At 47.2% G+C, this 57,671-nt stretch carries 50 protein-coding genes (1 of these 50 only partly in view); 42 read left to right on the top strand and 8 right to left on the bottom strand.

Annotated elements, in window-relative coordinates; genetic code table 11:
* The first annotated feature begins 463 nt into the window (after positions 1-463).
* Positions 464-967, top strand: a complete 504-nt coding sequence (locus PAHA3_RS25345) for a hypothetical protein (protein ID WP_062837440.1) — start codon at positions 464-466, stop codon at positions 965-967.
* An 86-nt stretch (positions 968-1,053) separates the two neighbouring features.
* Here PAHA3_RS25345 and PAHA3_RS25340 read toward each other — a convergent pair whose 3' ends face one another.
* Genes PAHA3_RS25340 through PAHA3_RS25330 form a run of 3 tightly spaced genes read right to left on the bottom strand, consistent with a single transcriptional unit; the run spans position 1,054 to position 4,809 of the window.
* Entirely contained in the window at positions 1,054-2,217 is a 1,164-nt protein-coding gene (locus PAHA3_RS25340; protein ID WP_062837439.1) for a Ger(x)C family spore germination protein, read from the bottom strand.
* On the bottom strand, positions 2,214-3,716 hold the full coding sequence (locus PAHA3_RS25335; RefSeq protein WP_062837438.1) for a spore germination protein: 1,503 nt from the start codon (positions 3,714-3,716) through the stop codon (positions 2,214-2,216). Before PAHA3_RS25335 ends, PAHA3_RS25340 begins: the two co-directional genes overlap by 4 nt.
* Positions 3,688-4,809, bottom strand: coding sequence for a GerAB/ArcD/ProY family transporter (locus PAHA3_RS25330; RefSeq protein ID WP_062837437.1), 1,122 nt, complete (start codon positions 4,807-4,809; stop codon positions 3,688-3,690). Before PAHA3_RS25330 ends, PAHA3_RS25335 begins: the two co-directional genes overlap by 29 nt.
* A gap of 195 nt (positions 4,810-5,004) precedes the next feature.
* On the opposite strand from PAHA3_RS25330, the gene PAHA3_RS25325 reads away from it, so the two are divergent.
* From PAHA3_RS25325 to PAHA3_RS25250, 16 genes are all read left to right on the top strand, one after another.
* Positions 5,005-5,898 carry an NAD(P)-dependent oxidoreductase gene (locus PAHA3_RS25325; RefSeq protein WP_082763001.1) on the top strand — a complete coding sequence of 298 codons (894 nt, stop codon included), beginning with the start codon at positions 5,005-5,007 and terminating at the stop codon, positions 5,896-5,898.
* A gap of 275 nt (positions 5,899-6,173) precedes the next feature.
* On the top strand, positions 6,174-6,905 hold the full coding sequence (locus tag PAHA3_RS25320) for a nuclease-related domain-containing protein (protein WP_062837436.1): 732 nt from the start codon (positions 6,174-6,176) through the stop codon (positions 6,903-6,905).
* Positions 6,906-7,169: 264 nt separating this feature from the next.
* Positions 7,170-8,072 (top strand): hypothetical protein, encoded by a 903-nt coding sequence (locus tag PAHA3_RS25315; RefSeq protein WP_062837435.1) that lies wholly within the window; start codon positions 7,170-7,172, stop codon positions 8,070-8,072.
* Positions 8,073-8,419: 347 nt separating this feature from the next.
* Positions 8,420-8,866, top strand: a complete 447-nt coding sequence (locus tag PAHA3_RS25310) for a tellurite resistance TerB family protein (RefSeq protein ID WP_062837434.1) — start codon at positions 8,420-8,422, stop codon at positions 8,864-8,866.
* A gap of 41 nt (positions 8,867-8,907) precedes the next feature.
* Positions 8,908-9,501, top strand: coding sequence for a TerD family protein (locus PAHA3_RS25305; RefSeq protein ID WP_062837433.1), 594 nt, complete (start codon positions 8,908-8,910; stop codon positions 9,499-9,501).
* Between the two features lie 91 nt (positions 9,502-9,592).
* Positions 9,593-10,168: a TerD family protein gene (locus tag PAHA3_RS25300; RefSeq protein ID WP_062837432.1), complete on the top strand. Its 576-nt coding sequence runs from the start codon at positions 9,593-9,595 to the stop codon at positions 10,166-10,168.
* Between the two features lie 94 nt (positions 10,169-10,262).
* Positions 10,263-10,844 (top strand): TerD family protein, encoded by a 582-nt coding sequence (locus tag PAHA3_RS25295; RefSeq protein ID WP_036606267.1) that lies wholly within the window; start codon positions 10,263-10,265, stop codon positions 10,842-10,844.
* Positions 10,845-10,869: 25 nt separating this feature from the next.
* Entirely contained in the window at positions 10,870-12,129 is a 1,260-nt protein-coding gene (locus tag PAHA3_RS25290) for a TerD family protein (RefSeq protein WP_062837431.1), read from the top strand.
* A 207-nt stretch (positions 12,130-12,336) separates the two neighbouring features.
* The gene (locus tag PAHA3_RS25285; RefSeq protein ID WP_235599565.1) at positions 12,337-13,539 is read left to right on the top strand and encodes an HpcH/HpaI aldolase/citrate lyase family protein; all 1,203 of its coding nucleotides are present in this window, start codon (positions 12,337-12,339) and stop codon (positions 13,537-13,539) included.
* Positions 13,469-14,902: a phosphoribosyltransferase family protein gene (locus PAHA3_RS25280; RefSeq protein WP_082762999.1), complete on the top strand. Its 1,434-nt coding sequence runs from the start codon at positions 13,469-13,471 to the stop codon at positions 14,900-14,902. The genes PAHA3_RS25285 and PAHA3_RS25280 overlap by 71 nt, the downstream gene beginning before the upstream one ends.
* Positions 14,899-16,050, top strand: a complete 1,152-nt coding sequence (locus PAHA3_RS25275) for a cysteine protease StiP family protein (RefSeq protein WP_062837429.1) — start codon at positions 14,899-14,901, stop codon at positions 16,048-16,050. The genes PAHA3_RS25280 and PAHA3_RS25275 overlap by 4 nt, the downstream gene beginning before the upstream one ends.
* Positions 16,050-16,898 carry a hypothetical protein gene (locus PAHA3_RS25270; RefSeq protein ID WP_062837563.1) on the top strand — a complete coding sequence of 283 codons (849 nt, stop codon included), beginning with the start codon at positions 16,050-16,052 and terminating at the stop codon, positions 16,896-16,898. The genes PAHA3_RS25275 and PAHA3_RS25270 overlap by 1 nt, the downstream gene beginning before the upstream one ends.
* Positions 16,899-17,948 carry an ATP-grasp domain-containing protein gene (locus tag PAHA3_RS25265; protein ID WP_062837428.1) on the top strand — a complete coding sequence of 350 codons (1,050 nt, stop codon included), beginning with the start codon at positions 16,899-16,901 and terminating at the stop codon, positions 17,946-17,948.
* Positions 17,949-18,031: 83 nt separating this feature from the next.
* Positions 18,032-18,784 carry a hypothetical protein gene (locus tag PAHA3_RS25260; RefSeq protein WP_062837427.1) on the top strand — a complete coding sequence of 251 codons (753 nt, stop codon included), beginning with the start codon at positions 18,032-18,034 and terminating at the stop codon, positions 18,782-18,784.
* A gap of 11 nt (positions 18,785-18,795) precedes the next feature.
* Positions 18,796-19,899, top strand: a complete 1,104-nt coding sequence (locus tag PAHA3_RS25255; RefSeq protein WP_036606281.1) for a toxic anion resistance protein — start codon at positions 18,796-18,798, stop codon at positions 19,897-19,899.
* Between the two features lie 146 nt (positions 19,900-20,045).
* Positions 20,046-20,612, top strand: a complete 567-nt coding sequence (locus tag PAHA3_RS25250) for a hypothetical protein (RefSeq protein WP_062837426.1) — start codon at positions 20,046-20,048, stop codon at positions 20,610-20,612.
* Positions 20,613-20,816: 204 nt separating this feature from the next.
* Here the strand turns inward: PAHA3_RS25250 and PAHA3_RS30275 are convergent, their stop codons facing one another.
* Positions 20,817-21,626: a hypothetical protein gene (locus tag PAHA3_RS30275; RefSeq protein ID WP_153028303.1), complete on the bottom strand. Its 810-nt coding sequence runs from the start codon at positions 21,624-21,626 to the stop codon at positions 20,817-20,819.
* A 343-nt stretch (positions 21,627-21,969) separates the two neighbouring features.
* Between PAHA3_RS30275 and PAHA3_RS25240 the strand changes: the two genes are divergently transcribed.
* The 4 genes from PAHA3_RS25240 (at position 21,970) to PAHA3_RS25225 (ending at position 27,514) form a co-directional block, all read left to right on the top strand.
* Entirely contained in the window at positions 21,970-23,028 is a 1,059-nt protein-coding gene (locus PAHA3_RS25240) for a CotH kinase family protein (RefSeq protein WP_062837424.1), read from the top strand.
* A gap of 245 nt (positions 23,029-23,273) precedes the next feature.
* On the top strand, positions 23,274-25,082 hold the full coding sequence (locus tag PAHA3_RS25235; protein WP_062837423.1) for an ABC transporter ATP-binding protein: 1,809 nt from the start codon (positions 23,274-23,276) through the stop codon (positions 25,080-25,082).
* Complete coding sequence (locus PAHA3_RS25230) at positions 25,063-26,901, top strand: ABC transporter ATP-binding protein (protein WP_062837422.1); 1,839 nt, start codon at positions 25,063-25,065, stop codon at positions 26,899-26,901. The genes PAHA3_RS25235 and PAHA3_RS25230 overlap by 20 nt, the downstream gene beginning before the upstream one ends.
* 277 nt (positions 26,902-27,178) lie before the next feature.
* Positions 27,179-27,514: a hypothetical protein gene (locus PAHA3_RS25225; RefSeq protein ID WP_062837421.1), complete on the top strand. Its 336-nt coding sequence runs from the start codon at positions 27,179-27,181 to the stop codon at positions 27,512-27,514.
* Positions 27,515-27,616: 102 nt separating this feature from the next.
* On the opposite strand, the gene PAHA3_RS25220 is transcribed toward PAHA3_RS25225, so the two are convergent.
* Entirely contained in the window at positions 27,617-29,221 is a 1,605-nt protein-coding gene (locus tag PAHA3_RS25220; protein ID WP_062837420.1) for a bifunctional metallophosphatase/5'-nucleotidase, read from the bottom strand.
* 258 nt (positions 29,222-29,479) lie between these two features.
* Here PAHA3_RS25220 and PAHA3_RS25215 point away from each other — a divergent pair, with 258 nt between their 5' ends.
* The 5 genes from PAHA3_RS25215 to PAHA3_RS25195 all read left to right on the top strand — a co-directional run bounded on the left by PAHA3_RS25215 (position 29,480) and on the right by PAHA3_RS25195 (position 33,677).
* Positions 29,480-30,475, top strand: a complete 996-nt coding sequence (locus PAHA3_RS25215; protein ID WP_371327961.1) for a phosphate/phosphite/phosphonate ABC transporter substrate-binding protein — start codon at positions 29,480-29,482, stop codon at positions 30,473-30,475.
* A gap of 176 nt (positions 30,476-30,651) precedes the next feature.
* The gene (phnC, locus tag PAHA3_RS25210; protein ID WP_062837418.1) at positions 30,652-31,449 is read left to right on the top strand and encodes a phosphonate ABC transporter ATP-binding protein; all 798 of its coding nucleotides are present in this window, start codon (positions 30,652-30,654) and stop codon (positions 31,447-31,449) included.
* Positions 31,450-31,487: 38 nt separating this feature from the next.
* Entirely contained in the window at positions 31,488-32,297 is an 810-nt protein-coding gene (gene phnE / locus PAHA3_RS25205) for a phosphonate ABC transporter, permease protein PhnE (protein WP_062837561.1), read from the top strand.
* Complete coding sequence (gene phnE / locus PAHA3_RS25200) at positions 32,294-33,100, top strand: phosphonate ABC transporter, permease protein PhnE (RefSeq protein ID WP_139331943.1); 807 nt, start codon at positions 32,294-32,296, stop codon at positions 33,098-33,100. Before phnE (PAHA3_RS25205) ends, phnE (PAHA3_RS25200) begins: the two co-directional genes overlap by 4 nt.
* Positions 33,101-33,416: 316 nt before the next feature.
* Positions 33,417-33,677: a hypothetical protein gene (locus tag PAHA3_RS25195; protein ID WP_062837417.1), complete on the top strand. Its 261-nt coding sequence runs from the start codon at positions 33,417-33,419 to the stop codon at positions 33,675-33,677.
* 418 nt (positions 33,678-34,095) lie between these two features.
* Here PAHA3_RS25195 and PAHA3_RS25190 read toward each other — a convergent pair whose 3' ends face one another.
* A complete protein-coding gene (locus PAHA3_RS25190) occupies positions 34,096-36,882 on the bottom strand; it encodes a DUF5689 domain-containing protein (RefSeq protein ID WP_371327963.1) in 2,787 nt (928 codons plus the stop codon).
* Between the two features lie 220 nt (positions 36,883-37,102).
* On the bottom strand, positions 37,103-37,579 hold the full coding sequence (locus tag PAHA3_RS25185) for an RNA polymerase sigma factor (protein ID WP_062837415.1): 477 nt from the start codon (positions 37,577-37,579) through the stop codon (positions 37,103-37,105).
* Between the two features lie 211 nt (positions 37,580-37,790).
* On the opposite strand from PAHA3_RS25185, the gene PAHA3_RS25180 reads away from it, so the two are divergent.
* The 10 genes from PAHA3_RS25180 to PAHA3_RS25135 all read left to right on the top strand — a co-directional run bounded on the left by PAHA3_RS25180 (position 37,791) and on the right by PAHA3_RS25135 (position 53,485).
* The gene (locus tag PAHA3_RS25180; protein WP_036606313.1) at positions 37,791-38,504 is read left to right on the top strand and encodes a response regulator transcription factor; all 714 of its coding nucleotides are present in this window, start codon (positions 37,791-37,793) and stop codon (positions 38,502-38,504) included.
* The gene (locus PAHA3_RS25175; RefSeq protein WP_062837414.1) at positions 38,501-39,967 is read left to right on the top strand and encodes a sensor histidine kinase; all 1,467 of its coding nucleotides are present in this window, start codon (positions 38,501-38,503) and stop codon (positions 39,965-39,967) included. Before PAHA3_RS25180 ends, PAHA3_RS25175 begins: the two co-directional genes overlap by 4 nt.
* Positions 39,964-41,127, top strand: coding sequence for a hypothetical protein (locus tag PAHA3_RS25170; RefSeq protein WP_062837413.1), 1,164 nt, complete (start codon positions 39,964-39,966; stop codon positions 41,125-41,127). Before PAHA3_RS25175 ends, PAHA3_RS25170 begins: the two co-directional genes overlap by 4 nt.
* A 218-nt stretch (positions 41,128-41,345) precedes the next feature.
* A complete protein-coding gene (locus PAHA3_RS25165) occupies positions 41,346-42,029 on the top strand; it encodes an ABC transporter ATP-binding protein (protein WP_062837412.1) in 684 nt (227 codons plus the stop codon).
* 18 nt (positions 42,030-42,047) lie between these two features.
* The gene (locus PAHA3_RS25160) at positions 42,048-43,418 is read left to right on the top strand and encodes an ABC transporter permease (RefSeq protein WP_153028302.1); all 1,371 of its coding nucleotides are present in this window, start codon (positions 42,048-42,050) and stop codon (positions 43,416-43,418) included.
* Between the two features lie 28 nt (positions 43,419-43,446).
* On the top strand, positions 43,447-44,523 hold the full coding sequence (locus tag PAHA3_RS25155; protein ID WP_062837410.1) for an efflux RND transporter periplasmic adaptor subunit: 1,077 nt from the start codon (positions 43,447-43,449) through the stop codon (positions 44,521-44,523).
* A 522-nt stretch (positions 44,524-45,045) separates the two neighbouring features.
* Positions 45,046-47,490, top strand: coding sequence for a glycoside hydrolase family 6 protein (locus PAHA3_RS25150; protein ID WP_201028113.1), 2,445 nt, complete (start codon positions 45,046-45,048; stop codon positions 47,488-47,490).
* 647 nt (positions 47,491-48,137) lie between these two features.
* Positions 48,138-50,474, top strand: coding sequence for a rhamnogalacturonan lyase (locus PAHA3_RS25145; RefSeq protein WP_062837559.1), 2,337 nt, complete (start codon positions 48,138-48,140; stop codon positions 50,472-50,474).
* A 302-nt stretch (positions 50,475-50,776) separates the two neighbouring features.
* Positions 50,777-51,790 carry an AraC family transcriptional regulator gene (locus tag PAHA3_RS25140; protein WP_062837409.1) on the top strand — a complete coding sequence of 338 codons (1,014 nt, stop codon included), beginning with the start codon at positions 50,777-50,779 and terminating at the stop codon, positions 51,788-51,790.
* A 189-nt stretch (positions 51,791-51,979) separates the two neighbouring features.
* Positions 51,980-53,485, top strand: coding sequence for an alpha-glucosidase/alpha-galactosidase (locus tag PAHA3_RS25135; RefSeq protein WP_062837408.1), 1,506 nt, complete (start codon positions 51,980-51,982; stop codon positions 53,483-53,485).
* 113 nt (positions 53,486-53,598) lie between these two features.
* On the opposite strand, the gene PAHA3_RS25130 is transcribed toward PAHA3_RS25135, so the two are convergent.
* Positions 53,599-54,147 (bottom strand): hypothetical protein, encoded by a 549-nt coding sequence (locus PAHA3_RS25130; RefSeq protein ID WP_062837407.1) that lies wholly within the window; start codon positions 54,145-54,147, stop codon positions 53,599-53,601.
* A 155-nt stretch (positions 54,148-54,302) separates the two neighbouring features.
* On the opposite strand from PAHA3_RS25130, the gene PAHA3_RS25125 reads away from it, so the two are divergent.
* From PAHA3_RS25125 to PAHA3_RS25100, 6 genes are all read left to right on the top strand, one after another.
* Positions 54,303-54,662, top strand: a complete 360-nt coding sequence (locus PAHA3_RS25125) for a PadR family transcriptional regulator (RefSeq protein WP_062837406.1) — start codon at positions 54,303-54,305, stop codon at positions 54,660-54,662.
* Positions 54,659-55,354: a permease prefix domain 1-containing protein gene (locus tag PAHA3_RS25120; RefSeq protein ID WP_062837405.1), complete on the top strand. Its 696-nt coding sequence runs from the start codon at positions 54,659-54,661 to the stop codon at positions 55,352-55,354. Before PAHA3_RS25125 ends, PAHA3_RS25120 begins: the two co-directional genes overlap by 4 nt.
* Positions 55,351-55,908 (top strand): DUF4825 domain-containing protein, encoded by a 558-nt coding sequence (locus tag PAHA3_RS25115; protein ID WP_062837404.1) that lies wholly within the window; start codon positions 55,351-55,353, stop codon positions 55,906-55,908. The genes PAHA3_RS25120 and PAHA3_RS25115 overlap by 4 nt, the downstream gene beginning before the upstream one ends.
* A 132-nt stretch (positions 55,909-56,040) precedes the next feature.
* On the top strand, positions 56,041-56,811 hold the full coding sequence (locus PAHA3_RS25110) for an amino acid ABC transporter substrate-binding protein (protein WP_036606344.1): 771 nt from the start codon (positions 56,041-56,043) through the stop codon (positions 56,809-56,811).
* A gap of 112 nt (positions 56,812-56,923) precedes the next feature.
* The gene (locus PAHA3_RS25105; RefSeq protein ID WP_062837403.1) at positions 56,924-57,583 is read left to right on the top strand and encodes an amino acid ABC transporter permease; all 660 of its coding nucleotides are present in this window, start codon (positions 56,924-56,926) and stop codon (positions 57,581-57,583) included.
* 33 nt (positions 57,584-57,616) lie between these two features.
* Positions 57,617-57,671, top strand: the 5' portion of a protein-coding gene (locus tag PAHA3_RS25100; RefSeq protein ID WP_062837402.1) for an amino acid ABC transporter ATP-binding protein. It continues 701 nt past the right edge of the window; the window shows 55 of its 756 coding nt (coding positions 1-55); its start codon is at positions 57,617-57,619; its stop codon lies off the right edge, out of view.

The following is a 57,671-nucleotide window of genomic DNA, read 5'->3' as shown; positions in this document are numbered from 1 at the left end:
TTTCTGTATTTTCACGTACAATAGCAACGTTATGTGATGAGGTGAGAAGATTTATGAATCTTTATTCTAATAACATATGGCGCTGGACCATCAATCTTCTGTATCCTGCTATTATCTTTGTCTTCCAAAGTTGGAGACCGATATTAGATTCATGGACGGGTCCAATTTTGTTTGTCGCTTTGTTCTGCTTTCTATGGAGCGATGTAAAAGACATGTTCCTCTCAACGGGACTGACATGGTTTATTGCCATTCCGTGCTGGTGGTATCTTATCGAGCGCCCGAAACCATCATTCGGTGCGGAGAATTTTGCCGCACATCTATGGTTAATTGTACTTATGTACATTGTTTTCGTTCTTATTCCTCAGACCTTAATCCTGACTACTCGGTTGCGGGTAATGAATTATTATAAGAAGTGAAAGTCAATTTAGAATAGGTGGCCGTAACAAGGATTAGGAGGTAACATATGAATCGCCTAAAAAGGATCAACAAGCCATACTTCATCTTCCTCATCTGGAATGTACTCATGATTGGTGCCGTACGGGGGTTAACCTTTCAGCATGAACCCGGCAGAGGGGTGTCTGGTAACGGTAATCTAGGGCTTTTAGTGTTATTTCCATCTCTTCTGACCTTTCTCATTCTATGTATCTGGACGACCACTTTGTCCAAATGGTGGTTGTACGATCAGCGTCAGCGCTGGGGAGGGAAGATGCATGCCTCAATACCCCTGGTTGCTTTCCTACTGTGTGTGTTGTCTGTCGCTTGGGAGTTACACATCATCAATGACTTACGCATGCAACTCAACGGATATACGAATGATCCGGATTCCGCAGTGTACCGTTTTGGCTGGCTGAATCAGTACACGAACACCTTGTTTTACAATATTCCGATCCTGCTGTTCGGTCTGTCTTTCTCCATATGGATAGGCTGGCTGATGGAATGGAAACTTCGCAGTCATAGATCCGTATGATCCGAACTGCAAACGAACGACATCCACATGCACAAACACCCCTTATCCGTCGCTTCATACGGGCATAGGGGTGTTTTGCGTTCTTGCTACACTTTCCTTTTATATTTCCCTGTATACGGGATAGTGAGATGAATTTTCAGATCCTGGATCGAGTCTTCGGTAAGCATCATCTTGCTGCCATTGTTGGATAACTTACGCCAGAGTTTCGGATTTTTGCGATACAGCTTCTCCTGAAGTCCGTAAATATCCACACCACGCTCAAGGCCGTGACGATAGGTCTGCATGATCTGCTCCCGCAACTTCACTTCACTAATCTGAATCATTTCTTCATAAGAGGTTGGCACCAGATATTCGTACAACGCGGTTAGGTATTGGGCGTCAATGTTGAACTTGACCTCTTCACCTTGAATGACAGGCTTAATTTTGATCTTCGGCAATCCTACACTGAGTGCCCCATAGATCGTTCCGTCCTTCTGGACAAGTAGGGGAGCACGTCGCATGTCCTTGATTAGCCAGTGATAACCGGGAAGCTGACTGCGTGGCAGGAACTCAAAGTTAACCCCCGTCCTTTCAAAAAAGGCCCCCTCGACCAGAAATAGATCATGTTTCTTTTGGTTCTCAGACCATTGAGTATTGTTCAATGCAATACTCGGCAGATACGTCGTGGTAGCCGGATCATTATGCGTTGCAATGAGCTGGAAGCTGAGCACGGGTGGGTACAACGATTCTTCCATATAAGTGGGGAGCGGGTTATGAAGAATGCTATCCAGTGGCGACATATTGTATATGGACGTTGCACTCAGGATTTTTTCCAGAGGCTCTCGTGTTCCATATACCCATGTTGTATAACGGGATTCTGGAAACCGTCCCAGCATGTCGAACACTTCTTTGATATGTTTACTGGTGAGCACTCCTTCTGCCATAACGATGGCGGTCACATGCCCCCAGGCCATGTGCAATTGAGCCGTACGGAACAGTTCGTTTAGCGCCAGACTTAATGTCTTCCCATCTGCATGACCGACCCATACAGGCGGCGTATCGGCACTTTTGGCTGAACTTTCACTTTTGGCGACACTGGCAAAATCCAGCGTTTGTACATACAGGTGATACATGCCGTCCTTATAATCAATGCCAAATGCTTTGGCGTAGTCTACCTGTTGGATCTCAAAGGCACTCCAGCATCCACTCGTCATCACGCACATCAATAGGCTTAACAGACCCAGCAAACATCGCTGCAACAAGCGTCTCATCGTCCATTTCCTTTCTTGCGCGGTTCTTGGGTCTCAAGATAGACGGGTCTGCGTTTACCCAGCCCTTTTGGCAGTTTGAATAATGATGCTATCGCTTGTTTGAAATGAAGTGGTGTTAACGGCGTCAGATACGGAATGCCAAATGATTTGAGATCCGTCAGGTAGATGAGGAACAGAATCAACGACAGGATGAACCCATAGATACCGAGGGAAGCCCCCAGGACAAAACAAAGGAAGCGCAGAATCAGCACAGAGCTGGTCATGACCTGATTCACAATGGTTGCTCCAGCTACGACCGTGACTGCGATAATAACGATCATGAGTGGGGAGACCATACCGGCCCGGATGGCGGAATCCCCGATAATCAGACCTCCGACGACAGTCAGTGTCTGGCCGATGGCACTAGGCAAACGTACCCCCGCCTCTCGGAACAACTCCATCAGTAGCATAATGAGAAACATCTCCACTCCCGATTCCATCGGCAACCCCATCCGTCCAACGGATATTGTTGCAACCAGAGGGAAGGGGATCTGGTCCATATGAAATGAGGTCAGCGCAATATAAAAGCCAGGCAGGAACACGGTGATCATCAGACCAAGAAAGCGCAGCATCCGTCCTACGTTCACAGGCAAGAAGGGAAAGCTGGCATCCTCCGGTGATTTGAGCAAAAGAAACAGATTGACCGGCCCAATAATGGCGCTGGGATTGCCGTCCACAATGAGGATAAAACGTCCGTTCAGGAGACATTCCGCAGCAAAGTCAGGCCTACCCGTATAATGGGTAACGGGAAATAAAGTAATCTTCGAAGGCGACAGCAACTCTTCCAGTTCATTGGCGGTCAAGATGCGTTCGGTCTCAATCTTGCGCAACCGATCCTGGACGTCTTCGATCAGCTCCGGATTGGCGATATTCTTGATATACATCAATGCCACCTTGGTTGCAGAACGTGTACCGATCAGTTCGATATTACAGGCCAGCTGGTTCGTACGCAGACGTGTACGTATCAGGGCAACATTGACGGCAAGGGGTTCAATGAACCCGTCTCTTGCCCCGCGGATCGAAACTTCGGTGGTCGATTCCTCCGGTGTTCGAGTAGGGATATTAGATATATCAATACTCCACATGGTTTGCAGGGAAGGAATACAGATCAACATTTGGCCTTCAAAAACACGGAGAGACATCAGTTCAGTTCCAAATGCCGGATCTTGCAGATTCATTCGTGTCCAATCCAGACTGATGCACTTTTCAATGTCGGATGTACGGATAAAGTGTGTATTTTCATATGTTCGTTTGAGTTCCGGGAGAATAATATCGTAGATCGCTTCACTGTCCACCATACCGCTGCAATAGGTCATAATGAGTTGCATCGGAGGTTCTCCGATCATATGACTATTGATGATAACATCGTCAGATCCGGCAAAAAAGGTATTCAAGTTATGCTCGTTCATTCGGAACGGTTCAACTTCACGATTATTTTTGGGCTGGGTTGAGATCGGCATGATCGGGAGCCTCCTTGTCTTTTTTATGGATTAATGCAGCAATCGTTAATATCACCGTAACGACGGAGACATAAGCGAGCATGACCGGGAACTGAATATGGTCCACATAATAGTCGACGTAATCAATGCGCCACCATTGCATCGCCATGAAGCTCATAATGACGGTAATGGTAAGAATGGCGATATATCGTTTCTTCGGTCGGCGGAAATTCAGCAGATCCACAATGAGATACATGGATATAGCAACCCTTGCGAAGGAACCACTAAGCCACTGATAGATGGACAAAAAATCAACGTGTTGCAGCAGCTTTCCGATATTCACAAGTTTCCATTGCTCATAGGGACTGTTCCGTTGCTTCGCTGCTTCTTCAGGACCGAATTCCACAATGGCTCCGATCGTGGGACCGATTGCCATACTGAGCATGAAAATACCTAGGATCAGAACATACCACCAACGAATTTTGCCTTTGACTTCATGTTGGAACAGCATGAGAATCCAGATTTCCATAAGCCCGGCAAGGGAATAAATCATGCCCCGCCACACGGGACCCATGCCGTTCTCCATAATCGGAAACAATAGGCTGTAGTCTTTGTATTTCATATTGGCGGACATCACAAAGTAACCAAGCAGTATCACAAAGGGCAGCAACAGACTGGAAGTCATCGCGATGGATCGTATGCCCTTGGCCGCCGCCCAGGCAGCAACCAGCGCTCCGCCACCGGCCAGAACATAAGGAGGTGTGAATTGAAGATACGTGGAGACTGTCCAGTTGGTTGTCTCATATAACGTATGCGTGCCAAGCGTGAACAGCAAGATGGAAGCGGAGATCCGGAAGATCCAGGAAGGAATGGCTCCGAATTCTCGCGTGATCCAATCTGTTAATCGCTGTCCACGTACCCGTCGAATAATGATGTACATCATACATAGAAACAACATGAACAAGGGAGCGGCTGCGACAACAGATAACCATCCATCTCTGCCCGCAGCTTCGAGAATTGCTGGGATGGACAAGACATGGCAGACCAGTCCGGCACTTAATAAAATGATGGAAAAGGACAACCAAATGGTGATTTGACCTTTTTCACGACTCATGCGAATCCTCCTTTCCAATGAAGGAAGTTTCCGTTAGGTTGTACAGCATACAGGAAGTTGATTCCTTTTTCATATTTTTTCACAGAAAGCGGCAAACGAGATGGACGAGCCAGCCAGAAAGCTTTAACATACAGATATAGCAATGTCGAAGAAAACTTCTGAGCGAAGTATAGAGAAATAGGGAGGAAACCTACGGTGACAAATACGACGAAGGCACCTGGAGAGACGAAAGTTGGCTTTATTGGTACAGGCGTGATGGGTAAAAGCATGGCTGGGCACATCCAGCAAGCGGGATATCCGCTGCATGTGTACACGCGAACTGCTGCCAAAGCGGAAGCGTTGGTGAAAGAAGGTGCCGTATGGCATGACACACCAGGCAAACTGGCTGCCGCGTGTGATGTCATCATCACAATGGTGGGGTATCCGAAAGATGTAGAGGAGATTTATCTCGGTGAGGATGGTCTCGTAGCCAATGCCAAACCGGGTTCATATCTGATTGATATGACGACCTCAAGTCCGTTACTGGCTGCACGAATCTTTGAAGCTGCGGAAGCCAAAGGACTGCATGCACTGGACGCGCCTGTGTCGGGCGGCGATATCGGAGCACAGAACGCGAAGCTATCCATTATGGTTGGAGGTAGCTCGGAGGCCTTTGAAGCCGTACGTCCACTGTTTGAGCAGATGGGGAGCAACATAGTGCTGCAAGGCAAGGCGGGAGCCGGGCAGCATACCAAAATGTGCAACCAGATTGCCATTGCCTCTGGCATGATGGGCGTATGCGAAGCACTCGCTTATGCCAAGACGTCTGGTCTGGACGCGGAGACCGTGCTGAAGAGCATTGCTACCGGTGCAGCCGGAAGCTGGTCGCTCAGCAATCTCGGTCCGCGCATGATCGCAGGCGACTATGAGCCTGGATTCTATGTGAAACATTTTATCAAAGACATGGGAATTGCACTGGAGTCTGCAAAAGCGATGGGCATGAAAACGCCTGGGCTGGCGCTGGCCGAATCCCTTTATCAGGAAATAGCGAATAATGGTCTGGAAGAGAAGGGTACACAGGTGCTCTACACCTATTATCTTCAGGCTTAACAACCAAGAGAACAGCAGCGTATTCTTTTTCTATTCAGGAAAGGTTGCGCTGTTTTTTTAATTTTGTGGCTTGTTTATGCGTCTAAAGTCACGGAATTGGTTAAATATTCATATGTACTTTGCGTATTGGAGACATTTTGATCGTTTTCCCTTTATTTTTCCCCCTCTTTATCCGACATAAGTAATAGAAGTTTACATAATGAATGTGTCAAAGGATGTTATTCCTCCTGTAATGGTCACCCGTAACCCACACTACAATAGAACGGAGCTTGCCCATGTTCAAGAAAATCCTGTCTCTGTTCAAGACACAGCCAGAGCTTGCGAGCCAGATTACAGCCTCCGCTTCAGCGTTACCATCGACAACAACCATTCCTCCGCGTATGGTCCGCAGTAAGCGCAAGAAAAAGGCGGAAGGGGATTGGACACGTCAGCCGGAGGAGCCTAGTACAGCAGATCAGCTGATTGGTCTTCCAAGTGAATATAAAGTGCTGAACGACTTACTGGTTACCAATCCGAAGTCACGCTCCGGTTATTCGCAGATTGATCATGTCGTGATCGGTCCGCGGGCAATCTTTGTGATCGAAACCCGGAATCTGACGACAGGTGAGATCCGCGGCGGACGAAGAGAGGCCAATTGGTCGGTCAGCAGCAGCCGGGTCAAAATGTATAATCCGCTCATGCAGCATCGTGCGCATGTGGAAGCCATCCATGCGCACCTCGGAGATTACAAAAGAGTACGTCTCGTCTCCATGGTGACCTTCACCAACCGTTGCCGCATCAGTGTTGATCCTGCTGTGAGGTATGTGAATTCGGATGAACTGATCATCTACGATCACGAATTGGTAGAGACCATTCAGCGTAAGACGGAACGACTTGAGACAGAGGTTCCCGAAACCGTATTTCAAGAGAAGGATATTCAGGCGATCTACGCTCTGTTATCATCGGTCAATTCCACCGATCCTCAGATTCGGTCAGAGCATATGGAGAAGGCTAAAGGTATCAAATAATTACGCTTCACGAACACTGTTGTCCTTAAGGGCGGCAGTGTTTTTGTGTTGCAGTGGTAGTTAATACAGGAATAGTAAAAGGCTTTAGACACAGGTATATCGTCGTATACACCCCTTTTTTGACTTATGATACAATGTAGAACATGTCTAATTGTGATTAGTGCATGTTATCCGAAAGGATATTTCTGTGAGTGAGTGTTCAAGGCTTGGAGTAGAGGTTAATGGTTCTCAGGAATATACAACCGATAAGGGGAAGATCATACGATGAATATGAAATGGAATTACACGATAAAGACATTCACAGTCATGTTCGGTTTGGCAGCGATTTTGACAGCTTGTGGTGGTGCTGCTAAAGAGACGTCATCATCGCCAGAGTCTGCTTCCGGTACAGAAGTTGTTTCGTCAGAGACCAGTAGCTCTAATGCTGCTGTAACAGAAACCGCAGCAACCGGTTCGAACGGTAGTGAGCAGACAGGTTCAGCTACAGAAGAGTCTTCTTCAACTGACGAAGGCAAGATTGGAAAGGACTCTACACTGGACGAGTTAAAGCAGCAGTATGCGGATAAGCTTGGTTATATCCGTATCCCTCTGAATGATCATCCGGTGCGTCGGGTTAGTGAGGAAGGTTCCAAAAATATTAATGTTGCCAACTATAGTGATGCCGTTGTGGACATGAATGCAGGGGTGCCGATTCATTCCGATTCGCAGCGGTTGATTGATGATGCCTTTCCTTTTTTCACAACCGTGCAAGCACCTGACGAATCTTATATAACTTGGGAAGAAGCAACCAATCTGGAGCGTGCCATGGTGAAAACACTCTTTATCGCCCGTGAAGGTCTGCTGATTACCGAAGACGCGATGAAAAATAAGGATTATAGCAGCACATCGTTCCAGGATTCCAAGGATTTCTTCAGGGTCACAGCGAAATTTGAATCCATGGCACCTGTTGCACAGCATCCGCGTGACATCACGTTGAGTACGTTATACGACAAAGCACGCACGTCGTGGGGCAAACTTGCTGCGATGGACCCGGAGCAGGATGAAGCGGCATTTGCCGAGATGTATAAGACGACGAGGATCGATGCCAATAATGCGATGGGATTGCTTAATGTTCTGTTGTCAACGAATGAGGAAGAGCGTGTAGAGGAGATTTACGGAAAGGAATAGTAGTATTGAATAAAATTTGAATGAGTTGAACGAAATATATATATGCTGAGGTATTTCATAGAACCTTGACTGCCGAGACGATCGGTGGTCAGGGTTCTATGTGTTGTGTGTGTGAGTGGAAATAAGAAAAGAGGTGTCGAGCAATTTTTTGAAATCCGCTTGAAACCATATTCAAAACGACGCGTATCATAAGGTATTAATTGTTTTTTAATGTAGAATATTGCCGTATTTCAGAGTATAGTTAAGGAATAATTTAACTTATATTCAATCATGATGTAGGGATGAAAATTACTGAAAACCATGAAAAAAGTAAAGAACACCATGTTTGAAACTATTGGAGGTTGAGTATGAGTTCATTTAAAAGCTGGTTAAATTCAACAAAACAAGGACTTGAAGAGCAAGTCAAAAAGTTTAAAAATAAAGATTTTATGGACGCCGTAGTTGCGGGCTGTGCACTGGTTGCTTTCGCGGATGGTTCCATTGACGAAGCCGAGAAGAACAAGATGGCCGGTTATATTAAACTGAGTCAGGAATTGAAAGTATTCGACATGGGCGAAGTGATTACACGCTTCAATCACTACGTGGCGAACTTTGAGTTCTCTCCGGAGATCGGGAAGCAGGAAGCGCTGAAAGCCATTGGGAAATTCAAATCCAAGCCGGATGTAGGCCGCGTTATTGTGGGCGTATGCAGTGCGATTGGTTCAGCTGACGGCAACTTTGACGATCAGGAGAAAAGAGTGGTTGCCGAGATCTGCAATGTACTTGGACTGAACCCGGGAGAATTCAATCTCTAAGTTTGGTTAGATATTTTACATGTGAAGGGAGGTGAAAATCAGTGGCAAGCATTAATTTGGTCAAAGGACAGAAAATTGATTTAACCAAAGGCAATGCAGGACTTACTGAGGTGATTGCTGGTCTCGGTTGGGACCCGGTAACTGCCAAAGGGTTCTTCGGAAGAAAGAAACAAGCGGATATCGATTGTGATGCATCGGCGATCATGTTGAATGAGGAAGGCAAGTTGGTGAAGGACTCCAACCTGGTTTGCTTCCACAACAAGCAAAGTGCATGTCGTTCGGTTATCCATTCAGGTGACAATTTAACAGGACAGGGAGACGGTGACGACGAACAGATCAAAATGGATCTGTCCCGTATTCCTGCTGATGTTCATAAAGTATTAATCGTTGTTAATATCTACGATTGTGTCAATCGCAAGCAAGATTTTGGCATGATTGAGAAGGCTTATATTCGTATTCTGGATGGTAAGAATTCCAGTGAATTGGTGAAGTTCAATCTATCCGATAACTACACAGGTTCAACAGCGTTGATCTGTGGTGAATTGTATCGTCATGGAGGCGAATGGAAATTCTCGGCAATCGGAGAGGGTTCCCATGCGGTACATATCAACGAACTCGCTCGCAGGTACTCATAAGTACAAAATTTTAACCTAAATCGACAATAATCCTGATATTCATATGTCACGATAACTACAATACATTTTAATAAGCGAGGATGATCATACGATGGCAATTAATCTCTCTAAAGGTCAAAAAATCGATCTGACTAAAACGAACCCAGGTTTGACAAAAATCACAGTAGGCTTGGGCTGGGATACCAATAAGTATGATGGCGGAAAAGACTTTGACCTGGATGTATCGGTATTTTGTGCCAATGCAAACGGTAAAGTAGAAGGCGAGAAAAACTTCATCTTCTTCAACAATCCACAAAATGAAAATGGTTCTGTTGTTCACACCGGTGACAACCGTACAGGAGATGGCGATGGTGATGATGAGCAGATCAATATCGACCTGCCTAACGTACCCGCAAATGTAGAGAAAATTGCTTTCTCCATTACAATCTACGAAGCTACAGAACGTAGCCAGAACTTCGGACAAGTCTCCCGTGCTTATGTGCGAATCGTCAACGAAGCAAACAGCGAAGAACTGATTCGTTTCGACCTGGGAGAAGACTTCTCCATCGAAACAGGTGTAGTTGTTGGTGAATTGTATCGTCATAACGGCGAGTGGAAGTTCAGTGCCATCGGTAGTGGTTACCAGGATGGATTGGTTGGATTGACACGCGATTACGGTTTGCAATAGGACGTACAGAACGACTTACAGGATGGGAAGAACCGTCTCCTGGACGGTTCTCCTTTTCATTTAATCACATATCTTTGGAAGGGTGGAAAAACAAATGACAATCAGTCTTGCCAAAGGACAACGTATTGACCTGACTAAAACGAATCCGGGCCTTACCCGTGTGGTGGTTGGTTTGGGTTGGGATACGAACAAATATAGTGGTGGAGTCGATTTTGACCTGGACGCTTCGGCTTTTTTGTTGTACGAAGATGGAAAAGCCAAAGGTACGGATGACTTTGTTTTTTACAACAATCCAAGCGGCGGTGCGGGTTCAGTGACACATACCGGTGATAATCGTACGGGTGAGGGTGACGGTGATGATGAGCAAGTTGTCGTGGATTTCAGTAAAATCCCTGCGCACATTCACCGGATCGGTATTACCGTAACCATCTATGATGGAGATGGACGAGGGCAGAATTTTGGACAAGTCTCCAACGCTTTCGTTCGTGTTGTGGATGCTGCAAGTGATCGGGAAGTGCTTCGGTTCGACCTCGGAGAAGACTACTCTACCGAAACAGCTGTGGTGTTCTGTGAGTTTTACCGTGCAGGTGCGGACTGGAAATTCCAGGCGGTAGGCAGCGGCTTTACAGGTGGACTATCTGCTTTATGCAAAAATTACGGACTGGATGCACAATAACTTGGCATAGAAAGGTGAATCTGCTATGGCGATTTCTGTCGTGAAAGGCCAGAAGAGTGACCTGACCAAAACCAATCCGGGCTTGTCCCGTCTAACCGTAGGCATTGGTTGGGAGGCAGCCTCGGGTGTGGAGCTGGACACATCAGCATTCCTTCTGGGTTCAGACAATAAAGTGGCTGGAGATGAGGATTTTATCTTTTATAACCAGCCCTCTACCTCGTTCATCACGTATAAGGATGGCGGGCAGGTTGGTGGCGAGAAGAAACAGTTCGCCATTGATCTTGACAAAATTCCTGCTCGAATTGAGAAAATCGCCTTCAGCCTGACGATTCATGACGGTGAAGAACGACGCCATCATTTTGGACAGGTTCAGCATGGTTTTCTACGGTTTGCCAATGCAGCTACAGGTCAGGAAGTGATGAGATACGATCTGGGAAGCGGTTTTACAGTGGAGACCGCGATTGTCATCGGTGAATTGTATCGCCATAACGGAGAATGGAAGTTCAATGCAATAGGGTCGGGTTTTGCAGGCGGCTTGAATGCACTATGTGCCAACTTTGGTGTGGATGTGGAGGGTGGATCAGCTCCTGCGCCAACGACTTCAACCGTTCCTCCGACAGCTGCACCGACTCCACCACCGCCCCCGGTACCCGCACCCGAGCCGACGCCTTCTCCTGTGAATTCGATTAATTTCAGCAAAATTGAATTGAAGAAGAAGGGGGACACCATTAACCTCAAGAAAAATGCGGGGGGACTTGGTGAAATCCTGATTAACCTGAACTGGAATCAACAGGGTAGCAAAGGGTTATTTGGTCGTAGCAAGAGTGTGGATCTGGACTTGGGTTGCCTGTTCGAGATGAAGGATGGTACACGGGACGTGATTCAGGCTTTGGGACAAACGTTTGGCTCACTGAACCGTTTCCCTTACATTGCTCTGGATGGGGATGACCGGACAGGATCGGTTAAGACGGGAGAGAATCTACGGATTAATGGTGCCCGCATCTCGGAAATTGAGCGCATTCTGGTATTTACCTATATTTATGGTGGTGTGGCCAACTGGTCTCAAGTAGACGGTGTGGTGACCATTCAGCAGAAGGACGGTCCCGATATCATTGTACGAATGAATGAATACGGGAGTCCGCTCGGCATGTGTGGCATTGCGATGTTACGCAATGTGAACAATGAGACATTCAGCATTGAACGAATCGTGCAGTTCTATAATGGGCATCAGGCGTTGGACGAGGCTCATGACTGGGGAATGCAGTGGGTTGCAGGAAGAAAATAATCATTCGTAATTATTCAATATAAATGCTGTATCGGTCAGCACCATTGTAAGGATACTGTTGACCAACGTTATCCTCGATAATAGACCATCAATCCCTCCAGATTAAGGAGGGATTGGTTTTTATGCCCCGACAGCTGGAATCAATTCATGCAGATTGGCTATTGCCAAAGGTGCGAGGAGGAGACAATCCTGAAATATTTCAATTTTTTGAGTCTGGAAGAAGAAGATACTTTATTTTTCTCTTCACCCGTCTCGTTCAATCACCGGACTTCCAAAGATTTACTGGCATATGCTGTTGGGGCTGCTTTATATATGCCCGCGACGCGCACTCATATCGCGGACGACATTATGAATGGTAAGCATGAAGGTCTAACGACTATTATTATTGATCTGGAGGACGCTGTTGGTGACGACCAAGTGGAGTTTGCTGAACAGTGTCTTGTACAGCATCTGACTCAACTGATGACTTATATGGAGACAGGCATGCTCAGTCAGGATCGAATGCCTCTTCTGTTTGCTCGTGTACGCTCACCACAACAGTTGGAACGTCTGATTGATACGTTGGGAGAACTGGTATCCATGCTGACAGGCTTGGCTTTGCCCAAGTTTTGTGTGGGGAATGGCAGGGCTTATTTCGACCAGATCCGCAAGTATAATCAACTGAAACCGGAGCATTATCCCGTTCTCTATGGTATGCCCATATTGGAGACTGCTTCGATAATCTATCGTGAGACACGTTGGGAGACCTTGCTGGACCTTCGAAACATCCTCGATGAGAATGATGAATATGTGCTTAATGTACGTATTGGTGCGACCGATTTCTCCAGCCTGTTTGGACTACGCCGCAGCCCGGAATTGACCATATACGATATTGCCACGATCCGTGACTGCATCTCGGATATTATCAATCTGTTTGGGCGGATGGACAAGCCATATGTGATCTCGGGTCCTGTCTGGGAATATTTCAGTCAGCGGGAGCGCGTATTCAAACCTCAATTGCGACAGACCCCATTCGAAGAAACCCTCGGCAAATCAGGACTGCATCTGAGAATGAAATATATTACGAACACAATGGATGGATTGATGCGTGAAGTCATGATGGACAAGGAAAATGGAATTGTAGGCAAAACGATCATTCATCCTTCTCATATTAAGCCCGTACAAGCGATGTACGTTGTTACACATGAGGAATATTCCGATGCCCAAGACATCATAGCCCGTAATGACGGTAGCCTGGGTGTGTTCAAAAGTAATTACTATAACAAAATGAACGAGATTAAACCACACTTGAGCTGGGCGAATCGAATTCTAATCCGATCACAAATATATGGGGTGTTACATGAACAGCAGCATTTTGTCGGGCTCTTGCCCAAGCACGAACAACAACATAACTACGTTCCCAATTCTTGATCAATTTAGTCTGCACGTTCAGGTCACACATAACCCGCTGGAACTGCCACTGGAATCACTTTTCTCAATGGCTGCACGAATCAATAAGAAACGTTCATTTCTGTTTGTAAGTAAGCTGCTCGGCAAGCATATTCCGGTTAACCCGTATACCTCGCTTCTGAGCGGCGCGGCATTGGCTGTTCTGCTGTATGAGCACCTGACAGAAAAGACGGAAGAGACAAACGCTCAAGTAGCCAAGTGGAAACGTGAAATGGTCGAGGGGTTAATTGATACCAAGCAAGCCCGGCAAGTGTACAACATGCTGTTGCAAGAAAGCTTGAGTTTGCCGGAAACGATTCGTTTTGTTGGTTTTGCCGAGACAGCTACAGCGCTGGGCCACAGTATGTACGAGATGTTTGCTGATCATGCTTCCTACATTCACACCACTCGCGAATATGTTCCAGCGATGCATCCGGATATTCAATTTGAAGAAGAACACTCCCACGCGATGGCTCATCGTTGTTATGCGTTGGATCATGAAGCCTTTGCAGGAGAGGGTCCGATTGTTCTGGTGGACGACGAGATTACGACGGGTAAAACGACGTTGAATATCATTCGGGATATTCAGGCTAGCTATCCTCGGAAGCAATATGTGATTGCTTCACTGCTAGACTGGCGTACGGAAGCGGACGAGCTTCGTTTTGCCGAGTTGGAAGCTGAGTTGGGGATTACCATTACACCGTTGAGCCTGTTGAAGGGCCGCATTGAAGTGGTGGGGACTCCAAAGTTGGAACCAACACAGCAAGCCGAACCGTTGTCCCAACATGTCGTAACGCTTAAGACAACTACCGTTGCCGATGACTTTGGACAGCTGCATGCCACTTCGGAGGATGGTGAAGGCAAACGCAGCACAGCGAGCTACGTTCAGCATACGGGCAGATTTGGTATGCAATCGCGACATAATGGCGTATTGCGTGAGGAGATTAGCCGGATTGCAGAACGACTTCGATCGCAGCGTACAGGAGATCGGACGTTGGTGATGGGAACAGGGGAGTTCATGTACATTCCAATGCGTATTGCGGCCGAGATGGGAGAAGGCGTGTTGTATCAATCCACTACCCGCAGTCCGATCCATACACATCCAGCTCCAGGATATGCTGTTATTAGTGGTGCCGGATATACCTCACCGGAAGATGCTTCCGTTCGTAACTTTATCTATAACATTGCCCCGGGACAATATGACGAGATTTTTGTGCTGCTGGAGAGACAGATGTCCGAAGAACGAATGGAACCGATGTTGAAGGTACTGGGGCAGTTGGGATGCTCACATATTCATATCGTATATTGCGGCTTGCCAGAGAAGACAGGGGACAACGAGCAATGAACTTAACTACACTGGAGCTAATCAGACAACGTGAGATTCAGTCTCCCGAACCGATGGGCAGCTATGCTGCATCGGACGTTGTTTTCCTATTGAAGGATATCAGTCATGTGGATCTGGAAAAGGGAACGGGTGAACGGGAGCGGGCAATCCAATCCGGGGTTCATTATTCGGAGATGCTGCCGGTGGAATATCAGCCTACAGCAGAATACATCGAACTGTTTCACCAGACGCTGGAACAATCCGCCGCAAGAATCGCACGTCATACCGCCATTGTGGCTGAGAAGATTGTGGAGCGCAGAGGACTGGATCTTGTTCTGGTATCTCTGGCGCGAGCTGGAACGCCTGTGGGTATTCTGATCAAGCGTTATATTGAATTGAAATACAAGGTGACGATTCCGCATTATAGCATTTCAATTATTCGTGGCAAGGGTATGGACGAGAACGCAATTTTATATATTTTACAGCAGCATGGGCTGGAAACAGCTATTCAGTTTGTAGACGGTTGGACAGGCAAAGGGGCTATTCGCAAAGTGCTGAAAGAGTCCTGTGACCAAATGGAACAGACTTATGGCGTAAACCTGGATGATGATCTTGCTGTGTTGGCTGATCCGGGGCAATGCTCAGGTACCTTTGGAACGAGGGAAGATTATCTTATTCCTAGTGCTTGTCTGAATTCCACCGTCTCAGGACTCGTGAGCCGTACAGTACTTCGGGATGATCTGATTGGACCGGCAGATTTCCACGGAGCCAAATGGTATCGTGAATGGTCGTCTGCGGATGTATCGACCCAATACGTGGATACCATCGCTCAGCATTTTCCGCAGGTGATGAACCAAGTGGAGGTTCGCTCGGATGACAATGCTACCGATACTTCGGAAATCACCTGGAAAGGCTGGCAGGATATCGAGTCCATCCAGCAATCCTTTGGCATTGCGAACATCAATCTGATCAAACCTGGAATCGGAGAAACAACCCGAGTACTGTTGCGCCGGGTCCCTTGGAAAATTCTTGTGGATCGACTGGACAATCCAGATTTACAACATATTATGATGCTCGCCAGAGACAGAAATGTGCCGGTCGAGGTATATCCGGGACTAACCTATTCCTGTTGCGGCATTATTAAATCCCTGGGAGGTGGAGGAGAATGATGATCTACGCAAGTGATCTGGACCAGACGCTGGTGTACTCCCGTCGTGCGCTCCGTATTCCCGAAGATACACCGGGACTAGTTCCCGCAGAGTGGATTAACGGCAAGTTGTCCGCGTTTATGTCAGCATATGCACTGGAGCGGTTGCAGTCTTTGCCACAAGACATTGTATTTATGCCTGTGACGACACGTACCGTGGAGCAGTACCGGCGCATTCATATTTTTCAGACCGAATGTATCCCGAAATATGCGGTGACGAGTAATGGTGGCAACATCATTGTCGACGGTGAGGTGGACGATGAATGGAATCTGCACATCCGTTCTTTGCTTCGTCAACAGGCAGCTACTCCCGAAGAGATCCTGGATTTATTCGACGATGTACTGAGCCCGGAGTGGGTGATTAACCAGCGATTGTGTGATGAGCTGTTCTATGCGCTGCTGATTGAACGTGACAAGCTTCCAATGGAACGCATTGCGGACAAGATTCGGGTGTTAGAGACGCTGGGATGGGAGAGTTCAATTCAGGGTCGCAAGCTCTATCTGGTGCCTTCGGCCGTGAACAAACGAGCTGCAGTGGAGCATATTAGGCAACGTATCGGTGATGTGCCTGTGATTGCTTCAGGTGACTCTTTGCTGGATCGTTGTTTGCTGGACTTTGCGCAGCATGCCATTGCTCCATCTCACGGAGAGTTGCATGTGGAGAGACAGCGTGTACCTGAGCAAGTACCGTATCAATTTACGGAACAATACGGTGCATTTGCAGCAGATGAGATTCTCGATTACGTCCACCGTATTCATAACGATCAACAGATCCAGATAGACCATGCCGTGATAAGGGAGACCGTATAAATGAAAAAAATGAAGATTTACTTCAACCGTTGGTTCTCTGTAACGTATCATTATATGAATGCAATTCGGGACAATGAGGACGGCATGGAATTTGAGATCTACGGTACTCATCCTGATCCGGGACACATGGCATTACAGGGCTGTGATGTTGCAGAAGTTGAACCGCGTGTAACGGGCCGGGAATATGTTGATTTTTGCCTCGACTTTTGCCGTCGTCATCAGATTGATGTGTTTATTCCACGCTGGAACATGCTGGACATCAGCAGACATATCTCCCTGTTCGAAGAGATCGGTACACGGGTTATCGTATGCTCGGACACGGAATTGCTGGAACAATTGATGGAGAAAGACCGCTTCTATGAATCGGTGCGTGAGAAGGGCATTATGGAGATTCCGGATTATTTCACGGTCAGTAATGCTGCACAATTCCAGCAAGCCTATGAGGCGCTGCGTGCACGTGGACATGATGTATGCTTCAAACCATGTAATGGTGAGGGCGGCATGGGATTCCGGGTGATCAACAATGAGCGTGATCCGTTGCAGGAGTTGTTCGGATACGCGCTTAACTCCATTTCGTATGAAGATGCCCTGCGCGCTTTCTCTTCTGCTCCGTCCTTTCCCAACGTCATGGTGATGGAGGTACTGGAAGGATATGAATACAGCATTGATTGTCTTTCGGACCGCAATGGGAAACTCATAACGGCGATCCCGCGTAGAAAAGAAAGAGGACGTTTACGTTTACTCGAAGAAAACGAGGAATTGCTGGCGATTGCCCGCAATGTAGCAGAAGTATATCGGATTCCTTATAATTTTAATATACAGATGAAATATCGCAAGGATACACCGAAGCTGCTTGAGATCAATCCGCGAATGTCGGGTGGATTGCATATGTCTTGTCTGTCGGGCGTGAACTTCCCTTATCTGGCGGTCAAGTCTGCACTTGGCCATGATATTGGACCACTTCATCCGAAGTTTGGCATACTGGGAAGTCATATCGAACAGCCATTTATAATCGACGTTCAGAAGGTAAGCGGAGTACACCACGTCTAGCTGAGAATTTTCCTCAACATTGACACCTTCTGGATGGTTTTTTTACAATACGGATAAGTGTTGTTAAGGCAGGAGGACAAGTAATGTTACGGAAAACGAAGATAGGTATAGGCGCATTGGTCGGTTACGGTCTCGCGGCAATCTCGAGTCCCTTTCTACCGGATGTGATCACGTGGGCGATTCCGGCACTGGCAACTGTGGTCGGGGGACTGATTCCTTCACGATCCACGCCACGTACACAGGTCGAGGGTTCGTCATCAGCCCCTGTACCCATAACAGATATCGGAAATGAACCATCCCGCTTGAACGGGGGACAAGCACCGAGCGCAGTGCCAACAGGGGCTATAGAAGCTTCTCCGGCACAGCCTCATTCGAGTTCCACTCCCGCACAACATGCGGGCACAGAACAAGCGAAGCCTCCCCGGAACGAACCAGATCCTGTATTTGATCCGGTGATTGAATACTTGGAAGTTCTGGAGGATATGATTATCTCCGAAGGTCAGAAGAACGAGCTGGATAATGAGATCGTGGAGAAATCACTGGCGTTGTTTGCCCGTTTGCAGCGTGTGATCCCTTCCCTTCAAGAACTAAATAACGGGGATATCAACCACACGGTACGCAGACTGATTTTGAAAGACCTGAACGGTTTTATTAATCCATTTCTACGTTTAAGTGGAGAAGCCAAACGCAATAATCGGCGTATGCTGCTGAATGGTCTTAGAGACGTGGATTCCAAGATATCGGATATTGTATCAACGATTGAACATAAAGACTTAATGGAGCTTCAGAACAAAGCGGAACTGATACATCAACGTTATAACAGCTCTGAATTATAGGAGGGATTGACATGGCAACGGAATGGGCTCAGTTGAAGCAGGAAGATGAGCAACGGATTAACCAGGAAGCAACGCAGCTTATCCAGAAAGTGTCTCAAAGTGATCCGGCTCACCTGGATACCTTAATGGATGATATTGGCAAGTTGGGCGTGAAAACACAAGAGAGAGCAGGACAGACCCTCAAGCTGCTTGATCGTCCAGTCAATGAACTGATGTCGGGGAACCGGGCCGAGGTATCGAACATGATCCTGAAGCTCCGTGATGAATGTGAAAGTTTGCAACAGAGTAAAAATGTGAGTTTTGTCGGAAAGTTATTACGTAAAAGCCCACTGAAAAACTACGTGTACCGTTATCAATCTGTTCGCACGAACATTGATGCCATCATTAACGGGTTGCGGGACGGCAAGGACAACCTGGAAGAAAGCATCGTGAATATGCGTCAGTTGAAACGTTCTTCCATTCAGGAGATTTACAATCTGCAGACCAAAATTTCCTTCGGTAATCAATTGAAAGCCTTGTTTGAAACTGAGATCGCCAAGCCTGAGAACGAGAATCGTAAAGCACATCTGGAGCGTGGGTTGCGCAAAGTAGTAACACGTACCCAATCCATGACAGAGATGATCATGCTGTACAATCAGGCGATCGCAGCTACCGATATCATTAATGATAACAATGACAAGCTGATTGATTCGGTTAATAATGCCATTGATAAAACAGCGAATCTAATCACCGTTTCGGCCATGATTGCCATGGCACTCAATGATCAGGAGAAGGTCATTTCTGCTGTGGAAGCTACGAATAAGACGATTGAAGATCAATTCAAGGAGAACGCCAGATTGTTGAAGACAACGACGGAGAAAACGAATGAGCTGTTGTCCAAACCGGCCATGTCTCTTGAAGCGGTCAATCAAGCGATGGGTGATCTGATGTCTGCGCTGGATCTGTCCGAGCAATCGAATCGTCGTATCATCGAGAGCTGTAATGACTACACCAACAAGATGACAACACTTAACGCCAAAATGAGCGATCGACTGGGTCTGGAAGGGCCGAAGGCTGCTGCTATTCCGGAGAAAAACAAACCGGATTCCAGTGCATTAGGATCTTTTCTGGATTAGGTAATAGAGTAGAGACTCGCTGCATATGGCATGGACATCACTGCATGGTTTTATTTTCTACGAGGGACGCTGAGTGCGTCTCTTTGTTTCATTTGTTTGATAGAATGAAGTTAAAATCTGGGGTTGTGCGAAGGAGTTTGCTGAACATGCTGGACTTTTCATTCGAGATTATTGATGAGACCAAGATTAATATTCAATACAAATATGGCAGTGAGTTCTTTAACTTTAACCTGTATTTTGCAAACGGGGAGTGGACACTGCATCCATTTGACGGCATACTGATCCAAAATCGTGAAATGTGCAGTCTGATTGTGTCTGAACTGCTTCGTAACAAAGATTTTCATGTCATGTTAGCCAAAGAGAAAATCATCTTATCCCAGCTGCGTACGAGTGTTAATCTCCAGTCCGACGAGCCGGATGAATGGGTAGCAGATCGAAGAAACACAGATTATTCCAGTCATGATGATGAGTTGATGGATTACATAGGGAACCACAGTTTCGAAGAAGTATTGCAGCTTGAGCAAGAACAGATTGAGGCCAGAGTGCAGTTTTTCCAACAGATCATTCAGAGAATGTTTATGGAGGGACTTGGACCGGAAGATGCTGATTTTATCAAAGTTCAAGCCGTGATTCGGATATATAAAGAGACATACGATCGTCTTGGTGAGTTGAATGATCACAATCGAGGTGATCGTGGACGCAGAAGATGGTAGTGAACATCTCGCTTGGTATGTAAACAGATAACTATATTTCTGTGAAGTTAGGCAGATACTCCTGATTTGCATGTGTCATATGGAGGGCGATCTTCATATGTTATTTTACCGGGATCTCCCAGAGGGAGAAGTTCTGGCGGAGCCTAGGGCCACCATCATTATTCTCCCTTTAGACTGGCAGATCACTTTCATTGCAGGCATGGCTTATTTTCTCCGACCCGAGATATACCCCGTAGATTTATGAGGGTGCTTCTCACAGCACTTTTGTCCAGTAGATTTATGAGGGTGTTTCTCGCAGCATTTGTGTCCGGTAGATTTGTGAGGATGCTTCTCGCAGCACTTTTGTCCGGTAGATTTGTGAGGGTGCTTCTCGCAACATTTGTGTCCGGTAGATTTGTGAGGGTGTTTCTCGCAGCATTTGTGTCCGGTAGATTTGTGAGGATGTTTCTCGCAACATTTTTGCCCGGTAGATTTGTGAGGATGCTTCTCGCAGCATTTGTGCCCAGTCGATTTGTGAGGATGCTTCTCGCAACACTTTTGTCCAGTCGATTTGTTAGGGTGAGATGGTTTTCCGCAGGATTTGTTTCCGCTAGATTTATTGCCGCCACGAACGATGCATATCGATTTGACGTGATATGTTGGAATTCGAACCACTTCCTGGCGATCTGTTGTGATAATTAACTGGTTTTGGTTAGCCTCAGCAAGGATTCCTTCCACCTCATCCCGACTACCTTCATTAATCAGTACACGTCTGAAACGCAGTGCCTGTACGACTTCCAGAAAGGAGTTAGAAGGAATAGGATTGTTCATTGGAGTTGAGCTGCCACTGGAGCGACCTGTGTCGGTGATGCTTTTGACATTTAATCCATTTACATATACGCATCCTTTTTTACAGCTAACGGCCATATAATCACCACGAACATCTATCAATTTGCCTTGAACTGCTTCCGCACCCCGATTGACTTTGACTTCTCTTCCGAGCAGACCTCGTATTCCCTGACCATTCATAGACATTGTATTTACCCCTTCCAGAACATGAGTTCAGATCAACTAAAATGACGGATGCGTTGTAATCTCTCAATCTGCATTCAAGTTTGTCTGTAGTTTAATCATATGTGGCATGCGCGTTGGAGGGACTAGCCAACAAACCATTTGTATATCAAATTGGCTATCATCTATAAAAAGTTTTGTATATTTATAGCTGATAGATTCTTTATCTTTTTCGTATTCGAGTACACTACATTCGCATTTGCTTGCATGATCCTGTGCATATGCCCGTTCGATCTGCTGTGCTCCTGCATAGGATGCAGGTAGTACTTAACGGACCCATATTACAGGTCATGAAAGGCGGATGAACATGGGTTTACCTGTCTACCGGATTGCTGTGCCTGCGCAGGAGTATCAACAATTAACATCTAATATATGGTCTGAACAACTGGTTAAAGGTTCCATACAGATGGACGGCAAACAGATCCCGATCCGGATTCGTTATCGAGGAGGGCATACACGCGGTTATCCCAAAAAGTCATTTGAGATTCGTACGTCCAGCCGAACGTATCATTTTAATGCGGAGTATGATGACCCCTCGCTGCTTCGCAATGCGCTGTCTTTTCGTTTCTTCGAGTCTATCCGTGTACCGGCCCCTGCGACTCGGCACTGCGTGCTCTACCTTAATGGGGAGCTGTTGGGTGTATACCTGCGGATCGAAGGGGTGAAATCCTTTTTTTTTCGCCAAAGGAAAATTCCTGTGCGCAGTATCTTTTATGCGATCAATGATCATGCCGGGTTTACAATTAATTCGAACTCATCATCAACGAGCACCAGCGCGAACCTATTGTCAGGATACAGTCTAATCCGCGGCAAGGATGTGGATAAAACAAGGCTGCGGATCTTTATTCAACAACTGAACACGAAGTCCAGACTGGAATTGTTTCGTTTTTTACAGTCGAGGATTGATACGGATAACTATTTACGCTGGCTATGCGGGGCTGTACTTACGGGCAACTTTGATGGATTTGATCAGAATTACACGTGGTACGAGAAAACAAAAACCAAAAAGTACGGTATTCTGCCATGGGATTATGAAGGAACCTGGGGAAGAAATTGTTACGGGGCGAAGGTGGATGCCAGCCTTGTTCGTATCCAGGGGTACAATAAACTTACGGGCAAAATGCTGGCCTTCCGACATTTTCGTGAGCAATATAAGAAGCTGCTACGGCAGCATCTGATGAATGCTTTTACAGAGAAGCGAATTATGCCTATAGTCCATCGATTACACCATGATATTCGTGAAGAGGTCGACCAAGATCCTTACATGAAATGGCCCCTGGATGTATTTGCGGGTGAACCGGAGCGAATTCGTACCTACGTGGCGGAACGGCGGGAATATTTGACCGAGAGATTACATCAGCTGTAAGCACTTAACTAGCGCGGGGAAGGGAGACCTTCCTTTTTTTACGGCCAAAATGATGAGAAGTTTATTGTATTGGGAAAAGTAGGGTAATAAGAATAGAAGCGGGATTGTAAAATACGCTATAATAACCATATGTGTACATAGAAATCATTACATATTGGACGCAGTGGAGAAAACAACATGTCTAATGGAGGCTCTGAGCTGGAACGTGCTATCGGTTTAGGGTGCTCCGAGCCGGAGGAATGCTTATGATCAAGCTGTTGTTCTACTTGAAGAAGTACCGAGTTGCCGCGATTGCAGCCTTGGTCATGATGTTAATTGAGCTCGCAGTGGAGCTGGCTCAGCCGTATCTGATCTCCAAGATCATCGATAACGGGATTCAGCAGGGAGACTTATCTGTCGTTTGGTTATGGGGCGGTGTGCTCGTAGGCAGTGCTGTTGTAGCTTTTGCTGCCGGAATTGCGAGTTCGTTCTTTGCATCCCATGCAAGTTTGGGGTTCGGATACGATCTGCGGGAGAAGCTGTATGAGAAAGTGCAAACGTTCTCTTATGCGGTCTTCAACCGGTTCGCGACATCGTCCCTGATTACGAGATTAACGGGGGATGTGACCCAGGTTCAGGATACGGTCTTCATGAGTCTGCGCTTCATGACACGTGTACCGCTGGTGGTCATTGGTAGCATGATTATGGCAGTAATCGTAAATCCAAGATTGGGTCTGCTGTTGGTTGTCATGGTGCCTGTACTGCTCGTCGTTGTGGTGTGGATGATCAAAAAGGCAGCGCTGCTGTTCCGCAATGTGCAGCGCAGACTGGATGCCGTCAACGGAGTCATCCAGGAGAATCTCACAGGCATCCGGCTGATCCGTGTCTTCGTACGGATGGGCCATGAGATTGAACGCTTTGCCGGATTCAGCGGCAAGCTGATGAAAGGCACGATCTCCGCGCTACGCCTGACGGAGACCACGATGCCGTTCATGCTGCTCATGATGAACGGTTGTATCATCGCTGTGCTGTGGTTTGGGCGAGTAGACATCGCCTCTGGTAATGCGACCGTGGGTGAAGTGGTCGCCGTGATTAACTACCTGCTTCGCACGATTGGTGCCATGTCTGCATTGTCGTGGATTCTGGTAACCTTCTCCAGAGCAAGTGCTTCGGCGCAACGGCTGAATGAAGTATTCAATACGGAGGACACGTCGGAGACTGAACAGACAAAGGCATTATCAGCGTCTGCACCATCTGCTGGATCTATGAAATCTTCACATTTTCCGCAATCTTCATATTCAGCGAAGAAACAGCGCACGGTACAGGGAGCGGTTGAATTCCGCAGTGTAGGCTTCAGTTATCCGAATAGTGAAATTACAGTACTGGATAACATCACATTCACTGCAAAAGCAGGGGAGCGCATTGCCATTATGGGAGCAACAGGCTCAGGCAAGTCTTCATTGGTGCAGCTCATTCCACGCTTATACACAGAGGATCAAGGAAAGGTACGGATTGATGGTACCGATGCAGCAGAGCTGGATCTGTCCATGCTGCGTGGTGCGATTGGTTATGTGCCGCAAGAGGTCATCCTGTTTACCGGTTCCGTGCGGGAGAATATTGCCTGGGGTCGGGAAGATGCTACCTTAGATGAGATCGTGGAAGCGGCGAAGCGCGCCCAGATCCATGAAACGATTGAGAATTTACCAAACGGTTATGATACATTGCTGGGTCAACGGGGAGTTAATCTCTCAGGTGGACAGAAGCAGCGACTTTCTATTGCACGAGCACTGGTACGTAGGCCGAGAATTCTGATTTTGGACGATAGCACGAGTGCACTGGATGTGGCTACAGAAGGCAGACTGCTGGATGCACTGGAAGAATTGTCGTGTACCACGTTTATCATCACCCAGAAGATCAGTTCGACCACTTCGGCAGACCTAATTCTGCTACTCGATGATGGACAACTCATTGGACAGGGAAAACATGAAGACCTGATGGAATCGTCAGAGCTGTATCGTCGAATTCATGAATCACAATACGGGGAGGGCGCACAGCATGTTCAAAGCATTCATTGAGCCTTTCCGTCAGCCACCGCCGCCAATTGATCCTGAGACGCTACGGTCAGGTGGTGGCCGCAAACCCAAGGCACGAGCGAAGAACTGGTCAGGTACATTAGGTCGGATCTGGACCTATCTGGCAAGACGTAAGGTGAAGCTGTCCATGGTGTTGCTGATGGTGTTTGCAAGCTCCGCACTCGCTTTGCTTGGCCCCTACATGGTGGGGGTGGCTGTGGATGATTTCATCGCGGGTGAGGCAGGCTCAAGCTGGACTCGGTTTCTGATTGGATTAACGGCAGTTTATGTCTTATTCTCGCTCACATCCTGGCTCCAGAACATATGGATGATTGAAATTGCACAGGAAACGGTGTACCGCATGCGGTATGATCTATTCTCCCATCTGCACAAATTGCCGATACCATTCTTCGGTAAACGCCAGCAGGGTGAGATTATGAGTCGGGTGACCAATGATATCGAGAATGTCAGCGGTACGCTGAACAGCTCGGCCATCCAGATTTTTTCGAGTGTGTTAACACTGCTCGGGACATTTGGCGTCATGCTGTGGCTCAGCCCGCTACTGACCCTGCTTACCTTTATCGTCGTGCCTTTAATGGCCATCGGCATGCGTTGGATTACGCGCAGAACCGGACCGCTCTTCAAGGAGCGGCAACGCAATCTTGGTGAACTTAACGGTTATATCGAGGAGACGTTATCCGGGCAGCGGATCATTAAGGCATTCTCCCAAGAGGAGCGGGTGATTCGTGGGTTTGAGGAACGGAATACCCGCATCCGGATTTCCGGATTCTGGGCACAGACGATCTCTGGTTTTATCCCTAAACTGATGAATGGATTGAATAACCTGAGCTTTGCGATTGTGGCGGGCATCGGTGGTATTCTGGCGATTCAGGGTTCGGTTACGGTCGGGGTGATTATAATCTTTGTGGAATATGCTCGCCAATTCACTCGTCCGCTGAATGATCTGGCGAACCAGTGGAATACGTTATTGTCCGCGATTGCCGGTGCTGAGCGTGTATTTGAGGTGCTGGACGAAGATGAGGAAGCGAAGGATGAAGGGGCGGCAATATCTCTGGAAAAGGTGGAGGGAGCCGTTCGTTTTGACAAGGTATCCTTTGGATACGATGAAGGACGTAACATTTTGCATGAGATCAGCTTTGAAGCCAAACCGGGTGAGATGATTGCTCTTGTAGGACCGACCGGAGCGGGGAAAACGACATTGATCCAGTTATTATCCCGCTTCTATGATCCGACGGGTGGCACGTTAACCGTAGATGGGCGCGATATGACGACTATTCGGCGTGAGAATCTGCGGTCCCATATGGCGTTTGTACTTCAAGATTCATTCCTGTTTCAGGGTACGATCCGGGAAAATATAAGATTTGGCCGTCTGGACGCGACGGATGAAGAGGTGGAAGCAGCCTCACGGCTGGCGAATGCCCATTCCTTCATCGTGCGCATGAAGGATGGGTATGACAAAGTGCTGCAAGCCGACGGAAGTGGCATTAGTCAGGGACAGAAGCAATTGCTCGCCATTGCCCGGGCAATTCTGGCCGACCCATCCATACTCGTACTGGACGAGGCGACCAGCAGTATTGATACCGTCACAGAGATCAAAATCCAGGAAGGGCTACAACGTCTGATGCAGGGACGTACCAGCTTTGTCATTGCCCACAGGCTCAACACGATTCGCCAGGCTGATCGGATTCTGGTGCTGAAGGATGGTCATCTGTTGGAGCAAGGCTCGCATGATGCCCTGCTGGAACATGGCGGTTTCTACAGCGAGCTGTATTACAGTCAGTTGCGTAAGAAGGCACAGTAGTCAGTCATTTTGGATAATAAGTGACATGTATTAGAAAGCTTATTGTTATGAAAAAGAGCAGGGATGAGGGCGTAATGCCCTCACTTCTGCTCTTTTTGCATAGCTTATTGAAGAAACATGGGAAATGAAACTTTGAATATGTGTTAAAATATGGATATAATGGGATGGGTCCGTTTTTTGGAAGGTTGCCAGCGGTTTTGGAGCATGGGAATGAATTTATACACGTAGGCCTGTAGTCAGGCAAGTTATGCGTTATAAGAGAGGAGGGCAATGCGGAATGGAATTCAAATTTGGGAATGTTTCTATTCTTCTACCCCCTGTACACATTACGATTATCGCAATTATTATTATTTTCATTCTAGTAAGGTGGAGCAAGCAGTTAGAAACAAGACGTTTTACGGTTTTCTTTTACTTTTTGATTAGTACGTTCATTACTCCAATTTATTCTCAAAGTACAAAAGATGGTATCTTTGAGCTATGGATCCCTGCAGGGTTTATTGTGATTTTCTTTTATTTGATTCGCAGCGAAAGAAATCATCCATCTAAAATGAAAGCGAGTATCTTAGGATTTTCCATAGCGTTATATCAGTTAATTCTTCATTATGTTGGATAAGGGGACGGGATACTTTAATAAGAATGAGTAAGCGTTTCTATACGAAGTTATAGGTTTAAAACAAAAGAGCAGATCCTGATCACAGGTCCTGCTCTTTCCTATTTAACTTCCAATAACTTTCCAATTGTTCGCCTGTTCCACCGTTAACGGCTGGTGTCTGCGGATGTAATCCTCCACCAGTGCGGCCATATCCGTGGCACCTTCGTGCAGTACCTTTTTACCTGGATACATCGCATAATCCCCGCCGCCAGCAGCGCGGTAGCTGTTCATCACCACAGAGTATGTGCCATCCATATCCATGGGTTTGCCTTCACGTTCCAACTTCACAACTCGACTACCGACAGGTTGGGAGATATCCAGTTCGTACTCTAGGCCAGCCCACATATCATAATTATAATGCTGAGGTTTGGGCTCCATATAGGCCGGATTCACGGCTACTTCACCAGAAGCATTCACTTCAAAGTAACGAGCTGTTTGTTCCAGCGCCTCCCGGATATCCCGACCACTCAGCTCCAGCACCGTCAGCGTATTAGGATAGATGAAGTTGGATAACACGTCCCGAACGGTGATATGGCGCCCGAAACCACGAGCTTCTTCACTCAGCATCGCCGTATTGGACAGTTCTGCCCCGGTCGCTTCCATCTGCACTTGATGTACAAAAGCAATGAACGGATGTGCCTTGAGCCGCAGGGCTGTAGCATTGGTGATGGATAAATCCCCAGCCACCTCGCCAATGGGTTGATCAAGCCATGCTTGTGCCTCAGTTTCCAGCTCTTCTGTCAGTTGCATGACGCTTGCATCTGGCTCAACTTCACTATGTTCATCCAGAAGTAACAACTGAGCCCGTTTATCTGTAATCTGCCACTTCCCGCCCGATGATTGTTCCAACTGAACGGATACATGCCCGGCACCATTGCCACTGAATCCCGGCTGAATGACGGTTACGCCATGAATATTAGCGGTAAGCTGACGATGTTGATGTCCGGTAAGCAGCACATCAACGCCTTCGATGTCCCGGCAGATGGCATAGCCTTGATTTTCTCCAGTTAACCGTTCGGTAGGCTCTCCTGTCTCCAGATCACTCTCAAATCCGCCATGATAACTCACAACCATTACATCTGGTTGTTCATGCTCGCGTATATAGCTAACCCACGTACGGATGGTCTCTAAGGCATCAAGGAACTGTAAACCCTCAATATTCTTCGGGTGCTCCCAGTTCGGTATGTAATGCGTGGTTGCGCCCAATAGGGCTACTTTGACGCCAGAAGACAAGGTTTTAATTAGATACGGAGGACCGTAAGCAGGTACGTCCGGATGCTCATCTTTTACAATATTGGCAGATAGCCAAGAGAAGTTGGAAGCCTCAACGGCTCCGCGTAATAAGGTCTGACCATAGTTGAATTCGTGATTGCCCATCACCGCTGCATCATAACCGAGTTCATTAAGTACTGTAATGAAAGGATGCACTTCGTTTGTGGAAATCTGTGAAGCCGCATATGAGGCCAAGGGTGATCCTTGCAGCAAATCCCCGTTATCCACCAGCATCAATTCAGGTGAGCGTTCCCGTGCCTTACGAATCAGGGAAGCGAGCAGGGCAAGTCCAGCCGGGCGGTATGCATTGGTGTTGTAATGAATGGGACGGATGGCCCCGTGCAGATCACTGGTGAATAGGATGTCGAAGCTTGCCGTGTGGTTTATGGATGTCATTTTACAATCTCCTCTAATATATAAGTTCAGAACTATGGAATTACCATAAAACGGAGAAGACTGAATAGCTTGAAGAACCGAAGTATACGCCGTTATCTCCGATGTTCTTCTTATATCTTCAACCAGAATGAGCCTATTCTAACAGATACAAGTCGCGCTGACAGCCTGACAGGAAACTTTACAAAACTCCAAATTTCGTTTCACATCGCGCTAATATTTGGCAATTATAGTAGACAAGTACTGAAAAATAGAAACTCTTTGGAGGGTGTTCGTTTGAAGAAGTCTGCTTTATTTTTACCATTGTTGATTTTGGTTATGTTTCTGAGTGCTTGTGGGTCTAGTAGTACAACTGGTTCGGCTAACGGAGATAATACGAGTTCGAATGCATCCGGTACGTCTACGGCAGAGACAGAGAAACCTGTCGAAGGTTATGTACCAACTGAACTGACGGTTCAATTCGTTCCTTCCCAGAATGCAGACACACTTGAAGCCAAAGCGAAACCACTCGAGAAGTTGCTTGGTGACAAACTGGGCATTCCGGTAAAAGTCAGCGTATCCACTGACTACAACACAATTATTGAAGCAATGGCTTCCAACAAAGTAGACGTAGGTTTCTTGCCTCCGACAGCTTATGTACTGGCTAAAGAAAAAGGCGCTGCACAGGTTATTTTGCAAGCACAACGTTTTGGTGTAAATGATGAGACAGGTGCTCCAACCGAAGAGTTGGCGGATTCTTATAAATCCATGTTCATTGTGAAAAAAGATTCGCCGATTCAATCCATCGAAGAGCTTAAAGGTAAAAAAGTTGCTTACCAAAACGTAACGTCTTCCGCAGGTTATGTATGGCCGGCAGGTCTGTTGCTCGACAGAGGCATTGACCCATTGAAAGATGTATCACCTGTAACGTTGAAAGGTCATGACCAAGGTGTTATCGCTGTATTGAACGGTGACGTTGATGCAGCAGCTATTTTCCAAGATGCCCGCAACACGGTAGCTAAAGACTATCCGACTGTATTTGAAGATACACGTGTACTGGCGTTCACTGAGCCTATTCCTAACGATACCATTGCCGTTCGTACAGACATGAATGCAGATTGGACTGCGAAGATCAAACAAGCCTTCATCGATATCGGTAAAGATACTGAAGGTCACCAGATCATCAAAGAAATCTATACGCATGAAGGTTATGTAGAGTCCGATGATAGCAAGTTCGAGATCGTTCGTCAGTATGGCGAGAAAGTGAAAGGTGAGTAATTGATCCAAAAGTAATTCGGGATCTGTTCACTTTGTAGTAGCTCTCTTGGATGGGAACAGCTTAATCGTAGCAATGGACAGGCCAGTTCAGCGTGATCTACGCTGCGCTGGCTTGTGCCATTATAGCAAGGACTAATGTATGCATGATCATTATGAATGAAAGAAGGATTAATGCCATGATTGAGCTTCATAACGTTACTAAAACTTACGCTAACGGCACCAAGGGCCTGGATAATATTAATTTGAAATTTGAGCAGGGTGAATTCATTGCTGTAGTCGGCCTGTCCGGTGCGGGTAAATCAACCCTCCTGCGCTCCATTAACCGTCTGCACGACATTAGTGAAGGTGAGATTCTGATTAATGGAAGCTCCATCACGAAGGCACAAGGCAAACGACTACGCATGATCAGACGCGATATCGGCATGATTTTCCAGAGCTTCAATCTGGTGAAACGGTCCAGTGTACTACGTAATGTACTCGCTGGACGCGTTGGATACCATTCCACCATGCGTACCATTCTCGGACGTTTTCCAAAAGAGGATATTGAGCTGGCATTCACTGCGCTGGATCGGGTGAATATCTCCGAGAAAGCTTACTCCCGTGCGGATCAGTTATCTGGTGGACAACAACAGCGTGTGGCTATTGCCCGTGTACTGGCACAGGAAGCAAAAATTATTCTGGCCGACGAACCGGTTGCTTCACTCGACCCGCTTACAACGAAGCAGGTCATGGATGACCTGAAACGCATCAATCAAGACCTTGGGATTACCACCATCGTCAATCTTCACTTTATTGATCTGGCGAGAGAGTATGCGACCCGCATTGTTGGACTGAGAGCAGGTGAGGTGGTCTTCGACGGTCCGGTGGAAGAGGCAACGGATGAGCGCTTTGCTGAAATATATGGCAGACCCATTCTGGCTGATGAATTGCTGGACAAGCAGGCTGTGCACGAGCAGGGAGAAGTTGTGGTATGAAGGGGCAGTCCAACGTTCCACTTCAGAATTCAGGCGGGATGGGCAAGGAACCTGGTTCCAGCCCTGCACAGGTTGTGAATCGTCCCAAGCCGCCTGGGCGTACGAAACATCTACTCACCCTGATCATCATTCTGCTTCTTCTGTGGGCAAGTGCGAAACAGACCGATGCCGGCTTCACAGAGTTAATTCAGGGGTTCCCTGAAATGTGGAAATTGTTAAAGGATATGTTCCCACCCCGGTGGAGTTACTTTGATAATATCGTTCAAGGCATGCTGGAGACGATCCGGATGGCCCTTATTGGAACAACTATTGGTGCCATTATTGCGATTCCGGTCTCGATCATCTGTGCTGGTAACCTGATGCCTAGTCGTTGGATCTACTATCCGGCACGTTTTCTGCTCAACCTGATTCGGACCGTACCGGATTTGCTACTTGCTGCTTTGTTCGTCGCTGTGTTTGGTCTGGGACCTATTCCCGGAATCTTGGCACTGGCTGTGTTCTCCGTAGGTCTGATCGCGAAGCTGACGTATGAGACGCTCGAAACGATTGATCAGGGGCCGCTGGAAGCGATGACAGCTGTTGGTATGAACCGGATTCAGCTCATTGTATATGGCGTGGTGCCGCAACTGGCTGCCCAGTTCACATCTTATGTGCTGTATGCCTTCGAAATTAATATACGTGCTGCTGCCATTCTGGGATTGGTGGGAGCCGGAGGGATTGGGCTTTACTATGAGGCAACACTTGGGTTCCTGGAGTATGACAAGACCAGTGTAATCATTCTGTTTACCCTCGTCATCGTTCTGATCATTGATTATGTAAGTACTAAGCTGCGGGAGAAATTGCTATGATGAAAAATGAAACAAGCCGCATCCGGCCAAAACCACGGAAAAACCCGCTACGCTGGGTTATTGTGTTACTGCTGATCCTTGTATATGCCTGGGCTCTTGCTGGTGTGCCGTTTACTGGTTTCAAGGAAACTGCCGCTCAGATTATGAAGGCCATTGTAGCCGGGATTTTCTCACCAGATTGGGATTTTGTATATCTGCCTGAGGGAGAAGACCTGCTGCGAGGTCTACTGGACACGTTGGCGATCTCCGTGCTGGGTACCGTAATCTCGGCAGTGCTCTGTATCCCGTTTGCATTCTGGTCTGCTCGTAATATGAGTGGGCATCGTTCCATCTCGGGTGCAGGTAAAATGGTACTTAGCTTCATCCGTACGTTCCCTGAGATTATCATGGCTTTGATGTTCATCAAAGCAGTAGGTCCCGGATCGTTCGCAGGGGTACTTGCCCTTGGATTGCACTCCATCGGCATGTTAGGCAAATTGTACGCGGATGAAGTGGAAAATATAGACTACGGCCCATCTGAGGCGCTGCTCGCCTCTGGAGCCAATCGCATGCAGCAATTGTGGTTTGCGATCCTGCCGCAGGTTATGCCTGGCTTCCTGAACTATACGTTGTATCGTTTCGAGATTAATGTACGTTCCGCGACCATACTGGGGGTAATCGGAGCAGGGGGGATTGGTACACCACTGATCTTTGCATTGAGCACCCGGAACTGGCCGCGAGTAGGTATAATCCTGCTGGGGATAATCGTGATGATCACGATTATCGACTTGATCTCGGGTTATATTCGTAAGAAGCTGGTGTAAGGGTTAGCGTGGAGCTACGAAAATATTAGATGATAAATTAAGATTAGATGATAGCGTAAGAAGAGAGGGCTATTCGGTGCCGGAACATTGGCAGGGATAGTCTTTTTTTGTGTCTGCAGATAAACAACGGTGCGTTCTTGTTGCTCAGCTAACCGTCGAGGAACAAGAGGATTCCAAGAATATATATAAGAGTGATTGAATTATTTTCCAAATACATGTAAGATTAATAGGTTTCTATATAAAGGGAATTAAGGATATTAATCAATAGTTCTTGTAGATACCGATAAAAGAAGTGAGCTTTAAAGGAGGGTGACCTATGGAAATATTTTATTTTATATGGATTGTATTTATGGTATTGATATTGCTGTACAGAATGATCTTTCAGAAGTTTAAAAAACATAACAGAGAAAATATTGGACTCAGTGCACTCCTGATTATTTTCACGGGAAGCAGTTATGCGTTTACACAGATGAACTTGATTTTTGTCATTAGTGTCATCGCCGTGGCCACTTATTCTGCTGTATGGAACAGCATTCTTTTTGTTAGAAATGGATATGAGCCGGAACGTTTGAAATAAACCAGGGTTCTATATCGTCATTAAGGTATTTATACATTATGGACTCGCAGGGGCTGGGCTAACGAACCTGAGAGTCCCTATTTTGCCTAAGAAGGTATCACTGGAATTCTAACGAATCGTAGTGACGTTATATGTTGCGTTTTGCCCGAATTAACCCTTTGGCAACTGAAATACAGTTAGATAGCGACGCTGAGGTTCGTTAGATTTTAAAATTCGGCCAAAATTGCCGAATAAGGTCTGTCAGGTTCGTTAGCACCTAGGAATTGAAACAATTAGGGGAGTCCCTGGTATACGTGTCTATTTTCTGGCAAGTGGTACAACGTTGCTCAGCCAAAAAAACCGAAACCGCGCAGCCCCGTGAATCAGGCTATGCGAGTTTCGGTTTTTTGGTTAAATGTTAGGCTTCTTCACAATCTTCTTAGCTAGCCAAAGGCAAAGCTTTGGTCACTTGAACCGTAATCGTCTCTGTGCTGGTTACGCCTGCGGCGTTGATTAGCTCAGCACGGTACGTATACGTTCCGTTAGCGCGGCCGGACAATTCCGTTGTAGCACTTTGAGAAGCTGGTGTAGCAGCTTTCAATGCTTGTGTATCAATCAATACATCATTCTCATAAAGACGGTATTCGGTTGCGTTCGTACCCCACCAGAGGTTCATGGATACGTTGTAGTTGCCGTCACCATCCCAGTTGTTTTGGGACAAGTTCGCTTTCCCTGGAGCAGCGTTCGTTACTTGAACGGTCAGCTCGTCACTGCGTGTAGTTCCTTTGTCGTTCGTCAGCTCAGCTACATACGTGTATGTTCCGTTAGCTTTGCCTGTAATAGCCGTTTTGGAGTACTGAGCCGATGGTGAAGCCGCAGTCAACTTCTGTGTATCGATCAGAACGCCATTCTCATACAGTTTGTACGTGGAACCATTTTCGCCCCACCAGAGGTTCATGCTTACGTTATACGAACCTTCGAACAGGCCAGTTGTATATCCATTATCAGAAGAAAGCACCGGTTTACCCGGTGCCCCTTCAGCTGGAGTGGAAGGTGTTTCGCCTCCACCTTGATTTTCTGCAGGTACAAAATCATTCAAGCCTCTAGGTTTCAATTGGTATACGTCTTTGAAAATAGCGGAAACGCCTGTGATATCGATTTTGTCACCAGCAACATAAGGGAAGGAAGTATCTGTCACACCTGTACGTGTATCTACACGGATATGTGTGCTCGTTCCATCTGCTGCTACCGCGTCGAATTCAAATGATCCAACTGGTGTAGCACTGATGATATTCTCAATCGTTACATCTTTCAGTTGAACCAGTTGACCTTGGTTCGCATCTGTAATTGCTGTAACTTCGATTGGAGCAGGGACGGAAGCTGTACCTGTTTTCTCAATCGCGATGATATCGGTAAGCTCGAACTCGCTGTTATAGATGGTTGTTGCTGCTGTTACTTTCACTTTATCACCAGCATGGAAACCGCTAGTGTGCTGGAATACGTAAATTCCAGCAGTTTCATCTTGAAGATAGAAGGCTTGTCCACCGAATGCACCTGGTTCTGTCGTTACGACACCTTCGATAGTTACGGTAGTACCAACAGCTTTGGTGCGTGCTTCAGCAACAGTGATAGCCGCTGGAATCGGTCCTTCTTCTTCCGGAAGCTGTTCTGCCGGCACATTTCCTACGGTCACGGCATTGGTGATCAGGTTGCTGCCGTTCAGACGCAGACGCAAGCTCGCAGCACCAGTTGTACCCGGTTTGATGCGGACGTTCAGATCTTTGATCCCGCGACCTTGGCTGTCCGAGGTTACACTGAATGTGGAGCTATAGCCGTACGAAGTCGGCCAAGTCCCACTTTCATTCTGGATCATAGCGACCTGTGTTCCGCCAGTCAGATAAATTCCGGCACTATAACCGGATACGGTTGTATTCGGAGCCATGTTCTCCACAACTACACGAATCTGGAAGTCTTCTGCATTTGGGAGAGTATCCTGTTTCACGAAGCTGTATGCAGCGTTCGCACTGGATGCAGGGCCACCGTAAGAACCAGCCTTGAACGTGGAACGATCGTACCACTTGTATCCGGCAGCAGGTGCGGACCAAGGTTCAGCCTGTGGCTCTGTAGAAGCAGCTGGCTCTTCAAATGGCAACAGCGCTGTAGCTGTATCCAGTTCAAGTCCGTTGACTTGAGTCAGATCCGTGTAGTTTTCTTGTGTAGCAAGCCAGTTCACAGTGTTCACGAGCAACACAGCATCATCGGCTTCTTTGAAACCGTCATAAGTCGTTTTGCGTGTACCTGTCTCTTCACGCAAGTATTTTGGAGATGCATCTTCTACTGGAGAGGAGTCACCGATGAAGGCAGCCTTACCTGCGCCCAGCTTGGATACGGCTACGTAAGGACCTTCTTCGATCCCGCCGCCGTTGTACACGCCTTGGTCCACCGCGTTATTCCATTTTGCGTTGGTTTTTGGCAGGTACACAATGCCTTTTGCCTTTTCCGGATCAGTGATTGCGAGTGTTGAACCGGCGTGCATCGCTACAGCCGATACGCCTTCTGTGATGCCGAAGGCTTGATCTGCCGGTACGACGATGTTGGCGTTGATATCGCCAAGTGCGTTATAGCGGAATCGTACGCCGAAGTTATCAGACAACCAGTCCGTGCTGGTTACATTTTGCATGGCTTCCGAGTTGCGCTCATCTGTGCTCATACCTTTGGTTGGATCTTCAAAAGCTCCCCGACGATAACCGTTGATAACTTCTGAGCCATCCCAGCGGTTTTTATTACGGTCGGCATTATAGTGATCTCCAACGAAGAAGATGCTGCCGCCCGTTTCAACATATTGTTTCAGTGCTGCCTGTTCGGATGTTTTGAAAGGAATTTGAGGCTCTGCAATAACGAATACGTTATACTCTTTCAGATCATCATAGGTAAATGGTGTCGTCTTGCGAAGTTCTTTGACATAATAACCATCATTCGCGAGTGCATTTCCGAAGTCGGAGAAACCTCCATCGATGACCCAGTCTGCAGCTCCAGCCGTCTGACCGTGTGAGTTGTCGAACAAGACTTTCTTACCTGCGTTTTGGTTCACAACCTTCGCCTGGATGAACGGTGCGGGGTCTGTCGGCCCTTCCGCATGAACCGATGCATCTCCGTTCCATAATCCGATCTGAAGCGGCAAAGCCATGGACAATGCCAAGAGTGATTTTAAAAATACTCCTCGCATACCTGTTAATTTACCCAACCAAATCCCTCCCAAATATTAGTTGATTCATGAGTTCGTCCATATTCTACCACATGAAAATCTCACATAGTCATAACAATTTGTAAAAATTAACTCGATATTTGTAAAATTGGGTCTTTTGACATATCTATAGGTATTTCGATCCTGTCTTAACACTTCCATCCGCCGTCACTAATGATTTTTCGTAAAGAAAAAGCCATCTCTATGAGATGACTTTAGCTCGAATTCGATTCACAGCATGGAACACAGAGGATTTAATCATACCTTCACTACGATTCACCAGCTCTGCCGTTTCCTTAATGGAGTATCCATGAATGAGGCGAAGTTCTAATATTTTACGATGCTCGGTGTTGTTAATATGGGAGACCAGATCGTCGACGCCTTCGTTAATTTCCAGATGCGGTGTATCGAAGTGATGGGTAGGTGCCTCCAGACGACTGTCGCGTTTAAGTGTACGGGTCTGCCTGCGGAAGCTGTCCATGGCAAGATTTCGGGCAATCCGTTTGAGGTAATAGAGAAGCCGGTCTTCAGGGATATCCACGGTAACGTTCATCAGTCGAATGAAACACTCCTGAGCCAGATCCTCTGCATCTTGAGGTTGTTTGACGATATGGGATAGATACCTTGTGATTTCTGATTTATAGTTGATATAAGCATCATTAAGTTGTGTGTTGTTCATATGATGTGAATCCCCCTTGGATACAGATCAGGCTTGGGTCCGGTCTGGTATGAGTCTCTTATGATCCAAGTATATCGGGAGGTTGTTTCCAAACGGTTCAGAGTTGTATCGGAGTTGTAACATTTCGTGCTTCCCTCTATTCAAGCATACGGCTTGAGATACAAAATATAGGCAGATGAAATTCATAGAGCAGGGAGATTACGAGGGTATCATGAGACAAAAAGAGATTTTAATTATTGAGGACGAGGAGTCCATTCGCGATATTTTGTCCTATTCGTTACGTAAAGAAGGATTTGAGATCAAGGAAGCAGCTACGGGTAAAGAAGGTCTGGATCTGCTTCGGGATTCGAAGCCGGATCTGATCCTGCTGGATCTGATGCTGCCTGACATGAGCGGTTTTGATGTGTGCAGGCAATTATCTGTGAATTCCAAGATACCCGTCATCATGATCACCGCCAAGTCGGACATGCTGGACAAGGTACTTGGCATGGAGCTGGGTGCTGATGACTATATCACGAAGCCTTTTGATATCCGTGAGGTGGTTGCGCGCATTCGGGCAATCTTTCGCCGAATTGACCTCATCAGTGAGACACTGGAGAATCAGTCCTATGAGGTGGTAAGGCTCGGAAAGCATATTGAGATCCGCAAGGATGAACGGGAAGTGTGGAAGGACGGGGAACGCGCCGGACTCACGAATAAGGAATATGATCTGTTGTTATTTCTCGTGACCCATCATCGTAAGGTGCATACACGTTCTGAACTGCTGGACAAGGTATGGGGATTTGATTTTGCAGGGGATACGCGAACGGTGGACATTCATGTGCAACGGATTCGCAAGAAGCTGGATAGTGGTGTGCAAGGCATCTCGATGATTGAAACGGTATTCGGTGTGGGGTACAAGCTGAATATTCAGGTACAGACATGAAGTGGACGATCCAGTTCAAATTGGTGGTGCTATTCTCGGTCATCGTCTTTATCGGGTTCTCCGTTCTGCTGATTCTGTCCAATAAGGTGGCACAGGAGAATATGTACCGGGAAGTACATGAGGATATGGTGCAATCGAAAAGAAACCTGGACATCGCGCTGAATCAGTACTTCCTGATTCATAACAAACGTATGAGCAAAGATTCGCTCGAAGCTGGAAACCGCGAGCTCGCGGAGCAGATTGGTTCAGCCGTTGGCGGGAAGATTACGGTATACCGTCCCGATGCCTCGCCCTACGGATCTGCTGGCAGCGAGGTTAACATTGCTAAGCGCGCTGACCATCCTGATGTGGAGGAAGCCATAAAGTCCCGGATCGCTTACACCACAGTTGTGGATAAAGGTCGGGTCACCTCCAGTCTGTCCTTCCCGCTTCAGATGGATCAACAATTGATTGGTATTGTACAGTTGGAAAAGGATTATACGGACTTGTACAGAAGCAATCTCCGGTTCCAGAATACGATCAAGTTATTTGCAGCGGTTATTTTCGTATTTGTATTTATCGCGTCCATCTTTATTTCCCGGAAAATTACACAGCCCATCCGTGTACTCACGAAACGTTCTGCGGAAGTGGCCCAGGGAAGTCTGAATGCAGACATTCAGATTACCACCAAGGATGAGATCGGTGAATTGGCTTCAAGCTTCACCGTCATGATTGATCGGGTACGGGAGCAGATTGATGTGATTGAGCGGGAGCGGGACGAAGTGAAGCAAGTGCAGGCGCGAAGCAAAGTCTTTTTTGACAATGTGACACATGAATTAAAGACACCGCTAACGACAATTCTGGGGTACGCCCAGATTTTGCGGGATAATGGATTTACCGATCAGGACTTTTTTGACAAAGGCATGAATTATATTATCAAAGAAAGCCAGCGTCTCAACACGATGGTTGCGGATATCCTGGAGGTCTCGGTCTCGTCTGCGGTCATTCAGGCGTACCGATTCGAACGTATCGATGTATCCGATATTATTCGTGAAGCTTGTGAAGATATGTCGATAAAGGCTAGCAAGTACAATATAGGCATTCATTATGAGCTGGAGGAGAATCAGTATCTACAGGGAGATCGGGACAAGCTGAAAGAGGTCTTCCTCAACGTCCTGGATAATTCGGTGAAGTACAGTGATGTGAACTCCATCATCGAAGTACAATCCTTCCGGTTAGGTGATTCCATCGCTATTGTAATTCGTGATCAGGGAGAAGGTATCGGTGCTGAAGCGCTCCAGCATGTATTTGAACCCTTTTACCAGGATAAAGGAATTAACAGGGCCGAGAAGGGCAGTGCCGGACTGGGTTTGTCTATTGTGAAGAACATTGTTGAGCGTCATGGAGGAACAGTGGAGATGAAGAGCATCATGCGGCAAGGGACACAAGTGAATATCAGTCTTCCGGGGGAAATGAACGCATGAGACATGACGGATTTTGGCGTAAAAACCGTGACAAATTGATGCTGTCCGGGCTGTTGGTCGCATTTGTCAGCGGAATATTCGGGATTGGCAGTCTGTTCAGTATCGGAAATCTCAAGCCTAGAACGGTGATCTTGCCCAGTGAGCAATTCAATAGCCGGCTGGCACCACCACCGAGCAGTACGATTCAGATCGAGTCAGCTACCAAAATTCCGAATGACTTCGCGATCTTTGATTTTGAAGTGGTAGACCGGAACACGATTATATTGAATCAATCGGAACCTTCCTATTCAGGTCTTCAGCTATCTCTCCTGCATCTGGATGATAATGAAGTGAAGAGTATTGCGAGTAATACGGAATATGGTGTCGCGATCAGCCCGGATCATAAGAAAATTATCTACTCCCAGTACCGGGCGGGGCAGGCGCAGAAGACGACATATGAGTATGTGATCGAGAGCGGTGAACGTCGCAAGCTTCCGAACGACAACTCGTATTACAGAGTGTTTACAGGGAACGAATCCTACATCGGTCAGGATGATCTTTCATTTAAACAGGTTGATCTGAGCAAGGGGACGAATCAAGTTATCTACACGTATGATGAGCTGATGGGCATGTTCACAGGGCCAAGACAAGGGAAAGGTTCAAATGATACGTTTATCGTGATGGATGTGTTGCAGGTCAGTGAAGATCAGAAGCAGTTTTATATGCTGGTGATGCTGAAAGACAACTATGCCATCTATCGTGTATCGCTTGAGGACGGACATGAAGTGAAGGCGTATGTTGCAATGGAAGACATTCAACAATTCAAGTTGCTGAAGAATGGTGATATGCTCATCCAGGGAACGCTGAATAAGGTACAGGGGCTGTATCGGTATCGTGCAGCGCAGGAACAGTATGATCTGGTATTACAAGGTTCCATCTGGAACTTCGATCTGAATGAAGATGAATCTCGAATCGCTTACTTTTATCCAATGGATATTCAGAATCAGAAGAATGAGTTGCATATTGCCTACCTGAATGACAGCGAGCTTTCGTCGGATACGGTGATTTACCGCAATATTGATAACTTCATCAATCTGAAATGGAATGACGATGATCTATTTGCAGTGGGTAGCACGATGGATAAAAGTGAGATGTACCGCTTTAGTTTCAGAGCCTGGTAAGCTGTGGAAGGTATACGAATATAAGACCTTGGTCTGGATAGAGCTGACGATAGCTACTCTGCGGACAAGGTCTTTTTGTTATGACATTTTACAAGTTGGATACAACTCCGGCCAGCCCGGATACATCTCCATCCTATAATGAAAAGGTAATGTGCGACACGAATCTTTTTGAACAACATCTGTACATATTTAGCAATTAGAAAGGAAGAAATGCAGCAATGCTTCAAGTTGAACAATTATCCCACTCGTTCCGTAATAGCCAGGGAACTGTGCCGGTGCTTCAAGATATCAATCTGACGATTGGAGAAGGCAAGATGGTGGCTCTGCTGGGCAGTTCGGGTTCGGGCAAGTCCACACTGCTGAATCTGATGGCGGGGCTGATGAAACCGGATCAGGGCAAGATTCTCATTGCGGGACAAGATATTGTACGGTTCAGTGAAAATCGTCTGGCTGAGTTTCGGCGCAGTCACATCGGGTTTATTTTTCAATCCTATGAGCTGCTGTCTAACCTTACAATCCGGGAAAATGTAGAGTTACCTTTGGTGTTTATGGGCATAAGCCCTACGAAACGCAAAGCAAAAGCATTGAAGCTGCTGGAACAGGTTGGACTGGGCGAAAAAGCAAACTTGTTCCCATCCCAGTTGTCGGGTGGTCAACAACAACGTGTCAGTATTGCACGCTCGCTCATTACCGAACCTTCAGTGATCTTTGCGGATGAGCCTACGGGAAATTTGGATACCGAGACGGAGGAAGAGATCATTGCGATTTTGCAGCAGCTTAACCGGGATATGAATACGACCTTTGTCATTGTGACACATGAAGCAGAGGTCGCGGAGCAGATGCAAGTCGTGCTTACACTGCAACATGGAATACTGGTCGAAGAGGCTATAAGGGAAGTTTGAGGCAAAAGGAGAGGAAATGTGAGAATACGGGATGTAGCACGTATGGCCTGGGGACAGATCATTCGCAGAAAAATGGTCACATTGCTGTGCATGATGGGGCTGTCCATCGGTTCTGCCGCCATGATCATTGCACTTAGTGTGGGGCAGTCCGTACAGACCTATAGCGAGAAAACATTGAACGACAATTACAAGATGGATGAGATTACGATTACACCTAATGAAGGCATTCGTACCGGCAACGGCAAGGGGAGTGGTCAGACATCGAAGTTTGAACGTGGGGCGCTGACGTTGGAGAAAATTCAGATTATCCAAAGACTTCCCCATGTTGTTGCGGTGGCTCCCATGTTAAAGCTGGATTCACTCGAAATGGTGCTTCCGGATGGTCGCAGTACGTATGTTGAGGTCATCGGTACCCAGCTGGAGACCCTGAGCGGATTTGGATACAAGTATGCTGAGGGACGTGGGGCAGAGGAGGGTCGTATGGCGGTGACCAGTTATGGGGCTGCATTTGGACTCGTGGACCCCAAAGTAACTCAGAAGTTATTTGAGCAGTTGAATGCTGATCCATATAACAACGAGCTTTTGGAGCAGTTTACGGAAATGTCTGCCAAGCAGGATCAGCTGGTTCAGCAGCTTGTTCAGTTTCGATATGAAGATTATGCGAATGCGAGCAAAACCAAAATGAGTGGCTCTATACGCGTGTCTGGAGAACTGATGAAGCCTTCCAACATGGATGATATAAGCGCTCAAAACGATAAAAAAGTATATCTGCCGCTCGATACAGCTCGTGCATTGCAGGATGAGCTTGGATTACAGCAGACCGACAGCAGTGCAGCCAAGCATCTTAACTCGGCTCTGGTCAAGGTTGAGGACAAACGCTATGTGTCCCAGGTGGAAGAACAGATTAAAAAGCTGACGTTAAACACACAGAGTAATCTGTTCCAGGAGGAAGCGATGGCAGGCCAATTGGCGATGTACCAAAAAGCGGCATTGGGAATCGGAGGTTTTATCATGCTGCTGGCCTCATTATCCATTATTGTAGCGATGATTATGTCTACGCATCAGCGTCGTAAACAGATTGGTGTGATGAAGGTGCTGGGCGCAAATCTGTGGCAGATCCGCCAGATGTTTATTACGGAAGCAGCGATGCTTGGATTAATGGGCGGCGTGGCTGGTGTGGGGATCGCCTTTGGTGCCCTCGGTGGGGTAAACAGTCTGCTGGCGAGTCAGATGGCAGATCAGATGAATGGTCCGATGACCGTCGTTATTCAGCAGTCGGCTCTGCCACTTGGCATCGTTTTTGCTGTTCTGGTTGGCATTGTATCGGGTATATATCCGGCAATCAGCGCATCTCGGACCAATGCATTAACTGTGATCAAATCAATGTAATTTTATCAGCGAAAGGGAAATTGGGCACATGAAGAAATGGATTAAAATTATCATCACCGTTGTACTTTTGGCAGGTGTGGGGTACTGGTTGTATGAAAAGTACAAGCCAAAACCGGAGGCGCCTATAGAGATTCCACCCCCGATTACCTTTGATGTGACACAGGAAACGATGACGCAAACGATTCAGGTGAAGGGGAAATCCGTATACACCGATCAGACTGATATCTTCGCTCCGTATGCTTCCAACATCAAGCAATGGCATGTGAAAAGTGGTGAGCAGGTGAGCAAAGGCGATATCCTGTTTACCCTTGATACTTCCACGTTACAAACAGAAGTAGAACAGTTGCAGAGTGATCTGGAGAAAGCCCAGCTGGAAAATAAAATGAATCAGGTTAGCCTGGATCAGGCGAATATGAGTGAGACGCTTGGCGTGACGGAAGAGGAGCGCAAGAAGGCATTTGCAGATCGGGAGGGCAAACGTCTAACCAATGAGTTGAATCAAAAAGCGCTGCTCCTCAAGGAAAAGGAAATACAGAAAAAGCAGGCCGTGATGAGCAAGGCTGTTGTGTATGCTTCCGCTTCTGGTATATTTCAGATGAATGAAGAGGACAGCAAGACACGTGCGGTGACAGAAGGACAACTGATCGGGTCCATTACAAACATCAGCAAACTGAAATTTATGACAATTGTTGGTGAGGAAGAAATGTTCAGGCTCAAGGTGGGAATGCCGGTTAAGGTGCGAATGACAGCGCAGAAAGACCTGGAATTCACCGGGAAGGTGAGCAAGGTGTCCAAATTTGCCCGCAAGAGTACCGATACGGATCTCAAGCAGGCTTCCCAGTTTGACGTGGTCATTGATTTGAAGCCGGACGCCAGGATGTATGGAGGCGTGAGTCTGGAAGGCGATATCGAGACGACACGGAAGGACAAGGTGACCGTTGTGTCCAGCCTGGCGATTATGCGGGATCAGACCGAACCTTATGTCCTGTTAGACAAAGGGAACGGACTGACAGAGCCACTGACCATCCAGGCTGGAATGGAGTCGGGGGACAAGACGGAAGTGGTTAGCGGTTTAAAACCGGGAGATGTCGTCGTTCTGCCCTAGCCGAACGGTCGATTCGACCATGATCAACATGAGGTTCATTGTGGCAGATTGCCAGAATGAGCCTTTTGTATGCTTTGGGGCAAGGAATGTCCAGATTCCTGCCTGAATTATGGAAAAAAATATAATTAAATTTATATAATTCAATTTACAGTAATATTTACATGTCGTATAATCAGTACATAAGAAGGAGGTGAACACCGAACATCATGATCGTAGATGGTAGGCGAAGGCCTTTTTTTAAACCACTTTAAGAAAGCGCTTTCCGAGTGGGATGTCAGATATCCCGTAATCCATTTTCACAATTCTTCATGTCTAACACACGTTCAACCACACCCACCACATCATACTCTTATGGATCGACCCCACACACGATTTATTCACTCAAAGTTCCAGCTACACAACCATTACATTTGGAGGTGATACAACCAACTCATCCGAACGTTCTCTTCGTGCTAAGCATCTTAATGACACAGAGGATCAGACATGAGTACAACCCAATCTAACTAAAGGAAAGGTGGAACTATGAAGACTAAATTGAAAACCAAATCGAGAGGTAAGAAGATCCTGCGCAAAGGTGTAAAGCAAATAATGGCAGCAACGCTGCTCGCGGCGGGGATTTTCCCTGGATTGTCTCCAGGCTTGACTCAGGCGGCTGAAGCACATGTGGATAATCCATTTGTAGGGGCAACCGCTTATCTGAACCAGGATTACTCCGCTCTCGTGGATACGTCCATTGCGCTGACCAACGATACATCGCTGAAGGCGAAGATGGAGACAGTCAAATCGTATCCAACAGCCGTATGGATTGACCGTATTGCTGCGATCTATGGCGGCCCGGACAACGCTGGTCGCAAAAGCGTAGAGCAACATCTCGATGCCGTTCTCGCGCAAAAGAAACCGGGTACACCCATAACCGCTTCATTCGTTATCTATAACCTGCCTGGTAGGGATTGTCATGCACTCGCATCCAACGGAGAACTTCCACTAACACAGGCTGCACTACAGACGTACAAAACAGATTACATTGATGTGATCGCAGATATCTTCGCAGATCCGAAATACCAGGATATTCGCATTGTGGCGATTATTGAGCCGGACAGTCTGCCTAACCTGGTAACCAACCTGAGTACTCCAGCTTGTGCGCAAGCCAGCTCAACAGGCATCTATGAAGATGGGGTCAAGTATGCATTGGACAAGCTGCATGCCATTCCTAATGTGTACAACTATCTGGATATCGGTCACTCGGGTTGGCTCGGATGGGACAACAACCGTACTGGTGCGATTGCCCTGTACACTGACGTAGTAAATGATACTGCGGCAGGTCTGCAAAGTGCAGATGGTTTTATCACCAACACTGCCAATACCACGCCTACTCATGAACCGAATCTGCCTAATCCGGATTTGAATATCGGTGGACAACCGATCAGATCTTCCGATTATTATGAATGGAACCCGTACTTTGACGAGACGGACTTCACTGCAGCACTCTATTCCGGATTTGTACAAGCAGGATGGCCGAGCAGCACGGGCTTCCTGATCGATACCAGCCGTAATGGATGGGGCGGGGTGAACCGTCCAACATCAGCGACAGGAAGCAATATTAATTCCTATGTGAATTCTGGACGGGTCGATAAACGGGATCATCGTGGCAACTGGTGTAACAACAGTGGGGCAGGTATTGGTGAAGCACCTAAGGCTGCTCCGGGACCCGCACATCTGGACGCTTATGTATGGGTGAAACCTCCGGGTGAATCCGATGGCTCCAGCTCCGAGATTCCGAACAACGAAGGTAAAGGTTTCGACCGGATGTGTGATCCAACCTTCATAACTCGGGATGGCGTATTAACAGGTGCACTCGCGAATGCTCCGGTATCCGGTCACTGGTTCCACGATCAATTCGTGACACTGGTGAAGAACTCGTTCCCTGTCCTGCCTGCTAGTAACGGTGGAGGCAATCCTCCGGGCGGAACAACAGCTCCGGCAGCACCAGCGCTATTGACGGCTTCTGCTGGTAACGCTCAGGTCTCCTTGACGTGGACTGCTTCCACAGGAGCAACGAGTTACAGTGTGAAGCGGGCACTCAGTGCATCCGGTCCATTCACAACGATTGCTGCCAATGTAAGTGGAACATCTTACAGCAATACAGGACTGATCAATGGCACAACTTATTATTATGTGGTAACGGCAACGAATGCAGTAGGTGAAAGTGTTAACTCTACAACAACAACAGCTACACCGGTTGCAGGTGTGACGGCGCCAGCTGCACCGACTGCTCTCACAGCAACAGCAGGCAATGCTCAGGTGAGCCTGACGTGGACTGCTTCAGCAGGTGCGACAAGCTATAATGTGAAACGTGCGCTGACTGCATCCGGCCCGTTCACAACAATCGCGGCGAATGTGAGTGGTACATCTTACACGAACACTTCTCTGACGAACGGCACAACGTATCATTATGTGGTAAGTGCAGTGAATACAGCAGGACAAAGTGCCAATTCCGCTGTAGCTTCCGCAACACCTCAAAGTGTCGTTGTACCGACCAGTGATCTTGTCCTGCAATACCGTGCTGGAGATACCAATGCGCAGGATAGCCAGATCAAACCGTATTTCAACATCAAAAATCTGGGCAGTACTGCTGTGAATCTGAGTGATTTGAAGATCCGGTATTACTTCTCCAAAGAAGGATCGGCTGCGATGGATTCTGCCATCGATTACGCTCAAGTTGGCGGAGCCAATATCCAGCGTACCTTCACAGACTCGTATGTGGAGCTGAGCTTCACATCTGGCGCTGGTAGCATTCAGGCTGGTGGACAGACGGGAGACATCCAGCTTCGCATGTACAAAACAGACTGGTCCAACTTTGACGAGACGAACGACTACTCCTTTGATCCAACCAAAACATCCTATCAGGATTGGAACAAGGTAACGCTCTACCAAGGTGGAAACCTGGTATGGGGTATTGAGCCTTAAAATTTACTCGTAATTGTCTTAACCGCAATCCTCAGTATGTTAGAGGATTGCGGTTTTTTTGCTATTCATTACAAGAGTCATTTTGAAATGAAGTACTTGATCAACTGAGGAACGTAGTGGAGGGGACGAAATCGATTCTGAAGAAGCGAAGTTGAAAGCTTTCTGCAAGGAAGCTACTTCGTAAGCATCATCTCGCCTTTAATCACCGATCATAAGAACGATTCGTAACCGGAACGGATATCCCTCACAGCTGCAAGCTCTTTTTCTCAAATGACTCTAAAAACACTGATTATTGATCGTTTTGGTCGGATATTTGCCTAGGGTCTGGCAGGCAGGATGTCTATAATAGAACCCGATGGGCGGGATCACCTCGCTCGGATTGGAAAGAGAATGGAAGGGGGACCGCACTCTGGTAGTCGGGCAAGCTGATTTCTCTTTTTTATTATTGTAAGCGCAATCATCAAGGACGAGTCTCGCCCCTTGAAGAGGGTCTTTACGAATTTATTCGAATGTCCAATCATCATCGTTGTGTATATGCGTCACCTATTCTGTCTCAAGGAGCGTGAAGGTGGATGAACTCAGAAACAACAGCGCCGGTACATAAAGGATCGGCTTCAGGTCTGCAATCAGGACGCAGGAAGGCACGTATGCCGCTTGCAGCCAAGGTGCTCTCTTCGGCACTCAGCGTAGCTTTGCTTGTTGGGGGAACAGCGGGGATTACCGGAGCAGAAGCTTCGAACGGTAGTGGGGCGACGGAGGCTAGCCTGCAATCACATAAGGGGGGCAGTCACGTGAAAGAGATTCAACTGGAATATCTGGATCGGGGTCTCGTGGCTGCATCCACATCCGAAGGTGTGTTTCTCAGCTGGAGATTGCTTGGTGACGAGGCCACAGGATATAGCGACAAAGGGCTGACAGGTACGGACTTCAACGTCTATCGTGATGGCAAAAAGATCGCTACCGTCACGGACAGCACCAACTATGTAGATGCCGCGGGCAAATCTTCTTCCCGTTATGAAGTGGCAGCGGTGAACAAGAAGGGCAAGGAGAGTAAACGCAGTGCATCCGTCAAACCTTGGGCGAACGGCTACGTGGATATTCCACTGCAAAAACCCGCCGATGGTGTGACGCCTGCTGGAGAAGCTTATACGTATTCCGCCAATGACATGAGCGTAGGTGATGTAGACGGGGATGGCCAGTATGAGTTTTTCGTGAAGTGGGACCCTTCCAACGCCAAGGACGTATCGCAAAAAGGGTACACTGGTAAAACCTACATTGATGCGTACACCTTGGACGGTCAGCTGTTGTACCGGATCGATCTTGGGGTCAATATCCGTGCGGGTGCTCATTATACACAGCTGCTCGTTTATGATTTTGACGGGGATGGCAAGGCCGAGATGATGTTCAAGACCGCTCCGGGCACGAAGATTATCAAATATAACAAAAAAGGAAAAGTAACATCCGAGAAGTACATCACGCTTCCGAAGCAGGATCGCAAGGCAGGATACTCGAACGAAGATGATTATCGCTTAAGTGCGGATGGTTACTATGATCACGTGGTGGATATGTTCAAAAACTGGCATAAACACGACGAGGTTGTGAAGGGGAACTGGCCTGCGACATTGGAAGAGGCTTTTGGAATCGAGAAAAAATATAATTACCCATTATCTCAGCAGGATGCCGAAAGTCTGGCCGACTACTTCATTGATGTATATGCGGTAGAACGCAGTAATCGAAATGAGCTGCGCAAGTTCGAAGGTTTTATCGTGGATGGACCGGAGTATGTTACGGTATTTGAAGGCAAATCAGGCAAAGAGCTGGAGACCATTCCATATGAACCCGAGCGTCATGACGATGGCCTGATGTGGGGCGATTATGCCATGGCACGGATTGAACCGGGGAATCGGGTGGACCGTTTCCTTGCAGGTGTGGCCTATTTGGATGGCAAGAAACCGTCTGCTATATTTGCACGCGGATACTATACACGTTCGACGATGGTTGCCTACAATTGGGACGGCAAGAAGCTGAAAAAGGAATGGAAATTGGACAGCGGCTGGACACCAATGAAGAACCCATTCAATGACGGACCGCACGGTGTGGATGGTACAGATCCGCAGTATGGCTCCATCACAACTCAGGGAGCGCACTATTTCAGTGTGGCGGATGTGGATGGTGACGGCAAACAGGAGATTATCTATGGCTCCGCTACGATTGATCATGATGGCAGCGTGTTGTACAGCTCCACAGACCTGATGCCTGCCGAAAGTGCTGCACCGGGAACCATTGCCCGTCTGGGTCATGGGGATGCTCTTCATGTGGCAGACATCGACCCAGATCGTCCGGGACTGGAGATCTTCATGGTACATGAGGGTGGTCCGTGGGCACCGTACGGCTATTCCCTGCGTGATGCGAAGACTGGAGAAGTGATCTATGGCGGATACACGGGGAAAGATACCGGACGCGGCATGGTGGGTGATGTTGATCCGACTCGCCGTGGGCTGGAGACATGGGCTGTAGGTTTGTGGACAGCGACTGGTGAAAAAATCAGTGATCAGGCACCGGGCACGAATATGAATATCCGCTGGGCTGGCGATATGACGACACAGATCGTAGATGGTGCCATCGACGTCACGCCTACAATCAAAGACTGGAATCGTGGCACGTTGCTGACGGCAACAGGCACATTGACCAACAATCACACCAAAGGTACACCTTCTCTCGTAGCTGATATTTTCGGGGATTGGCGGGAAGAAATGTTGGTGAGAACCACGGACAGTTCCGCGATCCGCATCTATCTGAGTACCGAGAAAACGGACCGCAAGTTGTATACGCTGATGCATGATGCGATGTATCGTGTGGGCATTGCTGGACAGAACAGTGGATATAACCAGCCTTCCTATCCGTCCTTCTACATGGCATCGGATATTGACTGGTCGAAAGTAACGCTGCCTAAGTTCTACACGCCAGGTAAGGGCGGAAAGTAAGCAGGCCAGAGTAATAATAGGTAGCAATAGCAACATCACATGTGTTCATGATCAGTCTGAACATAAAGCAGTGTCGTTAGTATTATGTGTTTGCATCGAAGCATAGAAGCTCTGGAATTCCATTGTGTCTCGCACATGGAGTTTCAGAGCTTTTTCACATAAGGATCTGCGGATAAAGCTTGGCGTTTTCCCAGAGCCATCCACGTTACATCATTCTTTTACCTCCAGTTTTTATTCAACCTATAGAATTGCTACAATAGAGAAAAGTGAGGATCGATCGTTGTCGGAATGGAGGTATGGATATGAGCATCGCGAAGCGCTGGACAGGAAGCCTGTATCAGGAGGCATTGCGAACAGAGGATTGCGGGCCGCGTTTCTACGCGTACTATTACAAGCAATGGGACAACTATCGTATGTCCTATCACCATCATGATTCGACGGAGATCATGTATATTATTTCGGGAATGTGCCGGGTGGATGTGCAGATGCCGGATGGGAGTTCGGAGCAGGCCGTTTTGAAAAAAGGACAGTTCATTATGCTCGATGCAGGTGTCCCGCACCGTTTGCTGGTGGAAGATAGCGTGCCTTGCCGGATGCTCAATGTGGAGTTTGGATTCTCAGGCTCACCTTCTGGACAGCTATCGATCCGTCAGCTCGCGTTGGAAGAGGAGGAAGTCCATACTCTACTCACTAATGCATCGCCATATCTGGTACTGCCTGACCCGGAAGAGGTGTATCACATTATGAAAAGTCTGGTGCTGGAACTCGATCAGCGGGGTCTGCTGGAGCAAGGAAGATCGAACATGCCGATGAAGATCATTCCGCCAGAGGAAAGGTTGCAGCACCGCGAAGCCCGGAATCTAACGTCCCCTGAACAGGGCATGCTGGTGCGTACATTGTTCATCCAGTTGCTGGTTCGTGTTGCGCGTCTGCGCGGAGAAATGAGTCGTAGTGCATCAGATCAGGCGGAGCTGTATGTCAAACGAACGATTGAATTCATGCATCACAATATGGACCGCAACATTCAGATGAAGGATATCGCGGCAGACGTCAATCTGCATCCGGGCTATTTACATCGCATTTTTCGTCAGCACACGCAGCGGACACCGACCGACTACCTGACCATGCTTCGAATGGAGAAGGCTAAGATGCTGCTTCAGCAGACGAATATTCCGATTTCGGAAATCTCTGACTATGTTGGAGTAGGCAGTCGTCAGTATTTTCATATGTTGTTCAAGAAATATACAGGTCGTACGCCGGTTGAATTTCGTTCCTCTATGGAACGACATGTCAGTCAGTACCCACCGGATGAATAGGCCAATTGCTTGTTATTTTCGAATACAACGGATTAGTGGATATGTTTCGTAAAAGTTAGGATTTTTGACAACAAGATCGTGAACAGGTCATGATTTTGATAACGCTTCCCCTTTCGCCGTTGGTACAATGATTTCATGAAGAGAGTCATTAACCGAAGCGAAAGATTAGGATTAGGGGAGGATATAGGTATGTCGTTTAAAGTGGCGTTTATCGGGGCAGGAAGTATCGGATTTACACGGGGATTGCTAAGGGATTTGCTCACGGTACCGGAGTTTAACAACATTGAAATTGCGTTCTGCGATATTAGCCAGCACAATCTGGACATGGTGACTGAGCTGTGTCAGCGGGATATCCGTGAGAATGGATTGAATATTCAGATTCAGCCGACAACGGATCGTAAAGAAGCATTGAAAGATGCGAAGTATGTACTATGTACGATTCGTGTCGGGGGACTGGAAGCATTTGCAACCGATGTGGATATTCCACTTAAATATGGGGTAGATCAATGTGTCGGCGATACGCTGTGTGCAGGCGGCATTATGTACGGACAACGCGGAATCGCCGAGATGCTGGATATCTGTAAAGATATTCGTGAACAGAGCGCACCGGACGTGCTGCTCTTGAACTATTCCAATCCGATGGCGATGCTCACATGGGCTTGCAACAAGTACGGCGGTGTGCGGACGATCGGATTGTGTCATGGCGTACAGCATGGTCATCATCAGATTGCGGAAGCTTTTGGCTTGAAAAAGAGTGAAGTGGATATTATCTGTGCCGGCATCAACCATCAGACATGGTATATTCAGGCTTCTCATGAGGGCAAAGACCTTACAGGTGATCTGCTCGAAGCCTTCGAGAAACATCCGGAGTACAGCCGCACCGAGAAAGTGCGGATTGATATGCTGCGCCGCTTTGGGTACTACAGTACGGAATCGAATGGTCATCTGAGTGAATATGTGCCATGGTACCGCAAACGTCCGGAAGAGATCAACGACTGGATCGACCTCGGCAACTGGATCAACGGAGAGACGGGTGGATATTTGCGTGTGTGTACCGAGGGGCGCAACTGGTTCGAGACTGATTTTCCAAACTGGATGAAGGATGAACCGATGCAATTCATTCCGGAAAAACGGGGCGAGGAGCACGGTTCATACATTATTGAAGGGCTGGAGACGGGACGTGTCTATCGTGGACATTTCAATACCGTTAATAATGGGGTAATCTCCAACCTGCCGGATGATGCGATTATTGAAGCGCCGGGGTATGTGGATCGCAACGGCATCTCCATGCCGCATGTAGGCGATCTGCCACTTGGACCAGCCGCGGTATGTAATGTGAGCATTTCCGTGCAACGTCTTGCCGTTGAAGCAGCGGTGAACGGAGACGACAAGTTACTTCGTCAGGCGTTCATGATGGACCCGCTTGTGGGTGCCGTATGTAATCCGAAAGAGATCTGGCAGATGGTCGACGAGATGCTAGTTGCACAGGCCCAGTGGTTGCCACAGTACGGAGCTGCGATTGCTGCCGCAGAAGCAAGACTTGCTGGTGGAAATCTTATTCCGACGAAGGAATATGAAGGTGCTGCACGTCTCAAGGTGAAAACCGTTGAAGAGATGCAGCAGGATCGCGATGCTGCCAACAAAAACGCGGGCGAATCCGATAAAGGGAAAGATCGCGAGAAAGTGCAGCAATAGTGTTGAGTGAGAGTAGTAGCTTACAAGAATATAGAAAAGATAGAAGCAAATAGAAACATAGAAACAGGCCAGCTACTCCGAATGGAGGGTTTGGCCTGTTTTACATGTGTAAATCAGTTCGTTTCCGTGATCTGTACACTAAAAGCAAATGAGGTACTCCCAAGACTGACTTGTTGATCTTCTTTTGAAGACCAATTTACAAATGCGCTGTAATAATAAATTCCCGTTTCTTGCGGAAGGTGAAATGTACCATCCTGTGAAGAAATCTCACGAGTCTGGTCACCGACGTATTCATACATCATTACGTTGTCGGGGGGAATTGGAATATCCATCTCAATGGTCAATTTTTCTCCTGCAAGAACCGGAGTTGGCGTTGTTCCTTCCAACATGGTGATCCCACCGACATAATCAGCACATTTACTGCCCCAGCAATAGCTGCTTTGAACAGCGGGAACGGAAATACCACTTGCAGTCTGGATAATCGGAGTAGGTAGTTCCTTTGGCAAAGTGGGGTCTGGTTCCAGTTTTTTTTGGTGATCTGCTGGGGCAGAGGAGGATTCGTTGGTACTGTTAATTGGAGTAGTGTTACAGCCGGACAACAGGAGAACTGTTGTAAGAAACATAAGTGAGATGAACGTCTGCATTCTAGTTAGCGATTTCATTCTATTACCCTCCCTAATATCTTCCAGACGAAGATAAGGGGATAAAGGTTGCTTTGCTAGTTAAGGATATACTACATGATGCATATTACCTTTACAGACATAGTAATATGTCTTATAGTATACGCAGGATTGAAGAAAGTCGGTGAAACTCGCAGATGGATGTGCAAGTGATTAACAGTGATCTGATTCGGGGCAATATTGACCCTATCATTCTGAGTGTACTTATACCCTCTGATAACTATGGCTACAGCATTATTAAGGAAATCTATCGCAAGAGTGGAGAGCAGTTTGAATTGAAGGAACCCACGCTTTATTCCAGTTTGAAGAGGCTGGAGAAGAGTGGATATGTGGAGTCCTACTGGGGGGAAGAGACGCAGGGAGGACGACGCAAATATTACCGAATTACAACGCAAGGCCTTAAAGCCTATAGAGAGCAGGTTCATGCTTGGCAAGCAGCCAAGGCACTGATTGATTGCATGATTGTCACTGGAGAAAAAGGAGATGAAGACCTATGAGATTGGAAGCTCGCATCACTCGTCATGTGAATCGTTTGTTCGCTCACGCACAAGATACATTAGACAATCGGGAATTAAAAGAAGAGATTCACAGCAATCTCGCTGCGCGGATTGACGATTATATCTCGCAGGGTATGAGTGAAGAGAAGGCGTTCCAGACCGCCATTCAGCATATCGCTGGTATGGATGAAGTGATGAGTGACCATCGAAGGGTACAACGTGTTCCTTACTGGACAGCGTTGTTGCAGTCTGCTCTAATTTATAGCCTCATAGCCTGGATCATTACCATTCCAATGAGAGTGCTGATGCAAGGCTCCGCCATAAACAACCTGCTTATGATCGTGAGTCTCATAGTTGGTGGCATGTATGTATTGTATCTGTTGATCAACAAGTCGAATGATTCTGCAACTTCCGTGAAAACCACGGTTATTCGAATCCCTGCATTAGTGCAGTGGAATCGCAGAATATGGTGGTTGTGGGCGGCATTAATACTCGTACTATGGGGGACGCAGGCAGCGTTGCGATTCGGAAGCAACATCTGGTTTAATCGACCCATTCAGGTGGATGGACCCTACCAGTTTGCTGTGATCGTCATTGCCTTTGCCATCCCATTACTGAGTGTTATCATTCCTTTGGTAGTGCATCGGGCGTATCGGATCGTTAGCAAGTATGAAGTGAGTGATGTGTTATGAGAATTAGAAACATATGGATTATAACACTTGTTGTGTTGGGCAGCATTGGCTTAGTGATTGTTGAAGGCTTCGTTAATCCGAAGATCGAGGCGAAGCAGGCTCGGTACGAGGAAGAGCAGCAGAATCCGCTGACACATGATTTTGCCGCTTTAGCCAAATATCGCAGTCCCTACATGGGTGATAATTCAAACCTGAGTCATCTGAATCAGGCTTTACCTTTACGTGAAAGATTGAATGGTTACCAACTGTACCCGGAGACTTTCACGGCTCAAGTGAATTATAGCTTGGATACGCGTGAGATGGATGCAGAGGAACTTGAGCGGATACTCGTATATAATGCGGTTGCGAACTTTGTTATGATCGATAATCTGGAGCAGGTCGTCTACCAGTTAGAGAATACCAGCTATACCTTACGTCGTGAATCCACCCAACAATGGACAGGTACGGAATTAAAGAAGCTTCAGAACCCGGAGTTATGGAATTCGACTGTACGCGAGAAGCTGGTGGAATCGGCACAAGTGAAAGAGGTTTTTTCACAGATTGTTGACAATTAAGCTGCACGAAATAGAAGGAAATAGGCAAGAGACTCGACTCTTCTCCCATGCTATGTTATTATAAATCTCTGATAACGTGGTAACGAACTAAAGCGTTTGGGTTTTGGTTATAGACATGGAGGGGTTCGAGAGATGAGAAAAAAAGCGATTCTACTATTATTCATTAGTATATGTGTATTGATTGTGGCTGGTTGTTCCAGTTCCGCAAGCAAAGACGATAATACGATTGTTGTAGGCATTGACGACAAGTTTGCTCCAATGGGTTTCCGAGACGAGCAGAATGAAATTGTTGGTTTTGATATTGATTACGCAAGAGCTGCAGCGGAGAAAATGGGTAAAGAAATCACATTTCAGCCAATCGACTGGTCTTCCAAAGAATCAGAGCTGAACAGTGGCCGGATCGATATGATCTGGAACGGGTACACCATTACGGATGAGCGCAAAGAGAAAGTGCTCTTCACGAAGCCGTATCTGGAAAACAGTCAGGTAGCTATTACCTTGGCAGATTCACCAATTACGAAGTTGGATGAACTCGACGGCAAAAATGTGGGATTGCAGGCGCTGTCCTCCGCGGCAGATGCACTGGCAGCAAGTCCGCTGAAGGATAAAGTCAAAGCTTCTGAATTTAAGGATAACGTACTTGCTCTGACGGATCTGAAGACAAAACGTCTGGATGCGGTCATCATTGATGAAGTGGTAGCGAGATACTACATGTCCAAAGAAGAGGGAACATTCAAACTGATGGATGAATCTCTTGCACCGGAACAATATGGCATTGGTATCAAAAAAGGAAATGAAGAGCTTTTGAATCAGCTGCAAAAAGCGCTGGATGAGTTGAATGCGGACGGAACAGCGGCTAAAATCTCCACTCAATGGTTGGGTGAAGATAAGGTTCTGAAATAGGCAGGTTATACACCTGATATATAGTTAGAAACAAAACGGACCCCGTATTCCACGCTGGAGCGATTCATGCCCCAGAGGAATGCGGGGTTAACAGATTAGAGGAGACAAAACAATGAGTTGGGATTATCTATCGACCATTTTAAAACCGATGTTAGAGGGTGCGCAGACCACCATTTTCATGTTCTTGCTCGCGATCGTGCTATCCGTGCCGCTTGGATTTGTAGTTACGCTGGCGATGAGAAGCCAAATTAAACCGCTGGCGTGGATTGCCCATACGTATGTATATGTGATGCGAGGAACACCACTGCTGCTCCAAATTCTATTCTTCTGCTTCGGTTTACCGTTGCTTCCGGTGATTGGAGAGTATCTGGTGTTTGATCGTTTTGTTGCAGCGGGGATTGCGTTCATCCTAAACTATGCGGCGTACTTCGCTGAAATCTTCAGGGGCGGACTGCTTTCCATTGATAAAGGGCAACATGAGGCAGCGAAGGTACTTGGGTTAACAAAGTGGCAAACGATGACTAAAGTCATTATTCCTCAGATGATCCGTGTAGTATTGCCTGCAACGGCCAATGAGTCCATTACGCTCATCAAGGATACGGCACTGCTCTATGCCGTGGCTGTACCTGAGCTGTTGTATTACGCCCAAGCGGCGGTAAATCGCGACATACAGCTGTTACCTTTCTTCGTGGCAGCGGTGATGTATCTGCTCATGACACTCGTACTCACGGTGCTGTTCAAGGCACTTGAGAAGCGCTTTTCATTTGAATAAATTAAATCTGATCAATCAAAGGACTGTCTGCATATGACACATATAATAGAAGTAAAAGAGTTGAGAAAATCTTTCGGTACCCTTGATG

It is taken from the genome of Paenibacillus amylolyticus, from assembly GCF_001570725.1.
GTDB lineage: Bacteria > Bacillota > Bacilli > Paenibacillales > Paenibacillaceae > Paenibacillus > Paenibacillus amylolyticus_A.
Note: the sequence above shows the minus strand (reverse complement) of the source record. Positions and strands in the feature narration are given on the sequence as shown.

Excerpts from the sequence above, each read along its gene's own strand:
- PAHA3_RS25345 (WP_062837440.1), top strand. The coding sequence starts at position 464 with ATGAATCGCCTAAAAAGGATCAACAAGCCATACTTCATCTTCCTCATC.
- PAHA3_RS25340 (WP_062837439.1), bottom strand. The coding sequence starts at position 2,217 with ATGAGACGCTTGTTGCAGCGATGTTTGCTGGGTCTGTTAAGCCTATTG.
- PAHA3_RS25335 (WP_062837438.1), bottom strand. The coding sequence starts at position 3,716 with ATGCCGATCTCAACCCAGCCCAAAAATAATCGTGAAGTTGAACCGTTC.
- PAHA3_RS25330 (WP_062837437.1), bottom strand. The coding sequence starts at position 4,809 with ATGAGTCGTGAAAAAGGTCAAATCACCATTTGGTTGTCCTTTTCCATC.
- PAHA3_RS25320 (WP_062837436.1), top strand. The coding sequence starts at position 6,174 with ATGTTCAAGAAAATCCTGTCTCTGTTCAAGACACAGCCAGAGCTTGCG.
- PAHA3_RS25315 (WP_062837435.1), top strand. The coding sequence starts at position 7,170 with ATGAATATGAAATGGAATTACACGATAAAGACATTCACAGTCATGTTC.
- PAHA3_RS25310 (WP_062837434.1), top strand. The coding sequence starts at position 8,420 with ATGAGTTCATTTAAAAGCTGGTTAAATTCAACAAAACAAGGACTTGAA.
- PAHA3_RS25300 (WP_062837432.1), top strand. The coding sequence starts at position 9,593 with ATGGCAATTAATCTCTCTAAAGGTCAAAAAATCGATCTGACTAAAACG.
- PAHA3_RS25295 (WP_036606267.1), top strand. The coding sequence starts at position 10,263 with ATGACAATCAGTCTTGCCAAAGGACAACGTATTGACCTGACTAAAACG.
- PAHA3_RS25290 (WP_062837431.1), top strand. The coding sequence starts at position 10,870 with ATGGCGATTTCTGTCGTGAAAGGCCAGAAGAGTGACCTGACCAAAACC.
- PAHA3_RS25280 (WP_082762999.1), top strand. The coding sequence starts at position 13,469 with ATGAACAGCAGCATTTTGTCGGGCTCTTGCCCAAGCACGAACAACAAC.
- PAHA3_RS25275 (WP_062837429.1), top strand. The coding sequence starts at position 14,899 with ATGAACTTAACTACACTGGAGCTAATCAGACAACGTGAGATTCAGTCT.
- PAHA3_RS25270 (WP_062837563.1), top strand. The coding sequence starts at position 16,050 with ATGATCTACGCAAGTGATCTGGACCAGACGCTGGTGTACTCCCGTCGT.
- PAHA3_RS25265 (WP_062837428.1), top strand. The coding sequence starts at position 16,899 with ATGAAAAAAATGAAGATTTACTTCAACCGTTGGTTCTCTGTAACGTAT.
- PAHA3_RS25260 (WP_062837427.1), top strand. The coding sequence starts at position 18,032 with ATGTTACGGAAAACGAAGATAGGTATAGGCGCATTGGTCGGTTACGGT.
- PAHA3_RS25255 (WP_036606281.1), top strand. The coding sequence starts at position 18,796 with ATGGCAACGGAATGGGCTCAGTTGAAGCAGGAAGATGAGCAACGGATT.
- PAHA3_RS25250 (WP_062837426.1), top strand. The coding sequence starts at position 20,046 with ATGCTGGACTTTTCATTCGAGATTATTGATGAGACCAAGATTAATATT.
- PAHA3_RS30275 (WP_153028303.1), bottom strand. The coding sequence starts at position 21,626 with ATGTCTATGAATGGTCAGGGAATACGAGGTCTGCTCGGAAGAGAAGTC.
- PAHA3_RS25240 (WP_062837424.1), top strand. The coding sequence starts at position 21,970 with ATGGGTTTACCTGTCTACCGGATTGCTGTGCCTGCGCAGGAGTATCAA.
- PAHA3_RS25235 (WP_062837423.1), top strand. The coding sequence starts at position 23,274 with ATGATCAAGCTGTTGTTCTACTTGAAGAAGTACCGAGTTGCCGCGATT.
- PAHA3_RS25230 (WP_062837422.1), top strand. The coding sequence starts at position 25,063 with ATGTTCAAAGCATTCATTGAGCCTTTCCGTCAGCCACCGCCGCCAATT.
- PAHA3_RS25225 (WP_062837421.1), top strand. The coding sequence starts at position 27,179 with ATGGAATTCAAATTTGGGAATGTTTCTATTCTTCTACCCCCTGTACAC.
- PAHA3_RS25220 (WP_062837420.1), bottom strand. The coding sequence starts at position 29,221 with ATGACATCCATAAACCACACGGCAAGCTTCGACATCCTATTCACCAGT.
- phnC (WP_062837418.1), top strand. The coding sequence starts at position 30,652 with ATGATTGAGCTTCATAACGTTACTAAAACTTACGCTAACGGCACCAAG.
- phnE (WP_062837561.1), top strand. The coding sequence starts at position 31,488 with ATGGGCAAGGAACCTGGTTCCAGCCCTGCACAGGTTGTGAATCGTCCC.
- phnE (WP_139331943.1), top strand. The coding sequence starts at position 32,294 with ATGATGAAAAATGAAACAAGCCGCATCCGGCCAAAACCACGGAAAAAC.
- PAHA3_RS25195 (WP_062837417.1), top strand. The coding sequence starts at position 33,417 with ATGGAAATATTTTATTTTATATGGATTGTATTTATGGTATTGATATTG.
- PAHA3_RS25190 (WP_371327963.1), bottom strand. The coding sequence starts at position 36,882 with ATGCGAGGAGTATTTTTAAAATCACTCTTGGCATTGTCCATGGCTTTG.
- PAHA3_RS25185 (WP_062837415.1), bottom strand. The coding sequence starts at position 37,579 with ATGAACAACACACAACTTAATGATGCTTATATCAACTATAAATCAGAA.
- PAHA3_RS25180 (WP_036606313.1), top strand. The coding sequence starts at position 37,791 with ATGAGACAAAAAGAGATTTTAATTATTGAGGACGAGGAGTCCATTCGC.
- PAHA3_RS25175 (WP_062837414.1), top strand. The coding sequence starts at position 38,501 with ATGAAGTGGACGATCCAGTTCAAATTGGTGGTGCTATTCTCGGTCATC.
- PAHA3_RS25170 (WP_062837413.1), top strand. The coding sequence starts at position 39,964 with ATGAGACATGACGGATTTTGGCGTAAAAACCGTGACAAATTGATGCTG.
- PAHA3_RS25165 (WP_062837412.1), top strand. The coding sequence starts at position 41,346 with ATGCTTCAAGTTGAACAATTATCCCACTCGTTCCGTAATAGCCAGGGA.
- PAHA3_RS25155 (WP_062837410.1), top strand. The coding sequence starts at position 43,447 with ATGAAGAAATGGATTAAAATTATCATCACCGTTGTACTTTTGGCAGGT.
- PAHA3_RS25150 (WP_201028113.1), top strand. The coding sequence starts at position 45,046 with ATGAAGACTAAATTGAAAACCAAATCGAGAGGTAAGAAGATCCTGCGC.
- PAHA3_RS25145 (WP_062837559.1), top strand. The coding sequence starts at position 48,138 with ATGCCGCTTGCAGCCAAGGTGCTCTCTTCGGCACTCAGCGTAGCTTTG.
- PAHA3_RS25140 (WP_062837409.1), top strand. The coding sequence starts at position 50,777 with ATGAGCATCGCGAAGCGCTGGACAGGAAGCCTGTATCAGGAGGCATTG.
- PAHA3_RS25135 (WP_062837408.1), top strand. The coding sequence starts at position 51,980 with ATGTCGTTTAAAGTGGCGTTTATCGGGGCAGGAAGTATCGGATTTACA.
- PAHA3_RS25130 (WP_062837407.1), bottom strand. The coding sequence starts at position 54,147 with ATGAAATCGCTAACTAGAATGCAGACGTTCATCTCACTTATGTTTCTT.
- PAHA3_RS25125 (WP_062837406.1), top strand. The coding sequence starts at position 54,303 with ATGGATGTGCAAGTGATTAACAGTGATCTGATTCGGGGCAATATTGAC.
- PAHA3_RS25120 (WP_062837405.1), top strand. The coding sequence starts at position 54,659 with ATGAGATTGGAAGCTCGCATCACTCGTCATGTGAATCGTTTGTTCGCT.
- PAHA3_RS25115 (WP_062837404.1), top strand. The coding sequence starts at position 55,351 with ATGAGAATTAGAAACATATGGATTATAACACTTGTTGTGTTGGGCAGC.
- PAHA3_RS25110 (WP_036606344.1), top strand. The coding sequence starts at position 56,041 with ATGAGAAAAAAAGCGATTCTACTATTATTCATTAGTATATGTGTATTG.
- PAHA3_RS25105 (WP_062837403.1), top strand. The coding sequence starts at position 56,924 with ATGAGTTGGGATTATCTATCGACCATTTTAAAACCGATGTTAGAGGGT.